Origin of the sequence: Brevibacillus brevis (assembly GCF_022026395.1) — a bacterium.
In the GTDB taxonomy this organism is placed as follows: domain Bacteria; phylum Bacillota; class Bacilli; order Brevibacillales; family Brevibacillaceae; genus Brevibacillus.
On the sequence record NZ_CP041767.1, the window covers coordinates 5,133,775 to 5,191,445 of the forward strand.

Consider the following 57,671-nt stretch of genomic DNA (forward strand, 5'->3'; position numbering starts at 1 on the left):
ATTCCAACGATTCCGTATTCGAGGAGCTCAGCCATGCGGAAGCAACGTTGATTATCGCGCGTGTACACATAAGCAGCCAAGCCGTAACGTGTATCGTTTGCCATCTGTACGACATCCGCTTCTTCTGTAAAACGTACGAGTGGAACGACAGGACCGAATGTTTCCTCAAAGGAGATTTTCATATCCGTTGTAACGCCAGCAATCAAAGTCGGTTCGCAATAGAAGCCCTTTTCATAATCACCTTCAACCAAACGATTTCCGCCGTATACCACTTGCCCGCCTTTGTCTTTGGCGTCTTCGATATGCTCGAGCACCTTGTTCAAGGCACGCTCATTTACAAGTGGACCGATCTCCGTCTCTTTCTGGCGGCCATCCCCTACCTTTGCACGCTTCAGACGCTCTACCAGCTTTTCTGTAAACGAATCTGCGACATCCTCATGGACATACAGGCGGTTCGTGCAAATGCACATTTGACCGGAGTTGCGGAACTTGCTCTCAAACAGACCTTTTACGGCTGCATCCAGATCGGCATCCGGGAATACGATGAAAGGTGCGTGACCACCAAGCTCCATGCTGACGCGCTTCACTTGCTTCGCCGCGCCCTCCATCAGCAGCTTGCCGACACGAGTGGAGCCTGTAAATCCGATTTTGGAGAGCTTCGGATTGTCGATGAACTCCTTCCCAATCGATTCCGGATTTCCAATGACGAGATTTACGACGCCTTTTGGAAAGCCAGCCTGCTCAATCAGCTCAAACATGCGAATCGCAGACAGCGGTGTGCTTTCTGCTGGCTTTAAAACCACCGTGCAGCCCGCAGCCAAAGCCGGAGCGATCTTCCGTGCAACCATGTTCACCGGGAAGTTCCATGGGGTAATCGCCCCTACTACCCCTACAGGCTGACGCAGCACCATGATACGCTTGTTCGGAACCGAGGATGGGATCGTTTCTCCGTTGACACGCTTGGCCTCTTCTGCGTACCAGACAAAGTTATCTGCGGCTCCCAGCACTTCGCCTTTTGCCTCGCCCAAAGGCTTGCCCATTTCAGCAGAAATGATGCCCGCCAGTTCATCCCGATTGTTTTTCACCAGCTCGGACAAGTTGTACAAATATTTGGCGCGCTCGCGAGCAGTCAGTCGAGACCAGCTGGCAAACGCCTGATGAGCGGCATCAATGGCCTTGTTGGCATCGCGACCATCGCCGAAGGTTACAGTTCCAACTGTTTCACCTGTAGCAGGATTCGTAATTTGAATGGACTCGCCACTTTCGGCCGTTACCCATTCTCCATTAATAAACATTTGCTTGTACTCTCCCATGACTTTCGCTCCTCTCAATCTCTCTCAATAGATTGGTTTTAGGGCCTCAAACGGATTTTTGCAGTGCCGGCAATACAAAATACTTCGACAAGCAGCAGGACCAAACAAATTTTCTATTTGTGTATAGGGGGAATCACAGTAGGGACAGGCTACTTCCCATGTGTCTCCCGGTTTAAAGTCAAGCGGTGGCGGCGCGATGCCAAAGCTTTTCAACTTATCGCGAGCATCCAAGGCGATACGATCAGATGTCCAGGCTGGATCATAGACAAACACGACCTGAACCTGATTGATTCCTTCTGCCTCCACCAGCTTTTCTGTGATGTTCTTCTTCATGATCTCGAGTGCCGGACAGCCGACAAAGGTAGGGAGCACCTCGACGTGAACGACGTCTGCCTCGACGCGCACTTTGTGAATCATCCCCATCTCCACCATGCTGATCACCGGAATTTCGGGATCCGTTACTTGCTGCAGCAGTTCCCAGCATGTCGCTTCAAGCCCTTCATGCAGTTGCAGTTCTTCTTGCGCCATGAGAGAATCACTCCTTTTTACCAGCCTGCAGCCGGATCAATGCGATACACTTCAGACAAGGTAGCCAAAGCCTGCACGAGATCAGCAGTGTGTTCACCGTGACGGCCTCGCTCTTGTGGCATTCCTGGCTCACCCGGCCAGTCGAGTCCTGCTTTTTCGAAAATGTCTTTGGTTAGCGTCAGCCATTTTTGTTTCAGTTGCTCTTCATCTGCAATAAGACCAAATTGAACGATATCATCCTGGTTTGGTCCAAGATGAGGCAGCTCCCCGGCATCCTTCCAAACTTTTGCAATGGCTGCCTCCAGCCTCTGACGGGCATCAGCCGTACTGTTCGCCAATTGCTTCAACCAAACTTGCCAGTGCATCAGATGATAGCGATGCTCTGTCATCATTTTGCGACTGACCAGCGCGAGTGGTGCGTATGACGACTGCATAAGTGCCTCCAAGCGAACCTGCTTGTATAAGCCATAAACATAGCTGCGAACAATCGCATAAGCCCAATCGTAATGCGGATGATCGTTGTATTCGCCGTCGCCGTTTTTACGCTCTACCAGGATCGCATTGGAAAATGCCTTCGCCTTGCGCAGCTGTGCGAGATCGTCAGCTTTGCCCACCCCTAGCTGCTCAAGCATTTCATAAAACATTACGGCATGGCCCATCATGTCCTGAGACATTGATGAAAAGGCCACATCTTCTTCAATATGCGGAGCCAGCCCAAGCCATTCCGATCCACGATAAGCCAATATAAAATCGTCATCAGCAAGCTGGAACAACAGGTCGGTCAAGGCTTTTGCGAATGCCGGGTTTTGTTTTGCTGCTTCCACTGTTTCTACATGTAAACGGTCGCCCATGATTGTATCCCTCCTGCTTAACTGCCGTTGCCTGCATGCTTCTGTTTTTCTTCGTACTGCTCGCGATGGTGGCGCCATCTCGACTGCAAGTCGCCATATCCTTTGGTCTCCCGATAGCTCTTGTTGTCGAGTCTTTCCAGGAAAGGACGCTCCTCTGGCGGCAGTCCAAAAATGTCGTCGCGCTTGACTACCCACAAATTAAAACAAGGCTCGCGACGCAGGAAGTTCTCCCTCGCCATGCTCAAGGCAACTTCTTTATTGGGTGCCAACAAACTGAACTGTTGGACGAACGGAGCATTTACGCTTTTTTGGCTGAATACTTCGTATATGAAAAAGTTTTCATTGCTCATCCACATTCACCTACCCTACTTGTCGGCCGTACGACATAATCGCATCGCGCACCCATTTGGTTTCCTCATAAGACATTACCCGAAGATTCAGACGGTGAGCGGAGCGAGGTCCGTTCCCCTTGACGATTTGCTTGAACTCTTCCCAGTCAGGCTGTTGGTAGACCCATTTGTCTTCTGCCTCGTCGAAGTAAATCGTATCGTCTGGCACTGTGAAGCCAAGGTGGAAAATACGCGGCAAATACTTTTTCAGGAACACTTGGCGCAATTCTTCATTGGTCTGTGTACGAATCTTGTAACGCATGTTGGCTTCCTGATTGCTCGTTATATTGCCGTTTTCCGGTGGTCCGAAAAACATCAAGAGCGCTGGCCACCAACGATGGATAGCATCTTGCAGCATTTGACGCTGTTCATCGGTGCCTTCCGCCAACTCCAAAACGATGCTCTCCCCGTGCTGGGCGTGGAACTTTTCCTCCGCACAGATCCGATGCAGAGCGCGGGCATAAGGTGCATAAGATGTATCGAGGGACATCGATTGCGTAATGATAGCCGCTCCGTCAACCAGCCAGCCAATCACACCAGCATCAGCCCAGGTAGGCGCTTCCATGTGGAATACATTGTGAAATTTCAGTCTTTTTGTAAACAAATCATTCATGATGTCCTCGCGCGACTTGCCCAATGGCTCAAGTAAGTCTTCTGCGACGCGAAGCAGCAATTGACCATGCCCCATCTCGTCCTGGACCTTCGCCATAATCGCCAGCTTTCTGCGCAGTGTCGGCGCCTTTGGTACCCATTCTTTTTCCGGCAAGGCACCCATGATCTCACTGATGCCATGCATCGAAATCAGCTTGATCAACTGGTTGCGATAATCGTCTGGCATCCAATCGTCTGCCTCTATTTTTTCCCCGCGATCGATTCTCGCTAAAAACGCTTCCAACTTTTCGTTTTCAGTCAGATCGGCATGTTCGAGCCTCATTTGCATGGAGAACGCCCTCCTTTTATCAGATATGCATTATGGTAAAATTATAATACGTTTTTATAACGCAATAATAACATAACGTCATACGTTTTTGCAATACGCTTACATAGCGACTCTCCTATTCCCCGCGCCCAGTTATTTCTGCTGTCTTTTTCAACTGCTCGGCCATATGTCGCAGCTCTTGCATGACTGCATCCAGCTCCTGTATTCGCGTCGACTGCTGTACGCTGTGATTCATCGTCTTCTCCATTTCGCCAGTAACCGTTCCGACGAGTGCATTCATTTCATCCAAAAGTTGGAAAATACCCTTCGCTGAAGTAGCCGTCGTCTGGGAAAGCTGACGGATTTCCTCTGCGACCACGGAAAAGCCGCGACCAGCAGCCCCTGCACGTGCCGCTTCGAGGACGGCATTCAAGCCGAGTACATTGGAGCGCGTCGAGATATTCCGGATCAATTCGTTGATCTGGGTCGTTTCTGCAATTTTCATCTCTAATTGACCGGCTGCATCACTCAAAGTGTGACTCGCTTGTGCCAAATGGTCTGCATCCTTTGCCAGACTTTCTGTGTGCGAAGCGATATTTTCCAGCGCGTCCGTCAAGTTTTGAGCCAAGCCATGCAAGCGATCCTCTTGATCAGTCGTCACGCCTGTCGCCAAGCAACCGACCACTTGCCCGTTTTCCACAAGCGGATAACCGACTGCGATATAAGGGATGCCGTACAGCTCTTTGGAAATCTTCTTCACAACCCGCTTGCCCTCTTTTACCGCCGTCGCATTGATACTCCCCGGGCGCAATTCGTCTCCTACGCGAATCCCCAGGTTCAAGCCCTGTGCCGGATAATAAGCGAGAAACTTCTCTTTGTCAGTGACTCCTACCATACATTCGGACAAAAATGCCTTTTGTAAAATCGGTGCGACCATTAAGACGCTATTCAGCAATTGAGACATGCATGATCCTCCTACCCTTGTGATGAAAACAACGATTCCCCCCGCATTCTTTTTCACAACGCGGAGGGAACGAACTTTTTTCACTTATTTAACGAGCTGGAATTTTCCATCCTTCACTTCAACCATGATCATGCTGTCTTCTGTCAGACCGTTATGATCATCAGCCGTGAACTTGAATTCTCCGGTTACCCCTACGTATTTCACCTTTTCCAATACCTCGCCCAGTTTGGATGTGTCGCCGCCTGCCTGCTTCAAGCCTTCCACGAGCAGATTCAAGCCGTCGTAACCATATCCCGCGAATCCGTCTGGCTGTGTATTGTAAGCAGCTTGATAGCCATCCACGAATTTTTTGATGATGGCAGATTGCGGATCGTCCGCCGCTACTTGTTCAGGAATGAGCAGTTTTCCCGCTACCATCAGGACACCCTCGCCCGCGTCTCCAATCAGTTCAAGGAATTTGCTGTTCGCAGAGCCATGGCTGCTGATGATCGGAATAGTGAGGTTCAGTTGCTTGGCTTCCTTCACAATCGTAGCAGGTCCAGGGTTCGTACCTGCCACAATCAGAGCCTGCGCATCAGTCCCTTTGATCTTGGTCAATTGGGAGCTCATGGACGGGTCTTTTGTACCGTACTTTTCTTCAGCTACAATCGTGATGCCGTATTCAGGCGCATATTTTTGCAATTGCGTCGTCCAGCCACTTCCGTATGGATTGCTGTCATTGAGCGTAGCAATTTTCGTAATGCCTTTTTCCTTCAAATATTTGAAGATGCGCTTCGTTCCGTGTACGTCCGTGTGCGGTGTTTTGTAGATGCCTGCACGAACCGGATTGGTGATTTGGTCTGCCGCTGCCATTGAGATCAGCGGGAGCTTTTCTGCTGCAGCATACTCAGCCATCCCGAGAGACGGACCACTGCCTGAGGAGCCGAGTACAGCTACGACCTTTTCTTTCGAAGCGAGTTTTTTGATCGCTTTTACCGCTTCTGTATTGTCAGACTTGTCATCTTCAAAAATAACTTCCAGCGGTCGACCATCTACTCCGCCTGCGCCGTTGATTTCTTTTACCAACAGCTCTACCGCTTGCTTCTCCGGTACGCCGAGCGGACTGTTCGGACCCGTTAGTGAGAAAATAGCGCCGACCTTGATCGGATCCTTGCTGGCACCACCAGTGCCCGACTCTGCTGCTGGCGTGGCGCCGCCTCCACAGGCACTTAAGAAAACAAGTGAAGCGACTGCTGCCGGTAATAACCAATTCTTGAATGCTCGTTTTTTCATGGGTGTACCCCCTCATGTATGTGGTTGATCTTGATCAAACTGCTATGTTGGCTACACTGCTTCGTGGGAGCTACCCAAATAAGCAGATTGAACACGCGGGTCATTGCTAATCTCGTCTGCCTTCCCTTCCAGCATGACGGTTCCCGTACTGAGTACATATGCCCTGTCGGAAATTGCGAGCGCTGCGCGAGCATTTTGCTCGACCAACAACACTGTGGTGCCCCACTCCGAGCGAATCTCCTGTACAATCGTCAGGATTTCTTTGGCAATCAATGGAGCCAATCCTAGCGAAGGCTCGTCCAACAAGAGGAGCTGCGGTCGAGACAAGAGCGCTCTGCCAATGGCAAGCATCTGCTGCTGCCCTCCGGAAAGCGTTCCTCCGAGCTGCCATTTCCGCTCTGCCAAAATGGGAAAACGTTCATACACCGTCTCCATTTCTTTGGCAATTTCCTTTTTGTTCGTCTTGGGCATCCGATGCGAGGCACCCAGCCACAAATTGTCCTCCACGGTCAGCGTGGAAAAAATTTGTCTGCGCTCCGGTACATGCGCCATGCCCCGAGGTACCACCAGCTCCGCAGGGACACGCGTAATGTCCGCGTCACGAAACCAAATCTTGCCTTCCTTGTCGCCGTGCAGACCGCAGATACAGTTCAAAAGCGTCGTTTTGCCCGCCCCATTTGCGCCTAACAGGGAGACGATTTCTCCCTCATTCACCTGCAGGTTAATGCCGTGCAGCACTTCTACCGGGCCGTAGCGAGCCGTGATGTTGTCTACTGTAAGGACTATCTTCCCCATCATGTTCCACCTCTTTCGCGCTTCATTCTGCACCCAGATACGCCGCAATCACTCGCGGGTTCTCCTGAATTTCACGTGGGGTTCCTTCTGCGATTTTTGATCCTTGATCCAATACAACGATGCGGTCTGCAATCGACATGATCATGTCCATGTCATGCTCCACTAGCAAAATAGCCGTTCCGTTGTCGCGAATCTCGCAAAACATACGGCTCATCTCCGCCGTCTCGGTATGATTCAGACCCGCAGCAGGCTCGTCCAACAAGAGCAGCCGTGGTTTGGCTACCATCGCGCGGGCAATCTCCATCAACCGCAGCTTCCCGTATGGCAAGCTCCCAGCCAAAGAGGTCGCTTCCTCTGCCAGACCTACATTCTCTATCCACGTCTGTGCCTGCTCCTGCATCATCTTCTCTTCCTTGCGGGACTTTGCCAGATTCATGCCGCAGGAAAAGAGACTCGCGCTTGTCTTGGTATGCATGCCGACCATCACGTTTTCCAAGACGGTCATATCGTCAAAGGTCTGGAGGTTTTGAAAGGTTCGCGTGATACCCAATCCGGCATATTCATAGCCTTGCACACGTGTAAGCGGATGGCTGCTAAAGCGAATCTCTCCTTCCGAAGGCGGGATCACACCTGACACCATGTTGAGCACCGTGCTTTTTCCAGCGCCATTCGGACCGATCAGCGCGAGAATCTCTCCTTCCCGCACCTGAAAATCTACTTGATTCACTGCCCGTACGCCGCCAAAATCACGAGAAAGCTTTTGCACATCCAAAAGTGTTGTCATGTTGCAGCCTTCCTTTCCACCTGCTGCTTTCGCTGTGCTTCGTCAGCCATGGCCTTCGCCTTTTTGGCCTGCCCTTTTTCGAAAGCAGTCCGGATGCGCGGAACCAATCCTTCTGGCATGAACATGATGAACAGCACGAGAATCGCACCGAATACAATCGTGTCCACATCCCCCTGCAAGCCTGGCACTACTTCACTCAAGAGAACCAGCGCTTCACTGATAAAACCAATCAGGATCGTCCCGATCAACGCGCCCCAGATGCTTGTCATCCCGCCGATGACGACCATCGTCAAAAACTTGATCGACTCGTGCAGTCCAAACGGCTGCGGATCGAGAATTCCCATGTAATGGGCGTACAGGCCGCCGGAAATACCAGCGAACATGCCGCTTACGACAAAGGCATTCAACTTGAACTTGCGGACATCAATTCCCATGGAGGTCGCGGCAATCTCACTTTTGTGAATCGCCCGAAACGCTCTGCCGACACGTGAATTCAAGAGATTAAGTGAGAAGAGCAGCACACAAGTGACGACTCCCCAAATCAAAAAGTACATGGATAGCTCGCTTCCACCAAAGAAAGTCATTTGCGGAATGCTGATCATCCCATTTGCTCCCCCTGTGACCGGCTCCCACTCCGTAATCCCGATCTGGACGATGTAGCCAAATGCGAGTGTCGCCATCGCAAGGTAGTAACCTTGCAGCCCCGCTATCGCCCGCCCAAGGATAAAGGCGAATAACCCTGGAACAATCGCAGCAGCTATCAGGCCGATAAATGGGGGTAGACCGTACTTCGTCGTCAATACTGCGGAGGTATAGGCGCCTATCCCCCAAAATGCTGCTTGTCCCAGCGAAATTTGTCCCGCGAGCCCCATCACGAGGCATAACCCGATGGTTACGATTGCTTGAAGACCGATAATAATTCCAACAGAACGATAGTATTCATCTGGCATCACGAATGGGAAAAGAATCATCAAAAACAGGTAGATTCCTATGCTTTTGCCCCACTTATCGATGATCTGCTTCATCATAGCCCTCCTTTTCCAACGCTGCGTTCTCCAAAGATGCCGGATGGCTTGATCAACAGCATGCCGATCAACACCAGAAAGGCGATCGCGTCCTTCATACCGGAGCTGATGTAACCAGCTCCCAGCGACTCGACAATCCCGAGTAAAAAGGCGGCTACGGCTGCCCCCAGTGGATTTCCCAGTCCGCCAAGAATGGCTGCGGAAAAGCCTTTGATTCCAAGCAACACACCAATATCATAGGACGTTACGGAAAGCGGCGCGATCACGATTCCCGCTATCGCTCCTGTCGCTCCACTGATGGCAAAGGCCAGCATACTCATCTTTGTCGGGCTAATCCCCATCAAGCGAGCTGCCATCGGGTTTACCGAACAGGCGTTGATTTTTTTGCCGAGAATCGTCTTGTCCATCAAGTACCACAGTAAAAAAAGAATGATAAGAACAGCGGCCAAAATCCAGATACTTTGTTGTGCAATCATCACGCCCCCGATTGAGATCGGTTCATTGCTCGTAATCGGTTCGAGTGCAAACGCATCTTTTCCCCAAATGAAGCTGGCAATGCCACGAATCAGTGTGGAGATTCCTATCGTCAAAATAATCAAACTAATCGGATTAGCCTTTTTGACGTAAGCGATTACATATTTCTGCATCAAAACACCGATCAAGGTGACCATGAGGATCGCGAGCAATGCCGCCAAGCCATACGGGAGATTCATGCCAATCAAGGCGACTGTAACCATCCCGCCCAGCATCAAAAATTCACCCTGCGCCAGATTGATCACCTTGCTTACGTTGTAAATCGTGATGAAACCAACCGCTACGATCGCGTAAATCCCGCCACTGACGAGGCCGTTTGCAACGTACTGCAGCAATTCCGTCATATTCGTGCTGTACCCCCTTTGTTTCGCGTCCACCAAACTACACCCAAGTAAAACGCTTACATTATAAATAATGGAAAAATATTTATGAAAAAAGACCCTAGACGTGCTAGGGCCTTTCCTTCGCAGCTTTCGCCTATGCGGATGGCGCAGCTTCATACACGGTCTCGAAGAATCGTACTGCCCCTGGATTTAATAGCTGGTAGTAATTTTGGAACAACTGATCCGCCTCTTTGCCCAACCACAGCTCTGGCAACAATTCCTGCGGCAAATCAGGATCGATGAACAAGAACTTGCGGTATTGGTGGACGAGCTTTGTCTTTTCCACGAAGCAATGGCTGTCTGGAACCTCTTCTCCATTGCCCAGTTTTGCTGAAAGCTGCTCATATTCTTCTCGGTAGTCATCGATGAAGGCCTTGTACTTCTCATTGATTTCATCGATATCCCAGCATTTCTGCACGAGCTGCTTCGGATTGCTCCAGCCCATATGCTCGGATGTAAAGATCTCCACATACTCTGTAATCTCGTGCGCTTCCGTCAGGTCCTTCACACGATCACTGAGATTATTCGGACTGATCCATGTGCTGGTTGTCAGCATCCCGAAGCCCATCCAGCCCAGCTCCTTGCGCAATTGATCACGCAGCGCTCGACGCTCCTCGGGGATATTGTAGCTGGCAATGCACCATTTCCCGTCCCACACATCTGTCTCGACCTTATAAATACGTGCCGCTGCCTCTTCCAGCCGCTTTTTGCCGCGCTCAGATACCGAGTAGAAGCTGCGGTTCCCTACTTTTCGCGATTCCAGCCAGCCTTGGCGAAGCATCCGGGAGATCGCTGCACGAACAGCCGGCTCCGACAGTCCGAATTCCCCCATCAGCTTGGTTAGACTACCAATCCAGATTTCGCTTCCATAATGGCGGACGTATTCACCGTAAATTGTAAAAAGCATGGATTGTGGCTTCACGTTTCTTCTACCCCCAAATCGATTCATACCTATATGCTGTGTGAAATTGTACCATATTCTGTAGGAAGTGCGTGAATCGATCGAGAGTATATGACGATAAAATCATATAACGTTATTTAAACGTAATTATAGTAAAACATTTTAAAAGAGTCAATTTATTCTGTCAAATTTATGATTTCCCATGTACTTCCTCGTTGATCTCAGCTTGCAAGGCCTCAAAACGCCGCTTGATCTCATCCTTTTTGAAGATAGCCTGGACGAACGTCCCGAGCCCTACACGATTGCGCGTAGTGTCCGCCGTAACCTCGCACACTACGCGTTTTTCGGTAACCTGCACACAGGTAGCCCGGAACGTGACCTCCTGACCAATCATAGCTGGTCCGACATGCTTGATGTCGACAGCAAATCCCGAGCCCTCTTCATCATCTCCCAGGCACGGCAAAATGACGCGCCTTCCCGCCCATTCCATGTAATAAATCATACTGACTGTCGACATCACAGGGTGCACCACTTGGCCTTCAAAAACAGGCAGCATGTCCTTTGTCACTGTGACAGTAAATTCTTCCGTCGTACCCGGCTGCAGTCTATCTATCAAGAGTATCTGCCTCCCTATCTGCGCCCAAGCTACACACGCTCGATAATCGTCGCAATCCCCTGCCCAACTCCAATGCACATCGCAGCCAACCCGTAACGGGCATCCCGACGCTCCATTTCATACAAAAGAGTAGTAAGGATGCGCGCTCCGCTACACCCGAGCGGATGCCCCAAAGCAATCGCTCCGCCGTTTACGTTGACCAGATCAGGGTTGACCCCCAGCTCGCGTACGCTTGCCACTGCCTGCGCCGCAAAAGCCTCGTTGAATTCGAACAGATCAATCTGCGTAAGTGACAAGCCTGCCTGCTTCAGTACTTTTCGCGTAGCAGGTACTGGCCCAATTCCCATCACGGATGGATCAACACCTGCTACTGCGGAGGCAACGATTCTTGCACGAGGCTTCAAGCCAGCCGCAAGAGCCGCTTCCTGTTCCATGATGAGCAGAGCGCAGGCTCCATCGTTTAGACCGCTGGAGTTGCCTGCTGTGACGCTACCATCTGCTTGGAATGCTGGTTTAAGTTTTTGCAACTGTTCGATAGTCGTCTCTGGACGTGCATGCTCATCCTGAGCAAACAGCGTGACCTCGCCTTTGCGCCCTTTCAGCTCTACCGGAACGATCTCGGCATCCCACTTTCCTTCTGCCAAGGCACGTGCGTAATTTTGCTGACTGCGCAAAGCAAACTCATCCTGCGCTTCGCGGCTTATGCCGTATTGCTCCGCTACCTTCTCCGCTGTTTCTCCTAGACTGATCGGCGGATACATCTCTTTCATTTTTTCGTTAACCAATCGCCAGCCCAACGTCGTATCGACTAACTGCTGATTACCGCGCTGAAAAGCCGTGCCAGGCTTCATCATCACCAGCGGAGAGCGTGTCATGCTCTCTGTCCCGCCCGCGATATAGACGTGACCTGCTCCGGCTTTGATTGCATTCGCGCTTTGGTTCACAGCCTCCAGCCCTGAGCCGCACAGACGGTTTACTGTCACTCCCGGCACCTCGACAGGCAATCCCGCCAATAGAAGTGACATACGCGCGACGTTGCGGTTGTCTTCCCCAGCCTGATTGGCACAGCCCATGATGACATCATCTATCGTCTTCGGATCGATGGCGTTTCGTTCCAGCAACTTTTGAATCACCAATGCGCCCAGGTCATCCGGGCGCACATCCTTCAACGCACCACCAATACGGCCGATTGGCGTGCGCACAGCATCTATAATGACAGGTGTACTCATTCTTCCACTCCTCTCATGCACGAGGGCTTTTTTCTATAGCGCTTCTACTAACGTGGCCAATCCTTGACCACCGCCTATGCACAACGACACGATTCCGTATTTCTTTTGGCGACGTCTCAGCTCGAAAAGAATCGTACCTGCCAAGCGGGCACCGCTCATTCCGAGCGGATGGCCCAAGGCGATTGCTCCACCGTTTACATTGGTTTTCAAAGGATCCAGCCCCAGCTCGCGTATGCAAGCAAGTGACTGGGAAGCAAAAGCTTCATTTAACTCAAACAGGTCGATTTGCTCTACGGTCATGTTCGTTTCGGCAAGCAGCTTGCGAATCGCAGCGACCGGACCAATGCCCATGATGCGCGGATCAACACCAGCACTGACGAAATGAACAATGCGCCCCAAAGGAGCGACGCCTGTCTTTTGCAGCATTTCTTCGTTCATCAAGAGCAAAGCCGCTGCGCCATCATTGATACCGGAGGAGTTGCCTGCTGTAACGCTACCCTCTTTTCGGAAGGCAGGTCGCAGCTTGGACAATGACTCCACACTGGAATCTCTTCTTGGGAATTCATCGGTATCAAACAGCGTCTCTTCCCCTTTTTTCCCTTTTAACGTGATGGGAATAATCTCATCGCGGAACAGACCTGCATCTATCGCGTTGATAGCCCGAGACTGGCTCTCTGCTGCAAAACGATCCTGATCCTCTCGACTGATGCCGAATTGCTCCGCCACGTTTTCTGCTGTATCTCCCATGGTCAGATCGCCATAGAGCGAGACAGGAGCAGAACGTGGTCCGCCAAAAGACTCGATCAGCGTCTGTCCGCCGCGTTGATACGGCTGCTCGAATTTTTCCATGATGTACGGTGAACGAGTCAAATTCTCTACACCGCCCGCCAGCATGACCTGACTATGTCCTGCCTGGATGGACTGTGCAGCCAAATTGACTGCCTCTAGCCCGGATGCACACACCCGATTCACAGTCAATCCAGGTATGGTGTCAGGAAGCCCTGCTTTCAACAAACCAACGCGTGCAATGTTAATAAACGGTCCGGCCGATATGACGTTACCCATGATGACCCCATCCACAATCTCACCGGATTGTCCTGCCTTCGCAAGCGCTCCATTCAAGACAATAGCTGTCAGGTCGTCGATAGGGGTGTTTTTCAGACTTCCACCCAGCTTGCCGATTGGTGTACGTACTGCTGCTGCTACGTACACCTCCTTGTTAATCAAGCTCATGCCTCTACACCCACTTTGTCCTCGTACGTGTAAAAGCCTTGCCCACTGCGTACGCCGACTCGCCCCGCCAGCACCAGCTTGCGTAATAGCGGCGCTGTGCGATAGCGCTCCTCGGCCAGGTCGCGCTGCAAGCCTCTCGATATCGCAAAAATCTCATCCAACCCGATGCGATCTGCCCATTCGAGAGGGCCGTATGGGTAGTTGGTGCCTTTTTTCATTGCGATATCGATATCAGTAGCGGTTGCTGCTTTTTCCATCAGAGTAAAGGCAGCCTCGTTGATAATGAGTGTTAAAATGCGTGGGAACACGAGACCTACCTCGTCGTTTACGTTTTCTGTCGCTTTCCCGAGCGATTGAAAGAAGCCTTCCGTTGCTTGAATCGTTTCCAGCTCCGTTTGCAAGGCAGGAGCAATCTCGATCAGCTCCCGTTCAACCAAGGGCACGAGCGTTCCAAATCCGCAGACGCGTTCAGGATGCTGTGTCCAGGACGCTACTTCTGTCGCTGTAATCGCGAGCGAAGTCGTGATGATCGGTACGTTTGGTGGCAATAGGTCATCCAGCTCGCGTATTTGCCTCTTCTTCGCCTGCATATCGATGCTATTTACCTCTACAGCCAATTCAACCAGCTCAGGTTCCGCCATCGCTTCTGCAAGCGTAAGCACCTGATAGCCTCTTTCCACCATCAAATCATTCAACTCTGCGTACAGCGGGCTTGTGCCCACGAGCAATACAGCCTTATTTGTTGTAGTCATAGAAGCCTTCCCCCGTCTTTCTGCCCAGGCTGCCGGATTGAACCATTTGTTGCTGAATCCGGCTAGGCTTAAATCGTCCTTCATGGAAGAAGTCGGTATAAACCGATTTGGTGGTGGCAAAATTGATGTCGATGCCAATCATGTCTTGCAGCTCAAACGGTCCCATTTTGAATCCGCCAGCCAGCTTCATAATCCGATCAATCTGCTCCACACCTGCCACATGATCGCCCAGGATGCGCAATGCTTCATTATAATAAGGACGTGCGATGCGATTGACGATAAAGCCAGGAGTGTCCGTCACCAGAACAGGCACCTTGCCCAACTCTTGCGCAAATCGATACGCCACCTCCACATTTTCCTCGCTCGATTTTTTCCCGCGAATTACCTCAACCAAAGGCATAACGGGTGCCGGATTGAAAAAATGAAATCCGAGAATGCGCTCGGGATGCGAAAGCCCTCCTGCAATCTCCGTTATTGAGATAGAGGAAGTATTCGTTAGTAAAAGGGAATCCTCTCTGCAAATCCCAGAAAGCTGGCTGAAAATGCTTTTTTTCAAATCAAGACGCTCTGGCACTGCTTCGATGACGATATCGCAATCTGCCAACTGCTCCATTTCCGATACGAGATGGACCAGATCTAGCGTCTCTGTCATTTCTTGTTCACTGATTTTGTTTTTCTCCACGTCTTTTGTCAGGATCGATTCCAAATAGACAAGCGCTTTGTCCAGCACCGCCTGATTTGCATCCAGCAGCATGACCTGATGTCCTTTGCGAGCACAGACGAGAGCGATTCCCGCTCCCATTGTTCCCGCCCCGATGACGCCTACTGTTTTCGTACTCACTTGGGCTTGCCTCCCTTCGCCTCTAACGGCCTGTAAAACGAGGCGCACGTTTTTCCATGAAAGCGGTGACCCCTTCTTTATGATCCGCTGTGCTGCCAGCCGCTTCTTGTGCAAAAGCTTCATATTCCAAGGTCTCTTCCAACCCCAGCTCAAGCCCTTTGTACATCGTGCGCTTGATCAAACCAATTCCCTTCGTCGGCAGGAACGCCAGCTTGCGCGCATACGCCAACGCATCTTCCATGAAGCTCTCCGCTGGGTACACCTGATTGACCAATCCAATTCGCAGTGCTTCCTCAGCGGAAACCTTTTCCCCCGTCATCGCCAGTTCCAACGCCTTGCCGATCCCGACGATGCGCGGCAAGAAGTAGCAGCCTCCTGAATCAGGAACGAGCCCGATGTTGACAAAAGCATTGACGAAGGATGCCTTTTCCGAAGCCAGACGAATATCGCACGCCAGCGCAACACTCATGCCGGCACCAGCCGCTACCCCGTTTACCGCTGCGATGATTGGCTTCTCTGTTTTTTGAAACTGGAGGATCATGGGATTATAGCGATCCCGCAAGAAACCACCGTAATCCACATCTCCTTCTCTAGAAACGTCACCAAGATCCTGACCCGCATTGAACGCCCGCCCAGCTCCGGTAAGAACGATGCAACGCACGTCCGCATCTTTCTGGGCTTGCTTTAATGCATCGGTGATTTCCTTGTTCATGACGGCTGTAAACGCATTAAATTTGTCCGGACGGTTCAACGTCACCACTGCTACGCCTTCTGACACTTCATAAAGAATCGTTTCGTACATGACCGCCTCCTAATGTCCCGTAAAACGGGGTTTGCGCTTCTCCAGAAACGCTTGCATGCCTTCTTTTCGATCTTCGCTTGCCAAAAGAAGATAAAAGCTGTTTCGCTCGTAATCCAATCCCTCTTGAAGGGGGAGATCACCAGCTTTGTACACGGCTTTTTTGATGACCTGTACCGCGAGCGGCGGCTGTTGGGCGATTTGCTTCGCCAGCTTGAGTGCTTCCTGATAGTACGCCTCCACTGGCACTACCCGATTGACCAGGCCGTATTTCAACGCTTCTTTGGCCGAAATCGGTTCACCTGTGAGCAGCATCTCCAGTGCTTTTCGCTCACCTACCACACGCGTCAGACGCTGTGTACCACCAGCCCCAGGCATGACTCCCAGCTTGATTTCCGGTTGACCAATGACGGCTGTCTCCGAAGCGATCACAATGTCGCAGTTCATCATTAATTCACAGCCACCACCGAGCACAAAGCCGCTGACGGCACCAATAATCGGCTTGGAGATGAGTGAGATGCGATCCCAAACCGCAAACTGATTGCGCTTCATGATGTCGATGGCTGATGCTTCCGCCATTTCATTAATGTCAGCACCCGCTGCGAACGCCCTCGCGTTGCCAGTCAGGATGATCACCCGAATATCCGGGTCGCGGTCCATTTGCTCCAGCTGGTCAACCAATTCATCGACGAGCTGCAAATTCAGTGCGTTTAGAATCTTCGGTCGATTCAACGTAATGATACCGACACCATCTTCACTGGCTACGCTAATATATTCATAGGCCATGAACTGTCACACCCTTTTTTTACAGGAGCTGGTTTACATAGCTGCCTGTGATTTGTTTCGGTTATCCACGACTCGTATCGCTTTGCCTTCGCTGCGCGTCAAGAAATTTGGCGGTTGCACCCGCAGTACCACGGACACACCCAACGTATTTTTGATGTGATGGCAAATTTCTTTTACTAATAACGAGAGAGCAGAGCTGTCATTTCCACTGAGCTCTTTTGCATATGCTGGTGTCAGCTCGCAGTGCACCTCAAATCGGTCGAGGGCACCGTCGCGTTCGATGACGACCTGGTAGTGTGGAGCCAATTGGTTGAACGTAAGCAAAACGGACTCGATCTCTGTCGGGAACACATTGACCCCGCGAATAATGAGCATGTCATCTACGCGCCCTTTGATGCGCGACATCCGCATGGTTGTCCGTCCGCACTTACAGGGCTCAGGATTGAGGGAAGCGATATCACCTGTGCGATAACGGACAACCGGGAATGCTTCTTTCGTCAGTGACGTAAATACGAGCTCGCCTTCTTGTCCGTATGGGAGCACTTCCCCGGTATTCGGATCGATAATTTCTGCGTAAAAATGGTCTTCTGCGATATGCAGACCATCCTGGACCTCATGACATTCAATGGAAACGCCTGGCCCCATCACTTCGCTCAGCCCGTAAATATCCACCGCTTTAATGTCGAGCTCATGTTCCAGTTGCACGCGCATTTCTTCCGACCACGGCTCCGCACCAAAAATCCCGTATTTGACACTCGTCTCACGTGGATCGATTCCTTGCTTTTTCATCTCTTCTACGATGTTAAGGACGTAGGATGGCGTTGCTGCAATGCCACGTGGCTTGAAGTCCTCGATCAACGTAATTTGACGGGAGGTATTGCCACCGGATACTGGCACTGCGACTGCGCCCATGTGCTCGATGCCATTGTGCAGACCCAAGCCGCCTGTAAAAAGTCCGTAGCCATACGCGTTATGGAAAATGTCTCCCGGCTCTCCACCCGCACAGCAAATGGCGCGCGCCACGATCTCGGCCCAATTCTCCAAGTCTCTTTTTGTGTAGCCAACAACTGTAGGTTTTCCTTTCGTCCCGGAAGAACCGTGAATACGTGCTACTTCTTTCATTTCGACTGCAAATAGATTGAACGGATAGTTTTCTCGCAAATCAGTCTTTTTCATGAATGGAAGCTTCTGTATGTCTTCCATCGATTGGATATCTTCCGGTTTCACACCAGCCTCATTGAATGCTTTTGTGTGGAAAGGGACGCGCTCGTATACGCGTTTGACCGTTTCTTTCAAGCGTTTCAATTGCAGTTCCGTCATTTTCTCTCTTGGTAGCGTTTCCATTTCTGTATTAAAGATCATGTCGCTTCCCTCATTCCCTTGCGTTATGACTCGGTAGGAGTGCTTATTTGAAAATGTTACTCGCCTTTAAAAACCGGTTTTCGCTTTTCACGAAAGGCTTCCAATGCTTCCAGACGATCTGTCGTGGGAATAATCACTTCATAACACATGGCTTCGATATCGAGACCTGTCTGCAAATCAACACTGCTTCCGCGATCAATGGCTGATTTTGCCTGATAAACCGCCAGCGGAGCATTTGCCAAAATCTCGTTGGCCAGCCCCATTGCCAGCTCACGCAGTTCCTCTGTATCTTTTGCAACAGCATTTACAAAACCGATTTGATACGCTTCCTGTGCTTGGATGCGTCTGGCAGTCAGAATCAGCTCCTTTGCCTTGGAAGGTCCAATCAAGCGAGACAACCGCTGCGTACCACCCGCGCCAGGAATGATGCCCAAGCTCACCTCTGTCAGCCCCATTTTGGCATCTGCGACGGCATAGCGGAAATCACAGGCCAACGCAAGCTCAAATCCACCGCCAAAAGCAAATCCGTTAATCATGGCAATGGTCGGCTGCGGAAGCCTCTCCAACGCAGTAAATACATCGCGGATTTTGCGGACATTGCGGCGCACCTGCTGTTCCGTCAATGTACGGCGCTCCTTCAAATCTGCCCCTGCACTAAATGCTCGCCCTTCTGCCTTTACGATGACCACGCGAATCTCTTTTGCATCTAAACGCACCTGCTCAATCAAGTTCCCCAGGCGCTCCAATGTTTCGTAGTTCAGCGCATTCAGCTCATCTGGACGATTTAACGTAATCAGTCCTATATGTCCTTCACGTTCAAAGCGAACGCTCTCTTCCATCATCAACGTCCTCCTTGTGCAGGCGGATTCACTCGCGCATACGTGCCGGTAGCAAAAGCCACTAGCTTGCCATCACAAGTCACGCGTGCTTCCATCACGATCAAGCTTTTTCCTTGTTTCAATACATGGGATTGTGCCTCGAGTACCTCACCCCGAGCAGGGTGCAGGTATTGAATCTTGCTCTCCACCGTCACACACTGCTGTACACCATCCACATGAGGTGCTGCCCCATGCCCCATCGCCACATCGGCTAATGTCGCCGTAACGCCTCCGTGTACGACACCTTCGATGCTATTGAACAGCTCGGGGCGAATTTTCAGTGCTACCTTACAGCCCTGTTCATCTCGGTGCACGACTTCTATGCCCAGGTAGTGGTTGAATCGATTACGGATCTCCACTGACATCTTTGCCCCCCTTCTCGTATCGTCTTGAAACAGTGAAAGGAGCCTAAGCACGGGCTTTTGGCATCCTTTCTCCGTTTTATTTTCGCTGTCAGTTATTCGTTTTCGTCGATTTCAACGAAGTAATCATTTTTCCTGTAAGCCAGTGCATCCAGTGTCGCTACCAAGCCATGCTCCGTTTCTACGCGGATGCGGTACCAGGCTGTGCGATTGTTTTTCTTCTCTTCGGTCGCTGTTGCCACCAAGTGATTCCCTTTCATGGCAGCAGCCAAAAAACCGATATTCATCGACAGTGCTACAGACGTTTTGCCATAGGAATTACAGGCCGCTGCAAAAACAAAGTCTGCCAGGGAGAAGATGATTGCGCCATGCGCGGTGCCGTGGGCATTCAGCATATGCTCGGCAACTGTGACTTCCGCAGTCGCCGTTCCTTCTCCCAGCTCAATCAGCTTAATACCCAAAAATTGGGCAAATGGATCTTGCTTTAGCTTCTCACAAATCTCTGCGTAATGCTTCTGATGGAGCGCTTGTTCGTCTATCAATCTTTTCGTGGTCATGATTAAACTACTTCTGCAAAATGCATGGACACAATGGGTCCAGCGAAGCCACGGAGGTCTTTTCCTGCTGCGCGACCTTCAGGCGATGACAACGCTTCCATCAAAGCTTCTTTTGATTCAAAGTACATTTCTGCCATCAGATGCAGGTCGGATTCTCCCATTGGTGTTCCGTAGATTTTGCTCACTTCCATTTTGATTAAGCCAGGCATTTTTTCTGCCAATGGGCCATGTACCTCGAAATAATGCTTGTCAAAAGCATCGATATCTTCGGGCTTGCGATAAATTGCTATCAATTTCACCATCATGATCCCTGCTTTCCTCAGATTATAGTTGCAATGTGTGACGACTAATTCATATAACGTTATTTTAACGCATGTTAATATTTTTATTATATAAAGCCTTTGTGACAGGTGCAAGTATTTTTCAAAAAGCGAGAAAACTCTGCCAGATCGTATCCTCCCTTCCCTTCATGTTTATGACTGGGAAAAGGCTGACAGAATATGCTTCGATGGGGTGATTTCGACTTCTGTTTTCGGGAAAAGCCCTCACTTGCAGGAGTATCCGCTTCATAAGAAAAACCCCGTTGAATCCAACGAGGCTCTCGAAGTAATATTATTGACCATTTAGTCCGGAATAGGCACAAAAAAATGGCTTAGTCTCGCTTCCAATGTTGGGAATGGGTTGATATGAAGTCCGCCATGGATCGTGGTTTTCTCCCTGTTACTCGTTCTACCGTATCGGTTACGCTGTTTTCGGCACCATTGCGAATATGTTTATCCAAATCTGCCATGAAACCTGCATATTCCATCGTCAAACCTGCTGTGACCAGCTTATCCTGCAATGCTTCCGTGCTAATATGTTCATGCTTGATAGTACGTCCAATTGCTGATTCAATCATGGCCGCTACTTCTGCATAGCTTAGCGCCTCTGGTCCCGTAATAAAATGATGGGTGTTATGTGGAATCTCGTCGATGAGTGCATGAACTCCAACTTCGGCGATATCATCAGCGTCTACAAATCCAATCCTTCCATTTCCCGTAGATGTAACAATCTTGCCCTCCTCTTTGATTGAGGTTCCATGTTGCCCATGAATAAAATTTTGCATGAAATAAGAAGGCTTCAATATTGCCCACTCTGGACTATGCTTGCTTACTGCTTCATGGAGCCTTCCAAACACGGGTCCATCCTCCGGAATAATCAAAGCACTAAGCATGACAATCCGTTGCACGCCGGCTTGTAAAGCCCTATCCAGAAATGGAAGTACGAGCGGAGATGGATCAAAAACACCCACTGGTGCTACCAGATATAGCTTTTTCACATCTTTCAATGAATGCTCGAAGGTTGCTACTTCATTCCAATCAAAATGTACATACTCGATGTCGGCGAGAGGTGGTTTAGTACGACTCGCTATACGGGGATGGTAGCCTAGTTCTGTTAGCTTTTTGGCAATACGGCTTCCTGTTGTACCTGTTCCACCTGTGATTAGTATCTTATCCTTACGTTCCATATGATCAGCTCCTTATCCAATCTTAGTTCCCAAACTGATGATCTCTGTTCAAAAACGATTCGATACTGCCACCGAAAGCCTCAATTGCCACCAATGGATTCCAATAATCCTTGTAATGGATAATTTTCTTGTCTTTGATTTGGATGACACTCACGTATTTTTGATTGTACGGCAGTCCTGTAGCAATTACTTGACCTTCACATTCAAATTCCACAATGACGTGGTTTGACGCTGCTGCATGATGAATGTGGGGAACACTGAATGTAAATAGGTCCATCTTTTGCGGAAAATCCTTGATATAGTTATAAATCGCTGACTTCCCTTCAATTTTTGAGGGATAATTTTGGGGAGCATACGGGAACTCAAAAACAGCGTTGTCATCCCAAAGTTCAATCCATTGATCCATATCCTGCTCCAGCATAAACAAGAGGAAGTTTTTCACAACTTCTTCTGCCTCCTGGCTGAGTTTTGTAGTAGCGTCAGTCATAGGTAGCACCTCACTAATCCTTTGTTATTATTTATCCACATTCCAGTTATTTTTAGATCGATCAGTCTATAATCGAAACAAAAAAACACTCACCTCCTTTCCAGATCGATCAGTCTAATATGTGTAAAAATAGAATGAAGCGTCTACAGTCGCTCCATTATCAATCAAGCGTGGACAGGGTAACGGTTAAAATATGGTCTAACACTTCTGGATTCGTACTTAACTTAGCTGCTTGGGTTAAAGCGTATCGTGCATGATTCAAATACTGTGCAAGTGCACGCAAATTTTTCTCACGATGACCCAGTTCGCCTTGTTCTTTCGCGCGGACCAGTGCAGTATAAAATGCTTCTTCTAATCGTGCCATATCGTCTTTAAAAAAATCTGCAATTTCCGTATCATGTGGTACTTGATCAATCGCACTAAGCAAAATGAAACATTCCTTGCAGCGACTCTCATCCTTGAGTACAGTTACGATTTCGCGGAAAATCTCCGCAATGCTTTCCTTCACTGAACCCGGCCGCTCCAGATGCGAAATAACGGCAGTCGTCTTCTCGCTCGCGTAATGCTTTACGGCTAATAGAAAGAGATCTCTTTTCGTGCCATACGTATCATACAGGCTTTGACGGGCGATCCCTAATCCATCCAACAAATTTTGCAGAGACGCACCTTCATAGCCATAGTGCCCAAATACTTCCATTGCCTTATGCAGGACAAGCGTCGTATCGAATTCCTTGCTTCTTGCCATGTTATGAATACTCCCTTCTGCGTTTAGATTATCTTTTCCGGACTGTTTAGTCAAGATTTTTTTCGGATCGTTTAGTCAAAAATATTTATTGTTGTATTCCTTCGCCAATAGCCTCGTGGGAAGAAGCGAATTTCCAGTCCAAGCGCCTCTGGAACCCGACCTAGCTTCGAAAAAATGGCGGGGAATTTCAGCTTCACCTATGAACTACTTCATTGAAACTTCTACGTTTGAAGCGCTCCCGCCATTTTTTCCGGAGCGGACAGTTGGCCCATGAGGGGCGTAGGCCGAGCCACTTAATAAAACAAATACACAAAAAAAGAGGACAGACCCAATGTCTGTCCTCTTCTATTCGCTCCACTTCCTAGATCCAAACCCAGAAAATAAAGACGAAAATTGCTAACAGGATTACGAATAACCCTGCGAAAATACTGATCCGTGCAAACTCATGACCTTTTTGATCCATGTGCATCCAGACATACAGCTGGAAGAACGCTTGAACAAAGGCCAGTGCTACGATGAATGGTACGGTAAAACCTGATGGAATTGCTTCATACGCCACAGCAATGAATGCCAGTGCGGTCAATACGAGAGATCCGATGAAAGCAACAAGGTGTCTTTTCGGACCCTCGTGCTTCACTTTCGGTTTGCGTACCTCTTCATTATGAGCTTGTGCTCCCATAGATTATCCCACCTTTCCACCGATCATACCCATGAGATATACCACGGTAAAGATGAATACCCATACAACGTCGATAAAGTGCCAGTACAGACATGCCAGGTAGAACTTCGGTGCAGTTACTACCGTCAGGCCCTTTTTCGTCGCAGATAGTTGTAAAAGGGTGATCCAGCAAATCCCGAACGCTACGTGAGCTCCGTGGAATCCAACCAATGTGTAGAAGGCAGATGCAAATGCACTCGTTGACATTTTCAATCCTTCATTCACATAGTGTACGAACTCGTAAATCTCCAAAGCAAGGAAGCCGAGACCGAGTATTACTGTGATAGTCAGCCATAGCTGAATCTTCTTGAGGTCTTTCTTGTGCAGGGCCAGTGTTGCCATAACACTTGTCATCGAGCTGGTAAGCAAGAGAAGTGTGGCCACTGCAACGAGATTCATGTCAAACAACGCTTGGGACGTTGGTCCACCATTTGCTTGATCACGAAGAGCGATAAATGTTGCAAACAAGGAACCGAAGAGAACTGTCTCTCCACCGAGGAAGAGCCAGAAGCCAAGAACCTTATTCTTACCTTCAAGGGTGGCTTTTTCCGGTTCGTCAGGCAATACTGCATGTGCGTGATGGTTAGCCATTAAGCCTTTACCCCTTTCTCTTCGAGTTCATCTTCATGAATGTGATAACCTGGATCGTCTTTCACTGAACGGGTAAACATGCAAGCGAATGTAGCGAGCACTCCAATTACTACGACCACATAGTTGTGGTAGATAAAGCCATAGCCTGCCACGAACAATCCGAGAGACATCAGGAATGGCAAGAACGAAGGCGATGGCATATGAATGTCGCCAATTGGCTCTGCAGGCGTCATGCCTTTGTTACCAGCCATTTTCTCGACCCACAACGCATCCAAACCGCGAACGAGAGGCGTTTGAACGAAGTTGTACTCCGGCGGCGGCGAAGGAATCGCCCATTCGAGAGAACGTCCATCCCATGGATCGGCAGGAGCGCGTTTTGAGCTTTTCGCTGCGACGACTACGTTGATCAAGAATAGGATGGTACCGATCGTCATACCAAATGCACCAATCGTACTGATAAAGTTCCCCATATCCAGGTTCTGATCTTTGAGGTAAGTAAAGACGCGGCGCGGCATCCCCATCAGACCCAGGAAGTGTTGCGGGAAGAAGGTAAGGTGGAAACCAATGAAAAACGTCCAGAAGTTCCATTTACCGATTGTTTCGTTCAGCATTTTACCGAACATTTTCGGCCACCAGTAGTAAAGACCAGAGAAGAGACCGAATACGAGACCCCCTACGATTACGTAGTGGAAGTGAGCAACTACGAAATAACTGTCATGGTATTGGTAGTCAGCCGGCGGAACCGCAAGCATAACCCCTGTCATACCACCGATTGTAAACGTTGGGATAAATCCTACTGCAAACAGGTTTGCGGTAGGGAAGCGGATTTGACCGCCCCACATGGTCAACAGCCAGTTAAAGATTTTGATACCTGTAGGCACAGCAATCAACATGGTTGCAAGTCCAAACAGCGTGTTGGCAATTGCACCCAAACCTGTTGTGAACATGTGGTGAGCCCACACCATGAAGCCCAAGAAACCGATCAGCGCAGTTGCAAATACCATGGAGCTGTAACCAAACAGACGCTTTCTTGAGAATGTAGAAACTACTTCAGAAATGATACCGAATGCCGGGAGAATCAAAATGTATACTTCGGGGTGACCGAAGATCCAGAACAAGTGCTCCCAGATAACAACGTTACCACCTGCGTCAGGGTTGAAAAAGTTTCCGCCGAACAAGCGGTCAAACATCAACAGAACCAAACCAACCGTAATCGCAGGGAATGCAAAGAGGATCAAACCGGATGTAATAAAGGACGCCCAGGTGAACATTGGCATACGCATGAATGTCATACCTGGAGCACGCATGTTGATGATGGTAACCAGGAAGTTAATACCACCAATCAGCGTTCCAAGACCGGCAATTTGCAAACCGAGCACGTAGAAGTCTACGCCTCTTCCACTGTATTGATTCAAAGCCAAAGTTGTATACGATGTCCAACCAGCATCAGGTGCGCCACCCAAGAACCAGCTTGTGTTCAGTAGCACTCCCCCGAAGAAAAATAGCCAGAATCCGAGTGCGTTAACAAACGGGAATGCTACGTCGCGTGCACCGATTTGAAGGGGAACAATCGCATTCATCAAAGCAAAAATGATCGGCATAACCGCCAAGAAAATCATCGTAGTGCCGTGCATCGTAATTAATTCGTTAAACGTCTTGGCACCAACGAATTCAATCTCTGGGTACATCAACTGCAAACGAATCAGCAGGGCTTCCAAACCACCGGCCAAGAAGAAAATCCCACCAGCAATCAGATACAGGATCGCAATCTTCTTATGGTCCACTGTCGTAAGATAATCCCACAGCCCCGAGCGATTTGGTGCATGAGAAGCATGTGCAGACACGGGTTTACCTCCTTTTTAAGCGTCACTGCCTATGACGATTGTCAATGCAATAAGTTTTATGAGGTTTTACTTTACTTTTTCTCGCTTACGCTCAATGTCTCCATGTACTCAACAAGCGCTTTCACTTGGGTGTCATCGAGGTTGAGGTTAGGCATTTTGTTGCCCGGCTTGATTTTTTGCGGATCTTTCAGCCACTCTGCAATGTTTTCCGGCGTATGTGCTTTGATACCTGCTACACGTTCGCGATCTGCAAAGTTAGTCAGGTTTGGCCCCATCTTACCGCCTTTACCTGCCACAGCGTGACATCCCAAACAGCTCTTATCGAAGATTTGTTGACCTTCTGCAGCCAGTGGAGAAGTTGCTGTTACAGGTTCTTTTGCCTGAACACCCTTCATGTTAGCTACCCAAGTGTCAAAATCTGCTTGTTCCATTACTTCTACCTTGAAGTCCATCAAGGCATGGGATGCTCCACAGAGCTCCGCACATTTACCGTAGTAAATGCCTGCTTTGTCTGCCTGCAACCACATTTTGTTTTCTTGCCCTGGGTTCGTATCGATTTTACCGCCCAATGCAGGAATCCAGAATGCGTGCTTAACATCAGACGCTGATAATACGAATTGAATCTTTTTGCCAACTGGCAATACCAAGTCTTGTGCAGTCGCTACTCCAAGATCAGGATACTCGAATTCCCACCAGAATTGGTGAGCAGTAACCTTTACTTGAACTGCTTCCTCTTTTGGGTACTCCTTGTGCAGTGCGAAACCGGTAGTAACAGTCGGAATCGCCATGATGATAAGGAGCAAGAAAGGAATTACCGTCCAAAGAATTTCAAGTGCATGATTTCCTTCGACCTGCTTAGGAATGCCTTGCTGTCCGGGACGCTTACGATAACGGATAAGGACGTACGTAAAGATCGTCATAACGACAATGAAGACGCCGATCATGATAGCGGAGGACAGCTTCATCAGGTCAAACTGCATAGCAGCTACCGGACCAGAGGGCTTGAGCGCTGAGAGCTCATCTTTGCCACACCCGGTTAACACTAGCGCCAGCAGAGCAAACAGGGAAAACTGACGCCAATACTGTTGCCAACCCTTCATACCAATGAACCCCTCTTTCTTCGTGTTGGTAACGTTCTAGCCACGCCTACAACTAGAAGTTTTCGTACTTTTCTATCTGCTTGAAGAAATCGCATACAATACCATTTACAACTATAATGCCCAAACTTGAAAGGTATTAGCAGCCATTCCAGAAACAAACAGGAAAGTAAGGGGCAGTATTGCACACTTCTACCCAAGCGTGGTAACCATTTAAGTATACATAAATTTTCCTTAATACAAAGGCTATTTGTTATGATTTTGTTAACAAATTTATGAACAATTTTGTGAACATTGCAGTTAAATTATGACAACACATACAATTAAAAGGAGAATTCCATGCAAAAAAGACCAATTGCACTAGTCACTGGTACCTCAAGTGGCTTTGGTAAGCACGCATCAGTCGCTTTAGTCAAGGCTGGTTTTCAGGTAATTGCTGCTATGCGTGATCTCACAAAAAGAGACCCTCTTGACAAATTGGCAAGCTTGCTAATAGAGCCTGATCATCTGGAAGTCATTTCCCTTGATGTTACGCATCCGGAACAAATTCAGGATGCAATCACCTCCATCATTGCACGGCATGGGCGCATTGATCTGTTGGTGAACAATGCTGGTTACGCGTTGGGCGGCTTTGCTGAGGAAGTCTCTTCCGAACAATGGCGCAAACAGTTTGATGTAAATGTATTCGGGCTGATCGAGGTCACTCGGGCAGTCTTGCCTTACATGCGGCAGCAACAAGCTGGGCGTATTATTAACGTAAGCAGCATCAGTGGCCGATTTGGTTTCCCCGGTCTCTCGCCCTATGCCGCATCCAAGCATGCAGTCGAAGGCTTCAGTGAATCGCTTCGCCTTGAAATGCTGCCCTTTCAAGTCCAAGTTGTCCTTGTTGAGCCCGGCTCATTTCGTACAGCAATCTGGGAGAAAGGAATGCAAGACCAACAGCTTGATGAAGACTCTCCTTACGCCTCCCAAATGAAACAACTGATGCGTCACGTAGAATCAATCATAGAAAAGGCACCTGCTCCCGACGCAGTCATTTCAACGATCGTCCATGCAGCCACCACTCCCAACCCGCGATTTCGCTACCCGGTTGGCCGGGGCGTGGCACTTACGATCGCCGCAAAAAATTGGCTTCCGTGGTCATGGATTGAGCGAATCGTGACAAAGCGATCATAATGATTTTTTCATAAACAAAACACACCCCCAAGGAGTGTGTTTGCACGTTAAACAACTATACACTTTCCGTTCGTCCTGTGCGTATCAGCCAAACATGCTGGATATATTCTGCTACGCCATAAAATATCGCAACAAACCCGGCCCCGATTGCAGCGATTTGAGCCGTCGGGAAAAACACAATACTTCCATAAACGATCAAAAAGCCGATAATCAAGTCAAACATCGTCGTAAGCCAAAGACTCCCTGCCGTAAGGATCGCCCTATCCAAAAAATATCCGGCGACTGCCAAGACAAATCCGACTCCAACAGACTGATATAGATTAGCGAAATTCACTTCTGGAAAGAGAGCATCTGCCAAAACGACCAACAACGGACTAACGAGGAGCTTCATCAAAAGACCGTCCACGTCTATTTACTCTCCTTTACTGGGGGTGTACTCAGTATGCCCCTTGTTTACTTTAGCCATGTCATGACACCGTCGTATACAGGCTTGTAAACCATTTCCACCCAATATACAGGATTGGGGACAACCCCTTTCTCGGCTCCTGCGTACAAGCCAACACTGATGACAAGCAACCCGAGAAAGACAGCAATCTCTTTGCGCTGCCGCTTCCGAATCAATCGGGGCAGCTCATATGCACAAACCATTATAGATACAACGATGACAGCAAATGTCGACATACAAACTCCCTCTGCCCCTGTCACACAATCACTTTTCTTCAAAGGCATTATTGATGGTTCCTAAACGTCTGATTTTCACATCAGCAACCACATGTACAGGCAGCTTGGCAAATTCCTTTTCCCAATTCGCCCCTATCTTCTTCCATACTTTCGGGTACGTTCGATGAATCGCTTCTCCGAATCCATATATGTCTACTCCATGCTTCTTGGCATTGGCAATTGCTTTTGTCGCCAATGCTTCCATTGATTTTTCCGCCTCTTTTTCCAGCTCCTTGATCGTATTCTCCTCTGTCAGATCGAGCTTGCATTGCACTTCACCAATATCATTTTCCAAACCGATATGAACGATGACTTCAGGCGCGCCATTTTTCATGGTAGCCTCGATTTTTGCGTCAGCGTGCATGACTTCCATTGTCAAGAGCCCTCCCCCCTTGCAAGGCATACTTCCGACGGTGCTTTTTACTTTGCCTGTAATGTAACTATAGGCTTTGCTGTCCGCTTCACTCAGCCAGTTGATCATCTTGTCCCCCCGGAAAGTAGCCAATGTCGTATATTGAAGAAGCACGGGGGTATCTATTTGCTCGACATTCTTCCGTTGGTCACCCTCCCTTGCAGATCCGGTTAGTCGCACGCCTGTTAACACCGCTTGTTTCCCTTTGATGGTAAAGTCAGTAATTAATTGATCCATCGTAACCGCTGCGGTTGGTGCCCATACTTTGGAGGATGTCTCCAAAGAAGCAAACATTTCTGTAGAAGGGATTTGCTCAAGCGGTGTGATCACTCTCAGGATGTTGCGTGCCGTCGTTCCTCTGGCGATGGCAATATAAAAGTCAGTCCGAAATTCATGGTCTCGCGAGACAAAATCGACGACAGGAGCGATCCCTTCTCTCGCGACCTCCTCGCCAAATATGAGCATCCGCGTGTGAGCCATATAAATTTTCCGGGGAGAGATCGTAGTCATTTTCCGCACAGCCTCAAAAATCGTTGGAGCATTCATGGTAAAGAGTGTAACAGGCGCACGTCCAGGCTTTCCCTTGTTGGCCGCGACCTCTGCAGGGTCTACTACTTGAACCGAAACTTGATAGCCTCCTTGCACTTTATCAATGCCGATCCCAACCGCAATCGCCAAATCGTTCAGTTCTTTTCGATCCCAACAACCAGCTAGGATAATAACGAGCACGATGCAGAGAAGAACTTTTATCCCTTTCACTGGTGCCCACTCCTTTCCATGCTGTGGAAAACCTCTTACTTCTGCGGTGGTAATGGCTTTATCCCTTTAGATTGGCGGCGCAAATTGTTTTTGGTAATCGATTCAGGCCGTTTGTCCAAGGCCCAGCGAGGCAAGCGAAAAATCGTGTCTCTTTGCTCTTTCAGGGAAAACGGAGCAAACGATTCCATATACGGTACGCCAAACGAGCGCAGACTGCATAAATGCAGCACCAAGGCCAGCATCCCTACAATGATTCCGTATATGCCAAAAGAAGCAGCCAGCACCATCAGGGGAAAACGAAGAATCCTCACGGTAATCGACATATTGCTCGCCGGGAAAATAAAGCTGGATATCGCGGTAATCGAGACCACAATGACCATCGCTGCCGATACAATCCCCGCTTCCACCGCTGCTTGTCCAATGACGAGCGTTCCCACGATAGAAATGGCTTGCCCTACTGCACGTGGCATGCGGATTCCAGCCTCTCGCAATATCTCAAAAGCGACTTCCATCATGATCGCCTCAATGAAGGCTGGAAAGGGTACTCCTTCTCGCTGTGCCGCCAAGCTGATCAGAAGCTGTGTCGGGAGCATCTCTTGGTGAAAGGTCGTAATGGCGATATAGAGGGAGGGAGCCAGCAAGGCTATTAAAAAACAAGCAAATCGCAGCATGCGAATCAACGTACTAAAATCAAAGCGCTGATAGTAGTCTTCCGCTGAATGGAAAAATTCCACGAAGAGAGAGGGCACGGTCAAAACAAATGGAGTCCCATCTACAAGAATCGCTACGCGCCCCTCTAATAGATTTGCGGCCACTACATCAGGGCGCTCCGAGTTAGAGATAGTGGGGAAAGGTGTGTAAGCTTCGTCCTGGATCAGCTCCTCAATCATGCCGCTTTCCATGATGCCATCGATGCTGATTCGATCCAGTCTATTACGGACCTCTTCTACAACACCTTCTTCCACAATCCCTTTCATATACACAATCGCGACTTCTGTCTTGGTTTCTTCGCCGATTCTGTTAATTTCAATCCATAGCTTTTCACTGGAAATCCGTCTCCGCAGTAGCGTAATATTGGTGCGAAGTGTCTCCGTGAAGCTTTCTCGTGGACCACGAATGACGGTTTGCGATGACGGCTCGGTGACCCCTCTATCCTTCCACTCCTGCAAACCAATATGAATTCCTTGCGAGCAGCCATCCACGAGAATGATGACACAGCCAGACAACAAAGCTGTAAACAAGGTGGGAAAATCGTATAAATCCCCCATATCCCCTACAGTCAGGATGGATTCTTTTAAAAAGGGTACAAACGCGTCTTCGCGTATTCCTTCCCATTCCTTCAGGCGCATTTTGTATAAGAGGCTGTCGATTAATACGGCTTGTACCAGATACGAATCAACCATACCGTCCGCATACATGACAGCTGCCCGAACAGGTTCCAGGCTATCTAGGACTACCTCTCGAATCACGATGTCATTGCTGTATCCGAGCGATTCTTTTATATAGTGAACGTTGTCGTCTAGGCTGCAACCAATCTGAGCCATTCGGATTGCTCCTCACATCGGCAATTATGAACACAGTTTCTCCGATTGCTCTCATTACTAAACAAAACGTTCATGACCGTTTTCACAGAAAAAGACCTCGCACTCATGTAAGAGGACAAGGTCTTTTGGTATATGTTCTACACTATGGAGCAGGTGTTTGTGCTTCCCCTGGCACTGCAGCATCGTCAAAGGACGGGTCGTGCCAATCTACTTTGTGTTTTTCCTGAAGCGTATTTAACCAGGTGCCGTAGTTCTGACTGCGATTTTGGTCAGTCAGCATCATCTTGATATGATCTTTAACTTTATCAAACTCAGGTGTCGGTGACCCCAGCTGTGCTTTATTTGTATTGTAGTAGGTTTTGATTTGCTCCTCGGTAACCGGGAATGCTTTATCCAACAACTTATCCCGTGTCATGAGCACGTTCAACTTATCCCGCAGCTGGGCCTCGGTCATTCCCATACTCTTCAAGTAGTTCTGGAATGCCTCAGGTGAACCTACCTGTTGTTTCATCGAATCAATCTCTTTATTCATATCTTCTTGCGTCACCGCGACGTTTTGCGCCTTGGCTTCCTGCTTGATTAACGCTTCCGCAACAAGTTCATGTATCGTTTGTTTTCCGTACGTTTTCTTCATTTCACCGTAAAGCTGATTTTGTGTAATCGAGGTATCGCCAGCCGTTACCAATACAGGGTCATTGCCTTTTGCCCATGATTGATAAAAACCTAATACAGCTAACCCCGTTAATAATATGGCAACCGAAAGCATGGAAATATCAAACTTCTTCACTTGGATATCCTCTCTTTCTATAATCTGCCCTCCAAGTATAGAAAGAAGTTATGGTAGAAAAATGGAAAGCGTATTACACAACTTTTCCACATTCTAAACATATTATGCGCTACATAAAAAATCGGGTAAAAAAAGAGGAGAGAACGGAGGCGATGACAGGACCTAAAACTGCCCAAACCTGTAAAAAGCGTTCTTGTTTTCTGTCTTTTTCTACTTCCATAAACTGAGCAAGTGCTTCCTTGTCCCGATTTTCGTTTGACAGTAGTTGCAAGATAATGTCTTTGTCTTTTTCCGTCTTCTCTGCTTTCGTTTCTAACTCAGTCTGCAGCTTGTTCAAAACTTGCAGTACATCATAACGCACATCCTCCATGCGTCCCAACCGATGTTCAATTCGTTCCAACCACTTCGTGACGACTATCATTTGTCCCTCAAGCTGATCGATTCGTTCTTCGAATTTGTCTAATTTCAAATAGATACGTTGGATATGCTGATCTATATCTTTCTGATTTTCATATGGTCCCGCTGTCATAGATTCCACCTCCCCCGTCCGTCCTTTATACTACTTGTTTATGTAGCGGAGAGGAGCATTGCTTGTACGGTTATCCCGCTTTGTTCAGTCTCGTGTAAAAAAAGGCGGCAAACAAATGTATTTCCAAATCCTGAATTCAGCTAAAATAGATGAAAGACTATCTAGCATTTCTCTCAAATAAACGGGGACAAAACCGTTTATTCATTAAGGAGGATACCATGACAACCTTGTTGGAGGTAAAAGGGGTAACGGGTGGGTACTCTTACAACCACGCTGTAATCAAAGACGTCTCCTTTCACATACGCGAAAAAGAAATCGTGGCCCTAATCGGGCTGAATGGCGCAGGCAAAAGCACGACAATCAAGCATATTTTAGGACTCTTGGAGCCCACCGCAGGTGAAATCAGCATTGCAGGGAAGACCTTTCAATCCGACCCCGAAAACTATCGTTTGTCTTACGGGTATATTCCCGAGTCTCCCATTTATTACGAAGAGCTTACGCTATGGGAGCATATCGAGTTAATGGCCATGAGTCACGGACTGGATCAGGAAGTTTTTTATGAACGGGCACGTCCTCTCTTAAAAGAATTCCGCATGGAGGAAATGAAAGACCGATTTCCTCAGCAGTTTTCCAAAGGGATGCGCCAAAAGCTCATGATTATGATGGCGTTGCTCGTACAACCGCCTCTGTACATCGTGGATGAACCGATCCTGGGTCTGGACCCTCTGGGGATTCGTTCTCTTCTCACGTGGTTGAACCGTTGCAAGGAGCAGGGGGCTGGCATTCTGATGTCTACCCATATTTTGGCGACCGCCGAGAAGCATTGTGACCGATTCATTATTTTGCACAAAGGCGAGATTAGAGCCCAAGGAACGCTTGAGGAGCTTCGGCGTATAACAGGGCTCCCGGATAGCTCCTTGGACGACATATACTTGCATATTGTAGAGGATGACGGCCAGTGAAAATAGACGTAGATCAATTATTTCGCAAACGGTTCCATGCCTTTTCCGTAGAATTCATTCGGTATGCCCAGTACATGGCGAATGGCGGTTTGGCGTTCGTCGGAATCTTTTTGATGGGGTTGCTCGCCTTCTACTACCGCAGCATCATCGCGATGATTCCAGCCTGGTTCCCTTTACCGTATGCCATGGCGCTCGTGATTGCAATCGTCGTGGTGAGAAGCCCCCTGCGCACGTTTTTGTTGGAAGCGGATTTGCTTTTTTTGACTCCGCATGAAGTAAGACTGGATCGCTATTTCCGCAAGGCGCTTGTTTACAATTTTGCGATCCAGAGCATGGTAGTGTTTATCGTCCTGCTCCTGCTCCTGCCTATGTATACAGGGGTAGTAGGCGCTCAAGGCGTGCAGCTGTGGGTTTATTGGGGCATTCCCTTGCTCTTGAAGGGCTGGAATATTTACAGCAATTGGACGTTCTTACGTGTGCCAGATCAGAAGAAGATCGGATTCTACACACTGGCTCGATTTGTCTTTTCGTACATCCTCCTCGCTTGGGTATTAAGTGAAGGACATTTCTTGCGCGTAGGTCCTATCCCATTTGGCGTTCTGATCTGCGCTGCGCTTTTGATCTGGCTCCATTCACGAATGTTGACCTACAAGAAAAAACATTCTCTACAATGGTATCGCCTGCTGGCCATCGAAAGCGGCTTGCGTCACCGCTTTTATCAGTTTGTGAACAACTTCAGGGATGTCCCTGCCGTGCAGCACCAAGTGAAGTCACGCTCGTGGCTTATTACCCTGACGAAGCTGCTGCCTTATCGTCAATCAACAGCAGGACATCATTTGTTTACCAAAAAGTTTATTCGCTCTGGTGACTTTGCGGGCATTTATTTCAGACTCCTCCTGCTGTCAAGCTTCGTCGTTCTCATATTGCCCGGCCCGTATGCGAAAATCATTGCCGGTCTGCTCTTTCTCTTCATGACTGCCAGCCAGATTGGTAGCCTTTGGCGGCATCAGCAAAAGCGCAACGGGTATTCAATCTTTCCGATTCGGGATGGTCAGTTGAAACAGGCTTTTAGCTGGTTGCGTATGGTTCTTTTAGGGGTACACGGTTTAGTGCTTTTCCTCATTGGAATTTTGTAGTGTAAGCTTGCCGTTACATGAAAAGCCGCGTGGAAGAAGCGCATTTCCAGTCCAAGCGCCTCTGGAGCCCGACAAAGCGGAGGGCTGAATGGAGGGAGTGATTTTAGCTTCAACTCTGCGAATTCCTCATCGAAACTTCTACTTTTGAAGCGGCTCCCGCCATTCAGACCGGAGCGGACAGTCTTCACCCCTTGTGGGGCGGAGGCCGAAGCGTAGACTGGAAATGCGCTTCTTCCCCCACTACAGCCACAAAAAAACAGCTCTTCCCGGCATCATCCTGCCAGTAGAAGAGCTGTTTTTTATTTATTGATAAAGTAATTCATCTACAGTCGGAACGTATCCACCTTGCTGCGCAACTCCTGAATGCTGTTTGTCACCTGCTCCGTTTCAGACACGAACTGATCAACGTTTCCACTGACCTCATGCATCGTAGCAGATACTTCTTCGGTGGCTGCTGCTGTTTGTTCCGAGATGGCAGTAACCGTCAACACGGATTCATTCACCTTGTTCTGACCGTGCTTCATCGTCTCTACACTTGCCATCACATTCGCTAGCGACGTCTTCAAGGTATGCGTCATGTCAGACAGCGCCGTAATGCCTTGTGTGACGGAATCCAAACGCTCTGTACCCGCATTGTAGCGATCCAGTGTCGCATTTGTCTTTTCCGTCGCTTGTCTTACCTGATCTTGAATGTCTTTGATGCTCTCCTGAATGACATGAGTTGCCGCACCTGTCTGTTCAGCCAGCTTGCGAACTTCCCCCGCTACCACAGCGAAACCTCTGCCCGCTTCGCCAGCACGCGCGCTCTCGATGGCTGCATTCAGCGCCAGCAGATTGGTTTGTCCGGCGATTTGCTGAATCGTTTCAATCACGTCGTTAATTCGGCTCGATTTTTCTTCGAGAATCGCCATCGTATTTTGCACTTCATGAAATTGTTTGTTCGTTTCGGTTCCATCTGCCAAAAACTCTTGCAATACTTTATAGCTGCTCTCTCCGATATCAGACACACGATTGGATACTGCATCCATCTCGTCAATCGCCGTATTCAATTCAGACAGCTCGCTCAAGAATTCTTGAACCGTTTGCACTGTCATCTCCATCGCGGTTGCTGTCTGCTCATTCCCTTGGGCAATCTCTTGGCTGGTGACCACGATGTTTTTGTTTTGCTCGCGGACAGAGTGGGCACCTTCCCGAATGGAATTCGCCATGCTGTCGATATGCTCCGTTGTCTCTTTTACTCCACCAATGATTTGACGCAGTTGTGCCGTCATCTCACCAAAAGCAACGACAATTCGGCCAATCTCGTCTTTTTTGTTGGAAACAGAAATCTCTGTAGACGTGAGATCACCGGAAGCAATCCGCATAGACGCCTCTTGTACAACTTGCAGTGGACGAAGCATCTTTTTGATCAGGAAGAATACAGCAACCAAAGAAATGATCGTTACGACAATCATAGCGATAATGATGCGTGGCATGGTTTCATCCAAAACCTGATCATTAATCAACTCTACTTTGTCTGCCGCAGTATCTACACCTAGCACAGCAATTACTTGACCAGATGGATCTTCAATCGGTACGAATGCACTTAGGTAGTCCCCGTACACAGGGTCTTTGACGATTGGCGTGCTGTTCGAACCGCCTGCCAGAGCAGGAGCAATATCAGCCATGCCGGTAGAGGTCGTCTCTTGACCGATTGTAGCTGCTCCCTCAGCTCCTTTCGCCGTTCCATCCACCATAATCTTTACTTTTTCACCGTCTGTATGAAGAATATAAACATAAAGGGCACCTGTTTTTTCGGTGTACTCAAGCAACAAATTTCGGATTGACCAGTAGTCGTCAGATTCTTGTGGCTGAGATATAAATTTCGCTATCTTCTCTGAATCAAGCCCTTGGGAGATATGCAATGCTGTGTTGATGCTTGAGCGCGAGAGTGTCTTTTCAACAGTGGTTACGCTGTTTTCGTAAATCATGATAATATTAATTGCCATCATGACGGCAATGATCACCGCTACAAGAGCAACGACCCGTGTTGCCAAGCTCTTACTCATCCTGCCTCACTTCTCCTTCGCCGGTTACGATATGTGTATAAAAAAAGCACCCAAAAAGGGTGCTTTTCCTAAACACTCCCTACCAGTCTTATCGACAATCGGTAGTGATTTAATTAGGACTTTTGTTGGACAATCATGAGAAATCGATGGGTAGGAATATCGATGTACCCGACCGCTTCGATTTTCTGGTGCAGATCGAGCAAGGCTTGAGCGTACTTTTCTACAGTAAAGTCGCGAATCTGCCATTCGATAGCCTTCAAGTAGTAAACAATGGCACCAATGTCGTAGAAACGGGAAAAGCTCATTTCCTCTTTTTGCTCCACAATTGTAAGACCAGCTTCCTCCAGTTCGTTGACTGCATAGGCAAGATTCCAGTGCAAGTAATCTGGCGGAATTGGAGCGCCCAGCAATCGATTCAGCTCGAGATTGTCTTGACCGCCTACTTGCTGGGTAACAAATGTGCCCCCTGGCTTCAACAGGCGCTTCATTTCAGACGGCAAATAAGCTTCATGCCGATTGATAATCAAGTCGAGTGACTGATCCTCAAAAGGCAATATTTCTTCTCCGTCTACCGGAAACACACGAACACCCAAGGGCTCCAGATTGGCTTTTGCCACCGCTACATTCGGCTCATAGCCTTCTGTCGCATACGTCTCCTGAGGGAATGGCGCAAGCTTAGAAAACAGTTCTCCACCACCTGTCCCCATTTCCAGCATAGAGCGAATCCCTTTCATGTTCTTTTTCACGATGTTTACATAGTTCCAGCCAAGTGGTGCATCCCGCATCCTACCTGTCGCAGTCAATCTGGCAAAATCCCACCCAGCGAATGGTGCCTCCACTTCCTCTTGAAAGCTTTTGATCCAATCCTTATTTTCCATGTCTGCTTCTCCTCTCGTTTATACCAGTCTGTTCGCGTCCAAACCAGACGAGGCAGGAGGAGCCCGAGCGCGTTGTTACGTTTGTACAAAATCAAAGGACATGAGATAAAGTTCCCTTCCCAATATTTGGCAAATCAAAAAAAGAATACCAAAATTGTAATGGATATCCTGTATGTAGATCAAGTGTACTTCTCCGACTTAAGACGGAGTGAAAATACTGCCCCGGTACGTTTGGTCATCAGCCGTTTCTCTATATCATTAGTATCGAACAGGTAAACAGGAGGAACTGATCATGGCTGATTTTGAAGTGCTTGCCGGGATTCATCAAGGATTGTTTCTGGTCCTTCTCATCGTCATGCTGGTCCCGACAATCATGGCAAACCAACTCGTTTTCCGTCCGACGAAACGGGCTTTCATAAACAGTGCTCGCATCACCTTATGTTTTTCATGGTCGGCCCTTTTTGTATTTGCAGGTCATTTGGTGATGACGTGGGTTTTGTTTGAAGCCTTTGGCTGGCTTTACATAAAGGATACGCTGCTTGGCTTTTTACCTTTTATTTTTATTCCATTGTTATGCAGCCTGCTCTCTACTTTTCCACGACTGTGGGAGTTGGCCGGGAAAGGGGGCAAAGAGTCGAGGCAGTCAGAAGTAGATACGGATGATACCCGAATTTTGTTACAAGAGAAAAAGGTTAGGCCTATAAAAACAAACTCCCCTGACCTAGACGACACGTTGGATGCAGAGTGGCGAGGAGACGCATCTTGCCCCGAATTGCTCGTTCCGTTGCAAGCTAGCGTCTTGGGCTGTCTGATTGCACTCTTCCTACAAGTCTTTTTTCCTGCTGTTACGTTGGAGCCGTCCATTTTGTTTCTCGCTTGGGGTGTATTATTAGCCGGTGTCTCCCTTCTTTGGATTCAGCAATCGTGGCAGCATCAATACCACTCCACTGCGGAAAACTGGGTAAAACCGCGCCGTCTGTTCCGCTTTATCCGTTTTGCCGCGTTTCTTCTGATGACTGCTTTACTTGCGACGGTCTGGGGAAATCAAGCGATGATAGCGAGCCGCCTTCCCAATCATTCATCTTTGGAAGGCGAGAATCAGGACGATCACACTCTCCCCGATTTCGTTTTCCCTGTAAAGGCAAGTGCACATTCGATGCCTGCTACAGGGAAATCGAAAAGTGGCGATGTATCAACGAAATCAAAACAAGAAAACCCTGATCGAACGTTTTCGCTGACTGCACAGAAAACAACCATCCGACAAGCATCAGGCCAAACCGTAGAAGCATGGACCCTGAATGGAAAATATCCTGGACCTGAGCTGCGTATGAAGCAAGGTGAACTCGTCGAAATCACCCTGCTGAACAAGGATATCTCCGAAGGGGTAAACATCCACTGGCATGGCATGCAGACTCCCGCTAGCGATAATCGCATTGCAAAAGGAGAAAAATCTGTTTTTCGTTTTCGCGCAGAACAAACAGGAACGTATTGGTATCATTCTCATCAGCAAATTCCCGGGCAAGTAGTGAATGGGTTATTCGGTGCCCTTGTGATCGAATCAGCCGATGCCGCCACTACAGGCGTACCCATCCGGGACATCGCCCTGATTCATCACAAGGACGAAAAGGCAGGCGCGACGTTAAACGGCTCAGATACGCGAAAAATCGAAACAGTTACTCCTGGCACAACGGTTCGCCTTCGCTTTATAAACGCCGAAAATGCTCCTGTCACCTACTTGCTGCAAGGAACTCCTTTTCAGGTAGTAGCGATTGACGGAACCGAGGTCAACGAACCGAATCTGATTGCCAATCAAGCATTGCAGCCTGGGTCAGGCGGTCGATACGACATTCAGTTTACGATGCCGAATCGTCCCGTGCTATTTGCTCCAGCTGTAAACCAGCATGACAAAGGGCTGCTCTTAAGTCCAGACGGGTCCAAAGATGCTGTACCCTTGTTACACGCAGAGCTTTCCGTCTTTGACCCTGCACGTTACGGCAGTCCGACTGCCCTTCCTTTTGATCTCTCTTCCCATTTTAATCGGGAGTATCAACTGCTCATTGATGATCAATACGGGTTTTATGACGGTAAATTCGAGCGATTGTCGACTGTAAATGGCGACTTGCTTCCTGAAACACGGATGATGCTTGAAGAGGGTGATCTCATAAAGCTGACCTTCGTCAACCGCAGCTTTCAGGATCAATCACTGTATCTGCACGGTCATCACATGCTCATCTTGAGCCGGGACGGCAAAAAAGTTACAGGAAGTCCATGGTGGACGGACACTCTCCAGATAGCGCCAGGTGAAACCTATGAAGTTGCTTTCCGCGCGAATAATCCTGGCATATCGATGGAAGGGAGCCTTCCTAAAGATGAATCTGCTTTTGGTATCGCAATCCCGCTCGTATATGAAGAGCATCTCTAAAAAGAAACCAGCAGTCCGTAGCGATAATTCGCCAGGCTGCTGGTTTCTTTTTATCTATTACTGAGACTTTTTTCGGTTCTTGGCCGCTAATAGTCTGTTTAGCGTTTCGTCAGGCTGTGTTTGCTTCTCCTGTTTCTCTTTGGCCTGCTCGTGTTTGACTGCTGCTGGCTTCACCCGATTTTCGGCCGTCCCTACCGGATGAATGATAGGAGCAGATACGACTTTCTGGTCATCTGTCCGCTCTTCGCGTGTCCGTCTTGTCACGGAGCGCTTCTCACCGAGGCGAGACAATACTGCCTGTTGTTCAGAATCGGCAGAAGTGGACGTGCGCAATCTCCATAGACCAGACAGCCTTGCCCACCATTGATCCGGCAACTGCAGACGACGAACAGCGATATCGATCGGCAGTAGCAACGCCGCCAACATGAGTAACCACTCACTGATTGACTGTGTGTCCCATTTAGCGGGAAGCGTGCCACCAAAAGCTTCTTCCGGTTTGGTGATCTGATTCCCTCCACCGGCACTTAGCCACTCTTGAAGTCGCTTGTCACCATCGGCATGTATTCCGTATTCGGGTGAATAGGAAACAGTCAAGCCTGTCGTTTGGCTCGCCGTGACTCGGCCTTGATTTTTTTGAGAGATCTGAATCATGTACGTGCCCGGATCAGCCGTCTCGAATTCACCCTCCATGACGCCTGGCGCAACCGGCTTAAGCTTGATGATCTCTCGCTTCATCTCTTGATCGAGAACGACTGCCTCCATCTCTTGAGGCAGGCTTCCACCAGCTGGCATCGTTACCCTCACATTGCCTTTTGCGCCGTTCACGCTCGTGGTCGTCTTCCAAGCACCTTCTGTAATTTGTGGGAAAGTCCATGCCACGATTTCGTTCCACAGACCGCTGTTTCCTCCCCAAGCCACCCAGTCCGGTGACCACTTCCCTTCCAGATCACTCGTCCAGGCGACAGAACGCCCCAGACCGTACTGCCAACGGGTGAGAATCGGATCATCGTCAGCACTCATCAAGGATGATTCGGCTGTTTGCTTCGGTGTTGTTGCAATATACGCACGCACCGGAGGCAAAGCTTGCTTCAGCGCAGGCCAAGCTCCCACCCCTGTATAGCCTGGTACTTGGGGCTTCTCCACAATAAACGTGCGACTGGCTAGCGCTGTTTCTTTACTGAATATTTTCGGGATGGATTCGGCATCGTTGGCAAAGTAATATCTGCCTTTTCCTAACTCGGCAATCATCTCAAGCAACGACCTATCCGAATCATCACCCAGCGCCACTGTTGAAACGGTAATATTTTCAGCTGTCATTTGCTGTAGCAGTCCCTGGTAATCATCGTTGAGCCCAGACTGCCCATCTGTGAGCAAGATCACGTGCTTACGCTGCGTGTTCATTGCTTTTACACGTTCGTAGCCCAGCTGTAAGGCAGGGAAAATATCGGTCCCGCCATCCGCTTGAATTCTGCTGATCTGCTGTTGGATTTCATCCAGCTTCGTGACAGATTGTGGAGCCACGACATCCCATGGCGTGTCGTCAAATGCGATCACCCCGATGGTGTCTTGGGCATTCATCATGGTTGTCGCTCGTATGGCGGCTTCCCTAGCCAGTGCCATCTTATCCGCACCTCTGGCATCGGAGCTCATACTGCCCGACTTGTCGATGACCAGCTGAAGTCCGAGCGAAGGGAGCTGTTCCTTCCCTTTTAAATCCATGTGAACAGGTAAGGCCTCTTCGATTGGTGTCTGGAACCAGCCACCCATACCGAAGCTATCTTTGCCGCCTGTCATGATCAAACCAATGCCCAAATCACGTACAGCAGTCCGCATGCGTTCCATATCCGCATCAGTCATGCTGGTAGCGGGCACATCTGCCAGTACAATGGAGGCAAACTGCTTGTAACCCTCAAGCTCCTTTGGCAGCAATGCGAGATCGCGTAGCTCTACCTTGGTATTGCCCGCTTCCAGCGCTTGAATGAGGTTGGTAGCGGCACCCGGATGCCCTTCGGCTACGAGTACGACTGGTGCCCCGGCTACCTGCGTATAGGCTGTAGCTTGATTATTCGCTGCTACGGTATCTTGTCGCGGTTCAATTTCCACGCGATAACGATGGAACCCCTGCTGCATCGCTTTTTGCGAAAAAACGAAGCGGTTGTTGCCCTTGCCGATCTGTACCGTTTGCTGGCCCGCCTCGCGATTGCCTTCATACAGGCGAAGGGTTGCCTCGGTCGCTATCGTACTCTCCACATCAACGGTGATGCCGTATTCCTCTCCCGCGTACAGCCTTTGCGGCACCTGTACAGATGTAAGAACGACCTCATCCCCGTTTGGCTGCTGCAAGGAAACAGCCTCCACTGCGATTCCTCGCTCCCTCGCCAGTCTCGTCTGCCGTGCCGCATCTCCGTTTGTTTCCAGACCATCTGTCAGCAAGACGACTTTTCCTCTGGCATTGGTAGGGATCATGGCAGACGCCAATCGGATTCCTTCTGCCAAATTGGTTGCATTCCTGTTGACATCCACGCCCAAGGGCTGTACTTCTTGGCGTATCGTCAACGGTTGATCGACCGCCGCCTCCGCCCCTACTGCAATGACAGCATACTTATCCGCTGCCTGCTTTTGACCAATCGCCTCCCGCAAAAAGGAGAGAACTCGCGGATCGTCCTTCATGGAAGCAGATCGGTCTACAACAAACACAATCGTTTTCGCCTGAACAGGTGTCAGCAGCTGTGTCCCTGCCAACGCCAAAACCAGAAGGAGGAACAAGAGCGAGCGAATAGTAGCAATTGTCGCCTTTCTGCCGATTGGCATTTGCTTTTGATGTCGCCACCAACTGATGACCACGTAGGCAACAGGAAGCAATAGCAACAGGAATAGCGGCTGTATAAAGTTAATACCCACGCTGATACACCCTCCATTCCACCAATAACACCAAGAGAGCAAACGCCGCCAACCAATAGGTCAACTCCTTCGTTCCCAGTCCTCCTGTTGTGCCAGTCGCTGTCGCTTCCTCACTCTCCTTTTGCTCTTCGGCATTCTTCCGGGCAACGCTCAAAGACTTTGGCGTAATGTTCGATTCTCCCTCATTCATTTGGACAGGAAAATACGTACTTTTGGTGCCTGTATCTACCCCTTCGTCAAGACGATACAATCCGGTCAGCTCCGGTAGCTGCATCGTTTTGGACGTGGCGTCCTCTGTAAGAGACTGCTGGTGTCCATTCGGATACGTCAAGGTACGTGTTGTCGCTCCCGGTGAGAGTGGGATGGTCAAGACCTCTCCCGGATGGGCCATTGGGATTGGGGCTGTCTGACCAGGAGACAGCCAGTTGACGACATTTTGCATGAAGATCGGAAAAGCAGGACGCAACGGGAAGTCCGATGCATGCAAATCAAATCCGATGATGACCACTCGCCGACCGTCTATGATCCCCGCTCTGACCAAATCGACATCGCCCGCGCGTACCAATGGCTTCATACCAGGCATCTCGTCCAATGCGTATCCTTTGGCAACGTGCACGTCTCGCCAATCTACGTGCTTGAGCAGCGGGTCATCGGGGGAAACTGGCCTTGGCTGTTGATCCAGTTCTTTTTCTCCAGCGAGCGGCAACCACTTTGTTTTCTTGTTCGGGGCAATCAATAAAATGTTTCCTTTTGGCAGCTCGTCTGGTACGACTCCGTCAAAAACCCACAGGTCACGCGCAGCCGCCGCTGCATCCGGTGCCTGCTGAATCGTTTCCACCTCAAGACTTCCGACTGTCTGCAATACTTGATGGAGGAAGCGATTGCCCTCTGGCGAATACAACGCTGCTTTTCCTTTCCCTGTAGCGAATGGAACACTCCACTTGACATTATCCTGGGAAAGTCCATCCTGCTCCGGTTCGATGACTGCACGATAGACGCGAGACACCGCCAGCCTCTGAAACGAAAATGTCTGGGAGCTACCTGCCCCCACCGCAAAAGAATCGGTATCCAGCAGCTTATCTTGCTCATCGAAAACCGTTACTTTTCCTTTCGCCGTCATACTGCCATGATTGTCCACCCGCAGCAGTCCCTCTACCCCTTTTTCCGTAGGCTGGGTCACAAAAACACCGATTGCGGTATTCTCGCGGGTGCTCCCCATCTGCATGAACTGAAAGCTCCCGGAAAAAGCAGGGACTGCGCCTCCATCCAGCTTGCGTTCCCCGCTTCCGTCCCCCATCCAAACCACTCCACTGCCTGGTTCATTCTCTGCAATGGCTCCTGCCAAAGACAAGGCTGCGATTTGATCGGATGTCCCGGAAAAAGGCGCAAGCTTTTCGATGGCTTGCAAGAGCGGCTCTTTTTCTGCACTTTTGGAAACCAAAACATTCGGCTCACGCCCTGCCTCAATGAGGGTCATCGTCTGGCTGCTTCCCAGCTTCTCTATAAGTGCTTTTGCCTGTGAAACGGCTCGTTCCAGCCGCGTCTCGTTTCCTTCCTTGGCCATCATGCTCCCTGATGTATCCACGACCAAAATGGTATGGTCGGATGTGATTCCCTCAGTGGGCACAGCCGGTCGTACCAAAGCCAGCACGAGCAAGCACGCAGCGAGCAGTTGCAGCAGCAAAAGCAGGTTGCGCCGCAGCCTTTCCCACGGTTTCACCGCTTCCCAGTTTTGCAACGTGCGCTGCCACAGGAGTGTACTTGGTATGACACGATCCTCTACTTTTCGCTTGAGCAGGTAGAGGACGATGATGGCCGGGATCATCAGCGCAAACCACAAGTTGCCCAAACCCATCCACTGCATGTTGTCTCTCTCCTCTCTAGCGAATCAAGCCGGCCTGACGAAAGACATGGAAGACAATCGATTCCAGCGATTGTTCCGCCTCTACAGACACGAAGGCGATCCCTCTTCCATAAGCAAACGCGGACAGTTGTTGTTGATAATCTCGCAAGCTCTTGTGGTACTCTTCCATCAAAAGGCTGGTCAGGGATACTTCTTTTGCCTGCCCCGTCTCTGAATCGATCAACCGCAGCTCTCCGGCATACTCGGGCGCAAGCTCTTCTTTGGAGAGCACCTGGACAAGCGTGACCTCTTGTCTGGCCGCCTGCAAATACGCGATGCCTTCCGTATAGCCTGACTCGAACAAAAAGTCCGACAGCACGATGGATGTACCAGCTTTGCCGCTCACAGCCCCTGGCTGGCGCATTGCCGTTTGTATATCACCTGCTCCCCCTTCTTGCAGGGAAGACAGGAAGCTGAGCAGGCGATGCGCCTGGCTCTTTCCTTGCAGACCGGTAAGTGCTGCCGTAATGCTGCTGTCAAAAGCATAGACCGACACATGATCGAGATGGCACAGGGACAAATAGCCAAGAGCCGCGGCAATCTCGATAGCACGGGCCATTTTATTCGGGTGCCCGTAGCTCATCGAACGACTGCAATCGATGTACAAGTTCACATGCAGCTCTGTTTCATCCAAGTACTTTTTCAAAAACAGCTTGCCTGAACGGGCATACGCATTCCAATCGAGCTGCCGCAAATCATCACCGGGGACATACGCCCGAAAATCTGCGAACTCCATGGAACTGCCCAGCTGTCTCGCCCTTCGCTTTCCTGCCTGGCTGCCGCTGACCGCTTTGCGACTAGCCATCTGCATTCGCTCCAGTCTGGCGAGCCATGATGGATCAAGCAGGTGTTGATTCATGCCTTCTGCGTCCCCAGTTCATCCAAAATATCCATGATGACGCGGTCCGGTCGGATGCCGTTTGCCTCTCCTTCAAAATTGAGGAAAATGCGGTGGCGCAACGCTGGCAGAGCAACTGCTGTCACGTCCTCGTACGCCAGATTGTATCGCCCGGCCAATAACGCACGTACCTTTGCCAAGGAGACAATCGCCTGCACACCACGTGGACCCGCACCGTTGCGCACATATTTGTTCACCGAAGCAGTCGCCTGCTGACCCGGATGCGTCGCTAAAAGCAGCTTCACGGCGTAATCAAGTACCGCATCGGCAACCAGCACTTCTCGTGCGGCCTGTTGTATGTCAGCAATTTGTTCGGCTGAAGCCACTTTTTCCACGGTGATCACTTGGCTCGTAGTCGTTTGCCGAACGATCATTTTCAGTTCTTCTTCTGTCGGGTACGGCACGTCTATCTTCAATAAAAAGCGGTCCATTTGTGCTTCTGGCAACGGGTATGTCCCTTCCTGCTCCAGCGGGTTCTGTGTCGCGAGAACGAAGAACGGCTCTGGTAGCGGACGAGTCACTCCGCCGGCTGAAACGGTTCGCTCCTGCATGGCCTCCAACAGGGCACTTTGCGTCTTTGGCGTCGCCCGGTTGATTTCGTCAGCCAGCACGACGTGAGCAAAGATCGGCCCATGTTGGAATTGGAAGGACTGTTGTCCCTTCTCGTCGACCAACAGGATGTTCGTTCCAGTAATGTCAGTCGGCATCAGGTCCGGTGTGAACTGAATCCGCTGAAACGACAGCTCAAAGGCTTGGGACAGTGTCCGAACAAGGAGCGTTTTGCCCAATCCGGGTACGCCTTCCAAAAGCGCATGTCCTCCTGCAAACACGGCCCACAGAAGCTGCTCGACCACCTCTTTTTGTCCTACCAATACCTTTCCAATTTCCTGCCTGACAAGCTCTACTCGCTGCAAGCAGTCCTCTAGCGTTTGCTGCGCCATCGCCGTGTCTCCTTCCTGTTGTTGAATGATCTAAGGCTCTATTTTGCTGAAATAATCCTTCACGATCTGTTGATAATCGCCGGGAATACTGCCTTTTTCCATACTTTCGCGGGCAAATTGCTCATACTGGCCGTACACTTCCTCGTACGGCAGCGTCCCACCGGAGGAGACTTGTGTGTTTCCGCTTTGCTGCGACTGAGATGGGCCTGAACCGAGTGAGCCTCCGACTGTATCAACAGGTCCGTTTTCTCCACCTATGCGATCTGCCGGAACGGTAACGAGCTCGTGTCTGCCTTTTCCTAAACCGGCCCCGCCGCCTTGACCGCTTCCTTGACCGCCAGAGCCATTACCATTGCCGCTTCCATTGCCATTGCCATTTCCGTTGCCGTTGCCATTCCCTTGCCCCGAGCCATTGTTTCCATTCCCAGGCTGGTTTGCCGGGTTCGCCCCTTGATTTGGATTGGCACCTGTTCCCGGAGTTGCGGCACCTGGCTGATTCCCGGATGACCCAGATGCTGGAGTCGCCTGTCCTGTTGCTGCCGTTCCTGTCCCAGCCCCACTCGCTCCAGCATTTCCTGCTTGTGCGCCTGCACTGGCAAGCGTCATTTGCGACTGATTGAGCGAGGACGCGGCATGTATAGCAGCGAGCATGGCTTGCTGAGATTGCTGGATACCCGTCATGGCTTGCATCAGGCTGTTCTCGAGCGCAGTCATCGCTTGAGGCACTTGTCCTTGGGCTGTTTGCTGGGCTGCCTCCGCCAATTGTTTGGCGATATCCTCCAGCTCCTTCGAGTCGGCAGACTCTGCCTCTTTTTTCAATTGCTCTGCTGCGCTAGCGAGTTCACGGGCGATCCCTTCCCGCTCTTTTTGCGGCATGCTTTCCATGGCTTTTGCCATTTGTGCCAGAGCCTCGGCCATCGCTTGTCTGTCTTTCGCTTCCATCGCCCCAGCCAAGGCTTGTGTCCCTTCTTGATTACCCAAGCTGCGCTGGAGTGCTTGCAATGCTTTTTCTTTGCGCTGCTCGGCATCTCTGACCTTCTCCAATTGTTTTTCCGCAGCGCGCAATGCATTTTGACGTTCTGCCGGGTCGTCTGCTTTTGCCAGAGCCTTTTTTGCCTGCTCCAGCATTTCGTCCAGCTGCTTTTTCTGCGCGTCGGTTAAGCCTGTATTCTTTTTCACGTCCTGCTTGATTGCCTCTACTTCTTCCTCGACCTGCGCGATTGCTTTCTTTTCCTCTGCCATCTGGGCCAGTCGCAAGTCTTGGGGATTCGGCCAAAGAAACAGCACCAGGCACACCAATAACAAACTGCTGGTAACATACACCTTTCGTTGGACCAACGACCAAATGCGGACGCTCTCTACGATTTGCGGCAAATTTTTACGCAGATGCTGCAGGGCGTCTTCCCTCTGCATACCGGCTACCATCGACTGATTCTCCTGATTCTCCCATGCTGTGACGACTCGCTGGGCCAAACCATTACCGTCTGCCACTTGTGCACATTGGAGCCAGGTAGGGCGCATCCAAAGCGCACGCACCAGACCTGTGATGACAACAAGCACTGGCAGCATGATCACAATCCATTGGTAAAACGGAATCGGCCAGATGCGGGCAAGGAGAAGAAGCACCAGACTCGCCCCCATCCCCCACAAACCATAGACCGTTAGCTGCTGTATCCATACACGCAAGCCCAGTTGCTTTCGAATGGGTGCAAGCAGTGACTTCAGCTCGTCGTTCGCTCTCGAGGTGAACATGGCTTATTGCTCCTCTTTTACTTTGCGAAATCTCGGTTTCACTGGCTGAATGAGATAGATGGAGAGTAACAGGCAGAACAGTGTAATAATCCCGAAAAACAGGCAGTAAACCGCGTACGGGTCCACATTCCCAATCCTGATCTGCGGCCCTTCCTCAAAAATGTTCAACATCGCAAACAACGGGTTAAAATTATGCAGGAGATGTGGCCAGTCTGGCATAGGCACGGATGACATGCTACCGGACCGACGCTGGTACCGAATGAACTCTTTGATAATTTCCGCCAGTATGCTCGACCCTATCGCACATCCGAATACCACAGCATAAGTGACAACCGTAGCGATCCCAGTCCGTTTGATCAGCGTGGACATGAGCACACCAATACTGCCGATACCAAACATCGTAATGACGTAAAAGCCAAACACCTTGATCACTTGTGCAGGTGAAATTCCTCCATACAAAAAGACGATGGCATAGAGCGGGATGGTCGCAATGACCAGGAAGGTCATGAAGCTGAGTGACGCCAGCCATTTGCCTAAAATCAATCGTGTGGCGCTGACATTCGTGGTCAACAGCACACTTAACGTCTGGCGTTCGCGTTCACCGGAAATCACACCTGCCGTCAGTCCCGGCACGACGAAGCAGATCATCCCGAGCTGAAACACAGACAGCATCATGAACAGCTCGCGTGTATCATTCGGGTTGTAGTAGCTGCCACCATTTGTCATAAAGAAAATTATTGTGAGCGTCATTGCGCCCAAAACGAGCAAATAGAGCAGGATGATCCACGGTGACCGATTGGTCCGCATCCGCATTTTCCATTCATTGAACAAGACAGGGTTGTGAAATCGCCTCAAGTCGCTCATGAGCCCACCCCTTTCGTAATTTCCAGGAAGATTTCTTCCAAATCACCTACTGCCTCATTAAACGCGGCAACAGGATAGCCTGACACCGCAAGCTCCCGCAGCAGCTCCACCTGTTCTTCGTCATTGCCTGAAAAGCCTGCAACGACCCAGTTCCCTTCACGTGTCACCCTGGTAATGACGGGCATTTCACGCAGGCGCGTCATTGCTTCCTCAACCCGATCCAACAGGCGGATGCGCAATATCCGCTGTTCTTGCATTTTCGAGTAAATCTCATCGACTCGTCCAAAGGCAACCAGATTGCCTTCCTCCACAATCCCGATGACGTCGCACATCTCTGCTAGCTCAGGTAATATGTGCGAGCTAATGATAATCGTTTTGCCCATGTCCCGCAGTTCCTTCAAAATCTCCCGCAGCTCAATGCGTGCACGAGGGTCCAAGCCAGAAGCAGGTTCGTCCAAAATGAGCACTTCCGGGTTGTGAACCAGCGAGCGGGCCAATCCAAGGCGCTGCTTCATCCCCCGCGACAACGAGTCGACGAAGGCATCTCGCTTGTGCGTGAGATTCACCAGCTCTAGTAACTGTGGAATGATTTGTTTTCGCTCTGCTGCCGGAATATCGTAATTCGCACCGTAAAAATCGAGGTACTCTTCTGCTGTCAAATTGTCGTAGACACCAAAAAAGTCAGGCATGTAGCCGATCAGCTTGCGTACTTCCTTTGGATGCTTGGTCACTTCGTAGCCACCTACGTATGCTTTCCCACTGGTTGGCTCCAATAAAGTCGCCAAAATGGACATCGTCGTGGATTTTCCTGCTCCGTTCGGACCGACAAAACCAAAAACGGTACCCTTGTCAATTTCGAGTGAAAGTCCTTTTAATGCTTCCATTTTGCCGTAGCGCTTGCGCAAATTTTGGATCTGGATCACTTCTTGCTCACCTTCCCTTCCACACTGACACTTGGAACCCCAATGTGGCGATCATCCTCAAACTGGTGGGCAAATTTGATGCGGACAATGCCGTCGCCCGAAACATAAGTAGTGGTCTTATCGCTTGTCATGACGTTGTTCATGAATGCTTTTTCAAATGGTTCAAAAGCTTTGGTCTTCCAGTTGTAAACCTCTTTTCCAAATGTCGTATTGTCCTCTGACCAGGTGTACAGATACAAATTGCTGATGGCAAGCTCCTGTCCTTCCTGATTCAAATTGATGTCAAAGGTAATATCCCCAGCAGGGAGCCTAAAGCCATCTCCGAAGTCATCTACTGGCACTGAGCTGCCTGACATCGTCACATCAAATGATCCCGTCGGATAATAAATGTGTCCGTCCTTGGATGGATTCACTTGCAGCGTCGAAGTGACCATCGCAATGCTGCTGTTCTCCGTATTTTCGTTTGGTACGACAGCCTCAGCAACTTGCGCATCGGTCCAGCCCACGAGTTTTACTACTTCAGACGGACCACTACGTCTGTCCATCATGTCCAGCATTTCCACGATGAGTTGCTCACGCGTTTCTCTTTCATAGCCATTCGATTGCATATACTGCGGCAGCGCATGTCCCATATTCATCCGATGTTGATTCCGCCTTGCTTGTTGTTGAGGGGCAAACGGCAAGTTCACTTCGATACTGCTGCCAGCCGCCAACTGTGGAAACTCTTGTACCTGCATTCCTGTCGAGATCGTCACGTCTCTTAGCGAGTACTTCGTATGGTTCGTCACGGTTCCTTTCAGTGCGCCGTTTTCATACGATAGGTTCGATTCTATTTTTCCTACGTCCGATAAGGATTGCTCCGTCGCAACCTTGCGCATCGACCAAAATTCTACATCGCGGAAATCAATATGGGTCTGATCTGGCTGTATGGAAATCCACGTTCTCGGAATTTGATCGATATAGTCTCCTTCAGTGACGGGTTGGGTTATGCCCTCTCCCTTTATAGTCAATCGATAGTCGTCATTACTCGGTACGAATAATGCGGTTACGCTCACTGCATTCGCCTGTCCGTTGTTTTGCAGTTCAACATAACCTACCTGATGCAGCTTTACACCCACCCCCCGCTGGATGGCACCAATCGAGAAGATTCCGATTCCCGCCAGCACCGAAAGGGCAGGGACAATCACCCACATGTAGCTTTGCTTGCGGCCTCTCCGCAAAATATAGAAAAGAACTGGCCCGACAACCAGGGCATAAATTCCGAAAAATACTGCGAACCAGCCAACCTCCGGAATTTTCAAGGATGGGACGCGATCAGCAGCATCGTGAAGCGGCCATACGTTGTCGATCATGCTCCTATTTGAAGTGTTGATGAAAGAACCAAAAGCCTTTACTAATGTATCTACCCAAAAGCGACTGTTTCCAGCCCAACTGGCTACTGGTTCGGCCGCCAAATCATAGGCGACATACAACACTTTTCCGGCTCCCACGTTATGTACGACCATCAGCGGAATATTTCCTTCGCTGTACAGAACTTTCCCTGCCTTCACTGTCCCATTGCTTACAGTAAAGGGGGATGTCAGTGCAATCAGGTTGGTCTTATCCGCTTTTAGACTGGAAAGTGTCTGTACGCTCGACACTCCAGTCACTTCTACTGGCGACAAGTCACTCAAAACGCCTCCGGCTTTCTTGTACTGCGCTCCTCCGGCTAAAATCATCATCCCGCCAGAATTCGTCCAATCCCGAATCGCTTTAATCTGCTGTTCATTCAATGAATCCAAAGCAAAATTGTTGATCACGAGCATATTAAGCATCTGTAGCTGTGTACCTGTCACTGGCATATTGTCTGCCTTCATCGTCAAGAGCTGGACTGGGTTATGAATGGAGCCTTTCGGCAGTACACCAAGGAAATTAGCTGTGTCGGGATTTTCTGCCAGCACGCCAATCATCAATGTATCTTCGCTGTATGAAACGCCTGTTACCGGAGTTTGCGCAATGATCTTATTATTTTGCATCAAAGCTACAAAAGAACGGCTATCCAGCTCTGATCCAGGAACGAGAATGGTTACCTGCTTGGTCACTCCGCTTGCAATCGAAACCGGCTGATAATTGGCAACTTCGAAGCGACTGTCTCCCCGTTCCCCCGTGGCGACATAAAGATCTCCTTCGATATCCGCCCCTCCATTTCTCACCGTGACCACAACGGGAACCATCCCCATCTCCCTGTACTTTCCTTCAATTCCGACTGTTACTCCCAGCTGAATGCTTCCCTCTGCCAAGGCTGTCCCCGTTAATCCTAAAGGAACACCTGCTACCAACAGGAGGAACGCACAGAAGGCCAGGAGCCACCGCTTGCACTGCGCCGTTTTCATTCGTTCAAAACCTCCACGGACCATTCTTTTTTATTCCTATCTTTTCTTCTCATACAGTTATTGACGTTATTTCCAGACAAATAGCTACAATTTTTTAAAAATGAAATCGATGAATCGACAAGGGCGAAAGGATTTTTCACAGACTGTGGTAAATCCTATCTAAAACATAAAAGGCATGAACAAGGAAGAGTGGTGAAATGTAAATGTCTACGTTTTCTTGGAATTTGCGAGATGATTTGCATGAATTTGATCTCGGGGACTCACAGGCAAGCCAAGGTACATGGGGAGACCGGGAAGCGCTGTACTTGGAGGGGATGGGATCTCCTGTTTTCCTGCGTCAGGCCGTTCCCTGTCCCTGCTTTCGACTGCAAGCGGAAGTCGCCATCCCCAAGCAGGTAGGCTTTGTCGGACTCGTTTTTGGTGCACGAGATTCGCATAATTATGAGCTAATCTACCTCGCCCCGGAAGAAATTCAGTATGATCCGATCATGAATGGGTCTATGACGTGGCAAATTTATAATGGCCCTCGGTATCAAAAGCCGTTGTCTTACACAATTGGGGAATGGAAGACGCTTGCTGTGGAGGTTCAAGCAAACCAAGCTGTCGTATATTTGGGAGAAGACCCTGCGCCTCAGTTGTTCATTTCCCATCTACAGCATGGAACTTCACTTGAGAAAATCGGCTTCTGGAACTACTTGCCTGCCTACATTCGGAATCTATCGGTAACAGAAATCGTCCCGGCCGATGACTTGCCTACCAAGACGGATCGCCAACAGCTCGCAGCGGAGGGTTATCTAACGGAATGGCTCATTTCAAAGCCGTACATCGCTAGTGATCAGTCTGTTGTCTTGACAGATTGGACAAGTGCAGTCGTCGAAGAAAATGGGACACTCAATTTCAATCGACTCTTCCCAGCAAAGCCTGGGATGACTGTACAAGCCAAAAGCACGATTACGGTTCCCCATGAGACTGTGACTCAACTCCATTTTGGCTTCAGCGATCATCTGCGACTTTGGGTGAATGAAGAGGAAGTGCATCAGGGCGTGTGGAGATGGAATCCACCAGCGAGAGACGGACGAATTCGAAGCAAGTACGACCAAGTATCTGTTCGCCTCCACGCAGGGGTAAACACGGTTCGGGCAGAAATCATGAATCAAGAGCAGTTTGGCTGGGGAATTTGTGTGAAGGCAAGACAGAATGAAAAATAGAAAAAACGTCAGGATCATGCTCTGACGTTTTTTCGTAATCCTTCTATGACATGCCATACCCTACATCCTGAAGTCTCGACGTATCAAACATATCGGCTATCGCCTGATGCACATGAGGCGGATGCTCTGCCAGTCGATGACACAAGTATAAGTACCACTCTGTCCCATATGTGAGGTACAAGCGCACTGTAACCCCTTTTTCTCGCAAAACATGAGCCAGATCAGGGCGAACCCCGTATAACAGCTCGACCTCTACATTCGGTCGATGCAAATAGTCCCGACCATCTAGGGCGTCTACAATCGCTTGGTCGTGCGTAGCGAGTGAGCATTCACGCCCAGCTCGTACACACATATCAGCCAGCTCCAGGTATCGTTCGTTCAACTCCACTGAACGCCCCAATGCGATTTCCTGAGGTTCCTTGAATGCGCCTTTAACCAAACGAATTTTCCCCGGGAGTCCGAGCACCCGTTTCACATCATCCAGCGAGCGGTGCAAATGTGCTTGAATCGTAATGCCCACATTTTCATGTCGCTGTGCCAAGCGCTCATACATGCTAATGATCGCCTCTGTTTTCGTCGACTCCTCCATGCTGATCATCAAATAGTGACCGCTATGTCTCGCCCGCTCTGCCAACTCTTCTACGTGGGCAAACGCCAGTTCTTTATCCAGTAACAAGCCGAGATGGGACAGATCAAAGGAGATTCCGACTGGTGTATGTAGTTGGGAGCAATCCGTAGTTAGCGCAAGAAACTCCCGCTGCGCTTCATGTACAATCTGCGAATCCAGCGTATTTTCACCAATGTGTTCCATTGATAGACGGTAGCCCAATTTTTCCAGGCGTTGGGCTATTTTTATTGCATCCGCACGCGTTTCGCCTGTCACATAACGTTTCGCAGCAGTCAAAAGCAACGGATATAGCAAGGGCGATGTTCTGACCGCTTCCTTGATTCGTTCATCACGGGCGATTGTACGCAAAATGTCTGCGGTTCTTCTCTCTTCTGGTGTCATCCTTCTCTCTCCTTTGGCAGTGGCATATCTCTTCTCTTCTATCACCCTACCATGGTACGCTTGTATGGATTAGGTCCAGTTTCCCACAATTTCGAGAGGACCAGTTGCGTAAGGAGGCTCACACAGCTTGCTCTGGATAACCATTGACCGAGAGAAACCGATTCCGTTAATCAGACAAATTTATTCTGAATTGCGCACAAAGATTTTGAGCGGAGAACTTGCAGCCGGCTTCAAGCTTCCATCTACCCGAAAAGTAGCAAGCGAACTGCACCTCTCTCGCAATGTGGTACTAGAGGCGTACGAGCAGCTACTAGCCGAGGGCTACATCGAGAGCAGACGTGGCTCCGGGTATTTCATTGCCTCGGGCATTTATTTGGAACAGCACGCCCGGATGACAGGGGCTGGGGCTGGGTTGCCGAAAGTGAACCAGCATTTCAACGAAGACGAGAGCAAGCTAATCGATTTTCGTTCTGGTGTTCCTGCTCTGGAGCGTTTTCCTCGCAATCTCTGGGGCAAAACTGTCCAGCGTGTCTGTCAGGAAGCACCGCTGTCAGTCTTTGGCTATAATCGTCCCGAGGGACGTACGGAGCTGCGCACGATTTTATGTCGCTATTTGTATCGAACGCGCGGCGTGCAATGCGACCCCGAGCAAATCATTATGACATCCGGGGCTACTCAGGCGCTCACCCTGATTGCCAATGTGCTTCTGCGTCCTGATAGTCACGTAGTCATCGAGGACCCGATCACGCACGATATCCAAAGTATTTTCACCAGGACAGGCGCTCGTTTACTGCCTGTTCCGACAGATACCTACGGGATGGATATGGAACAGCTACCGTCATTGTCTGCCCATCGCCCCCGCTTCGTATTTGTCACGCCTTCCCATCAGTTCCCGCTAGGCGGCACCATGCCCATCCAGCGAAGACTTCAACTCATTCGTTATGCACGGGAAGCTGACTGCTACATTGTCGAGGATGATTACGACAGCGAGTTTCGTTACGAAACTGCTCCTATCAGCTCCATTCAGGGACTTGCCTCGGAGCGTGTTATCTACATCGGTTCCTTTAGCAAAATCCTTTCTCCCGGACTGCGCCAGGGATACCTCGTCCTGCCAAAAGCATTGGTAGCCTCCTATCAGCAGGCAAAATGGCTATCCGATTTGCACGCCCCTTCGATTGATCAGCTTGCCCTCGGGGTTTTTATCGAGGAGGGGCATCTAGAGAAATACGTGAATCAGGTAAAAAAGCTGTACAAAAAACGCCGTCAATGCTTGATTGATGCTCTTCAACTGGCTTTTGGTGATGGCATTCGCATTTGGGGGGAGGCCGCTGGACTGCACATCGTAGCTGCTTTTCCCACGGTTCACTTCACACCTGTCGTCCTGGCTGCGCTGGAGCAAGCCGGAGTGCGTGTCTACCCGGTCGAGGAGCACGCCATTGTCAAAGGCAATCATACAGATAAAATCATTCTCGGATACGGCAATACCAATGAAGCACAGATCGAAGAAGGGGTCGAGAGGATTAGGGCTGTTTTAACGAGAATGCTTGCAGATTCTCCATAATTTCCACCCTCTTTCCTTCTCAATTCCCCAAAAGAAGAGCCAAATCTCTCGAATCCATCTCAAGATTTGGCTCTAATTCTACTACTTATCTGTTAGCGAAAGCGTCTGCAGCAGCCAGGAGGGCACCAACGACAGTGATCCGGGCATCTCCGTCTGTGGTCAAACTCCCAACTCCGGTAAGGTCTCTGCCATCCTCCTCCACGATCCCATCCTGGTGGCCGTTCCCGATCTCTTTGCCAAGGGTAATAAGAAGAATGTCCTTCCCGCGAAGAATACGAGGATTGCCATTGAGAGCTTTGATAATTCACGCAACCGCCTTCTTTCCTCTTATTTTTGCTGACTATATGTGTATATGCACGGTGACGTTCATCCGCATAGACTACTGACCGTTATCCAAATAAAAGGGTATCTACCTATCTCCCCTATCATCGTCATCTACCTATTTTCTTGACGGACAAACACCAAAAAACCGGTATTCCTACAAACAGGAATGACCGGCTTTTGACTGCCCTGATGTGCCCTTATGATTTCGTCCACAGCTCTCTGCGGGAAGTGGTTACAGAAGTTGCACCCGCTTGAATGGCGCGATCAACATCATCCATCGTGCGAATAAATCCTCCAGCGATAACTGGAATTTTGGTTCGTTCAGTAATTTCTTCGATCAGGTGGGGAATGATTCCTGGCAAAACCTCGACGTAATCCGGCTTGGTTCTCTCCAACTGGGTAAGGCTGCTATCTAATGCCATCGTATCAATGAGAAAAAGTCGTTGGATGGAAATGAGTCCTTTTTTCTTGGCAGCAAGAATAGCACTGTTCCGTGTGGTGATGATTCCTTCGGGCTGTGCTTCTTGCGCAAGAAACTCCATCGCGTATTCATCAGACTTCAAGCCGTCAATGAGATCAG

55 protein-coding genes (2 of these 55 only partly in view) are annotated in these 57,671 nt (G+C 49.5%); 6 read left to right on the forward strand and 49 right to left on the reverse strand.

Annotation, left to right across the window (positions count from 1 at the left end):
- The 31 genes from FO446_RS24380 to coxB form a co-directional block, all read right to left on the reverse strand.
- Nucleotides 1-1,313, reverse strand: the 5' portion of a protein-coding gene (locus FO446_RS24380; RefSeq protein ID WP_237899334.1) for an NAD-dependent succinate-semialdehyde dehydrogenase. 130 nt of this gene lie to the left of the window's left edge; 1,313 of the gene's 1,443 nt are visible here — the first part of the coding sequence; it begins with the start codon at nucleotides 1,311-1,313; its stop codon lies beyond the left edge, outside the window.
- Between the two features lie 24 nt (nucleotides 1,314-1,337).
- The gene (paaD, locus tag FO446_RS24385) at nucleotides 1,338-1,841 is read right to left on the reverse strand and encodes a 1,2-phenylacetyl-CoA epoxidase subunit PaaD (protein ID WP_173609907.1); all 504 of its coding nucleotides are present in this window, start codon (nucleotides 1,839-1,841) and stop codon (nucleotides 1,338-1,340) included.
- A gap of 17 nt (nucleotides 1,842-1,858) precedes the next feature.
- Complete coding sequence (gene paaC, locus FO446_RS24390; RefSeq protein ID WP_237899336.1) at nucleotides 1,859-2,692, reverse strand: 1,2-phenylacetyl-CoA epoxidase subunit PaaC; 834 nt, start codon at nucleotides 2,690-2,692, stop codon at nucleotides 1,859-1,861.
- Nucleotides 2,693-2,709: 17 nt separating this feature from the next.
- On the reverse strand, nucleotides 2,710-3,042 hold the full coding sequence (gene paaB / locus FO446_RS24395) for a 1,2-phenylacetyl-CoA epoxidase subunit PaaB (protein ID WP_015893218.1): 333 nt from the start codon (nucleotides 3,040-3,042) through the stop codon (nucleotides 2,710-2,712).
- Between the two features lie 10 nt (nucleotides 3,043-3,052).
- The gene (paaA, locus tag FO446_RS24400; RefSeq protein ID WP_221867816.1) at nucleotides 3,053-4,021 is read right to left on the reverse strand and encodes a 1,2-phenylacetyl-CoA epoxidase subunit PaaA; all 969 of its coding nucleotides are present in this window, start codon (nucleotides 4,019-4,021) and stop codon (nucleotides 3,053-3,055) included.
- 115 nt (nucleotides 4,022-4,136) lie between these two features.
- Entirely contained in the window at nucleotides 4,137-4,964 is an 828-nt protein-coding gene (locus tag FO446_RS24405) for a methyl-accepting chemotaxis protein (protein WP_173609904.1), read from the reverse strand.
- Nucleotides 4,965-5,048: 84 nt separating this feature from the next.
- Complete coding sequence (locus tag FO446_RS24410; RefSeq protein WP_232774054.1) at nucleotides 5,049-6,236, reverse strand: ABC transporter substrate-binding protein; 1,188 nt, start codon at nucleotides 6,234-6,236, stop codon at nucleotides 5,049-5,051.
- A gap of 51 nt (nucleotides 6,237-6,287) precedes the next feature.
- On the reverse strand, nucleotides 6,288-7,031 hold the full coding sequence (locus tag FO446_RS24415; protein WP_232774085.1) for an ABC transporter ATP-binding protein: 744 nt from the start codon (nucleotides 7,029-7,031) through the stop codon (nucleotides 6,288-6,290).
- Between the two features lie 22 nt (nucleotides 7,032-7,053).
- A complete protein-coding gene (locus FO446_RS24420) occupies nucleotides 7,054-7,815 on the reverse strand; it encodes an ABC transporter ATP-binding protein (RefSeq protein ID WP_237899337.1) in 762 nt (253 codons plus the stop codon).
- Nucleotides 7,812-8,843 (reverse strand): branched-chain amino acid ABC transporter permease, encoded by a 1,032-nt coding sequence (locus FO446_RS24425; protein ID WP_233220696.1) that lies wholly within the window; start codon nucleotides 8,841-8,843, stop codon nucleotides 7,812-7,814. Before FO446_RS24425 ends, FO446_RS24420 begins: the two co-directional genes overlap by 4 nt.
- On the reverse strand, nucleotides 8,840-9,718 hold the full coding sequence (locus FO446_RS24430; protein ID WP_106656170.1) for a branched-chain amino acid ABC transporter permease: 879 nt from the start codon (nucleotides 9,716-9,718) through the stop codon (nucleotides 8,840-8,842). The genes FO446_RS24425 and FO446_RS24430 overlap by 4 nt, the downstream gene beginning before the upstream one ends.
- 133 nt (nucleotides 9,719-9,851) lie before the next feature.
- Nucleotides 9,852-10,679, reverse strand: a complete 828-nt coding sequence (gene paaX / locus FO446_RS24435; RefSeq protein ID WP_173609901.1) for a phenylacetic acid degradation operon negative regulatory protein PaaX — start codon at nucleotides 10,677-10,679, stop codon at nucleotides 9,852-9,854.
- Nucleotides 10,680-10,848: 169 nt separating this feature from the next.
- Complete coding sequence (locus tag FO446_RS24440; RefSeq protein ID WP_237899338.1) at nucleotides 10,849-11,274, reverse strand: thioesterase family protein; 426 nt, start codon at nucleotides 11,272-11,274, stop codon at nucleotides 10,849-10,851.
- 29 nt (nucleotides 11,275-11,303) lie between these two features.
- Nucleotides 11,304-12,503, reverse strand: coding sequence for a thiolase family protein (locus FO446_RS24445; RefSeq protein WP_173609899.1), 1,200 nt, complete (start codon nucleotides 12,501-12,503; stop codon nucleotides 11,304-11,306).
- Between the two features lie 33 nt (nucleotides 12,504-12,536).
- A complete protein-coding gene (locus FO446_RS24450; RefSeq protein WP_237899339.1) occupies nucleotides 12,537-13,736 on the reverse strand; it encodes a thiolase family protein in 1,200 nt (399 codons plus the stop codon).
- Entirely contained in the window at nucleotides 13,733-14,488 is a 756-nt protein-coding gene (locus FO446_RS24455; RefSeq protein WP_221867810.1) for a 3-hydroxyacyl-CoA dehydrogenase family protein, read from the reverse strand. The genes FO446_RS24450 and FO446_RS24455 overlap by 4 nt, the downstream gene beginning before the upstream one ends.
- The gene (locus tag FO446_RS24460) at nucleotides 14,472-15,329 is read right to left on the reverse strand and encodes a 3-hydroxyacyl-CoA dehydrogenase family protein (RefSeq protein WP_237899340.1); all 858 of its coding nucleotides are present in this window, start codon (nucleotides 15,327-15,329) and stop codon (nucleotides 14,472-14,474) included. The genes FO446_RS24455 and FO446_RS24460 overlap by 17 nt, the downstream gene beginning before the upstream one ends.
- A gap of 22 nt (nucleotides 15,330-15,351) precedes the next feature.
- Nucleotides 15,352-16,131: an enoyl-CoA hydratase-related protein gene (locus FO446_RS24465; RefSeq protein ID WP_237899341.1), complete on the reverse strand. Its 780-nt coding sequence runs from the start codon at nucleotides 16,129-16,131 to the stop codon at nucleotides 15,352-15,354.
- Nucleotides 16,132-16,140: 9 nt separating this feature from the next.
- Nucleotides 16,141-16,914 (reverse strand): enoyl-CoA hydratase-related protein, encoded by a 774-nt coding sequence (locus FO446_RS24470; protein ID WP_173609894.1) that lies wholly within the window; start codon nucleotides 16,912-16,914, stop codon nucleotides 16,141-16,143.
- A 33-nt stretch (nucleotides 16,915-16,947) separates the two neighbouring features.
- Complete coding sequence (paaK, locus tag FO446_RS24475) at nucleotides 16,948-18,276, reverse strand: phenylacetate--CoA ligase PaaK (RefSeq protein ID WP_232774048.1); 1,329 nt, start codon at nucleotides 18,274-18,276, stop codon at nucleotides 16,948-16,950.
- A gap of 56 nt (nucleotides 18,277-18,332) precedes the next feature.
- Nucleotides 18,333-19,118 (reverse strand): enoyl-CoA hydratase-related protein, encoded by a 786-nt coding sequence (locus FO446_RS24480; protein WP_173609892.1) that lies wholly within the window; start codon nucleotides 19,116-19,118, stop codon nucleotides 18,333-18,335.
- Nucleotides 19,118-19,519 carry a PaaI family thioesterase gene (locus FO446_RS24485; protein WP_016741459.1) on the reverse strand — a complete coding sequence of 134 codons (402 nt, stop codon included), beginning with the start codon at nucleotides 19,517-19,519 and terminating at the stop codon, nucleotides 19,118-19,120. Before FO446_RS24485 ends, FO446_RS24480 begins: the two co-directional genes overlap by 1 nt.
- Before the next feature lie 92 nt (nucleotides 19,520-19,611).
- Nucleotides 19,612-20,073: a PaaI family thioesterase gene (locus FO446_RS24490; RefSeq protein WP_237899343.1), complete on the reverse strand. Its 462-nt coding sequence runs from the start codon at nucleotides 20,071-20,073 to the stop codon at nucleotides 19,612-19,614.
- A gap of 2 nt (nucleotides 20,074-20,075) precedes the next feature.
- Nucleotides 20,076-20,375: an EthD family reductase gene (locus FO446_RS24495; protein ID WP_106785970.1), complete on the reverse strand. Its 300-nt coding sequence runs from the start codon at nucleotides 20,373-20,375 to the stop codon at nucleotides 20,076-20,078.
- Nucleotides 20,376-20,725: 350 nt separating this feature from the next.
- Nucleotides 20,726-21,580, reverse strand: coding sequence for an NmrA family NAD(P)-binding protein (locus FO446_RS24500; protein ID WP_237899345.1), 855 nt, complete (start codon nucleotides 21,578-21,580; stop codon nucleotides 20,726-20,728).
- A gap of 22 nt (nucleotides 21,581-21,602) precedes the next feature.
- Entirely contained in the window at nucleotides 21,603-22,067 is a 465-nt protein-coding gene (locus FO446_RS24505; RefSeq protein ID WP_173609889.1) for a nuclear transport factor 2 family protein, read from the reverse strand.
- A 160-nt stretch (nucleotides 22,068-22,227) separates the two neighbouring features.
- Nucleotides 22,228-22,812 carry a TetR/AcrR family transcriptional regulator gene (locus FO446_RS24510; RefSeq protein ID WP_173609888.1) on the reverse strand — a complete coding sequence of 195 codons (585 nt, stop codon included), beginning with the start codon at nucleotides 22,810-22,812 and terminating at the stop codon, nucleotides 22,228-22,230.
- Between the two features lie 361 nt (nucleotides 22,813-23,173).
- Entirely contained in the window at nucleotides 23,174-23,491 is a 318-nt protein-coding gene (locus FO446_RS24515) for a cytochrome C oxidase subunit IV family protein (RefSeq protein ID WP_007723383.1), read from the reverse strand.
- A gap of 3 nt (nucleotides 23,492-23,494) precedes the next feature.
- Nucleotides 23,495-24,121 (reverse strand): cytochrome c oxidase subunit 3, encoded by a 627-nt coding sequence (locus FO446_RS24520; RefSeq protein WP_173609887.1) that lies wholly within the window; start codon nucleotides 24,119-24,121, stop codon nucleotides 23,495-23,497.
- Nucleotides 24,121-25,965, reverse strand: coding sequence for a cytochrome c oxidase subunit I (gene ctaD, locus FO446_RS24525; RefSeq protein ID WP_173609886.1), 1,845 nt, complete (start codon nucleotides 25,963-25,965; stop codon nucleotides 24,121-24,123). Before ctaD ends, FO446_RS24520 begins: the two co-directional genes overlap by 1 nt.
- 71 nt (nucleotides 25,966-26,036) lie before the next feature.
- The gene (coxB, locus tag FO446_RS24530) at nucleotides 26,037-27,065 is read right to left on the reverse strand and encodes a cytochrome c oxidase subunit II (RefSeq protein WP_173609885.1); all 1,029 of its coding nucleotides are present in this window, start codon (nucleotides 27,063-27,065) and stop codon (nucleotides 26,037-26,039) included.
- A 336-nt stretch (nucleotides 27,066-27,401) separates the two neighbouring features.
- Between coxB and FO446_RS24535 the strand changes: the two genes are divergently transcribed.
- Nucleotides 27,402-28,238 carry an oxidoreductase gene (locus tag FO446_RS24535; RefSeq protein ID WP_173609884.1) on the forward strand — a complete coding sequence of 279 codons (837 nt, stop codon included), beginning with the start codon at nucleotides 27,402-27,404 and terminating at the stop codon, nucleotides 28,236-28,238.
- Nucleotides 28,239-28,293: 55 nt separating this feature from the next.
- Here the strand turns inward: FO446_RS24535 and FO446_RS24540 are convergent, their stop codons facing one another.
- The 6 genes from FO446_RS24540 to FO446_RS24565 all read right to left on the reverse strand — a co-directional run bounded on the left by FO446_RS24540 (nucleotide 28,294) and on the right by FO446_RS24565 (nucleotide 32,989).
- On the reverse strand, nucleotides 28,294-28,644 hold the full coding sequence (locus tag FO446_RS24540) for a hypothetical protein (protein ID WP_173609883.1): 351 nt from the start codon (nucleotides 28,642-28,644) through the stop codon (nucleotides 28,294-28,296).
- Nucleotides 28,645-28,691: 47 nt separating this feature from the next.
- A complete protein-coding gene (locus FO446_RS24545; RefSeq protein ID WP_173609882.1) occupies nucleotides 28,692-28,919 on the reverse strand; it encodes a hypothetical protein in 228 nt (75 codons plus the stop codon).
- Nucleotides 28,920-28,947: 28 nt separating this feature from the next.
- The gene (locus tag FO446_RS24550) at nucleotides 28,948-30,129 is read right to left on the reverse strand and encodes a Ger(x)C family spore germination protein (RefSeq protein WP_237899347.1); all 1,182 of its coding nucleotides are present in this window, start codon (nucleotides 30,127-30,129) and stop codon (nucleotides 28,948-28,950) included.
- 35 nt (nucleotides 30,130-30,164) lie between these two features.
- Nucleotides 30,165-31,673 (reverse strand): spore germination protein, encoded by a 1,509-nt coding sequence (locus FO446_RS24555; protein ID WP_173609880.1) that lies wholly within the window; start codon nucleotides 31,671-31,673, stop codon nucleotides 30,165-30,167.
- Nucleotides 31,674-31,815: 142 nt separating this feature from the next.
- Nucleotides 31,816-32,460: a SurA N-terminal domain-containing protein gene (locus FO446_RS24560; RefSeq protein ID WP_173609879.1), complete on the reverse strand. Its 645-nt coding sequence runs from the start codon at nucleotides 32,458-32,460 to the stop codon at nucleotides 31,816-31,818.
- Between the two features lie 109 nt (nucleotides 32,461-32,569).
- The gene (locus tag FO446_RS24565) at nucleotides 32,570-32,989 is read right to left on the reverse strand and encodes a hypothetical protein (protein WP_173609878.1); all 420 of its coding nucleotides are present in this window, start codon (nucleotides 32,987-32,989) and stop codon (nucleotides 32,570-32,572) included.
- A 218-nt stretch (nucleotides 32,990-33,207) separates the two neighbouring features.
- Here FO446_RS24565 and FO446_RS24570 point away from each other — a divergent pair, with 218 nt between their 5' ends.
- Both FO446_RS24570 and FO446_RS24575 read left to right on the forward strand, forming a co-directional pair.
- Complete coding sequence (locus FO446_RS24570) at nucleotides 33,208-33,951, forward strand: ABC transporter ATP-binding protein (protein WP_173609877.1); 744 nt, start codon at nucleotides 33,208-33,210, stop codon at nucleotides 33,949-33,951.
- A complete protein-coding gene (locus FO446_RS24575) occupies nucleotides 33,948-35,087 on the forward strand; it encodes an ABC transporter permease (protein WP_237899350.1) in 1,140 nt (379 codons plus the stop codon). The genes FO446_RS24570 and FO446_RS24575 overlap by 4 nt, the downstream gene beginning before the upstream one ends.
- Before the next feature lie 323 nt (nucleotides 35,088-35,410).
- On the opposite strand, the gene FO446_RS24580 is transcribed toward FO446_RS24575, so the two are convergent.
- The gene (locus FO446_RS24580) at nucleotides 35,411-37,135 is read right to left on the reverse strand and encodes a methyl-accepting chemotaxis protein (protein ID WP_221867795.1); all 1,725 of its coding nucleotides are present in this window, start codon (nucleotides 37,133-37,135) and stop codon (nucleotides 35,411-35,413) included.
- A 113-nt stretch (nucleotides 37,136-37,248) separates the two neighbouring features.
- Entirely contained in the window at nucleotides 37,249-38,013 is a 765-nt protein-coding gene (locus FO446_RS24585) for a class I SAM-dependent methyltransferase (protein ID WP_173609874.1), read from the reverse strand.
- A gap of 292 nt (nucleotides 38,014-38,305) precedes the next feature.
- On the opposite strand from FO446_RS24585, the gene FO446_RS24590 reads away from it, so the two are divergent.
- The gene (locus tag FO446_RS24590; protein WP_237899351.1) at nucleotides 38,306-40,435 is read left to right on the forward strand and encodes a multicopper oxidase family protein; all 2,130 of its coding nucleotides are present in this window, start codon (nucleotides 38,306-38,308) and stop codon (nucleotides 40,433-40,435) included.
- A gap of 57 nt (nucleotides 40,436-40,492) precedes the next feature.
- Here FO446_RS24590 and FO446_RS24595 read toward each other — a convergent pair whose 3' ends face one another.
- The 8 genes from FO446_RS24595 to FO446_RS24630 are packed head-to-tail and all read right to left on the reverse strand — an operon-like array spanning nucleotide 40,493 to nucleotide 52,989.
- Entirely contained in the window at nucleotides 40,493-43,336 is a 2,844-nt protein-coding gene (locus tag FO446_RS24595; RefSeq protein WP_237899352.1) for a VWA domain-containing protein, read from the reverse strand.
- Entirely contained in the window at nucleotides 43,326-45,200 is a 1,875-nt protein-coding gene (locus FO446_RS24600; protein ID WP_237899353.1) for a vWA domain-containing protein, read from the reverse strand. The genes FO446_RS24595 and FO446_RS24600 overlap by 11 nt, the downstream gene beginning before the upstream one ends.
- Before the next feature lie 16 nt (nucleotides 45,201-45,216).
- Nucleotides 45,217-46,098 (reverse strand): DUF58 domain-containing protein, encoded by an 882-nt coding sequence (locus FO446_RS24605; RefSeq protein ID WP_173609870.1) that lies wholly within the window; start codon nucleotides 46,096-46,098, stop codon nucleotides 45,217-45,219.
- Entirely contained in the window at nucleotides 46,095-47,078 is a 984-nt protein-coding gene (locus FO446_RS24610; protein ID WP_237899354.1) for an AAA family ATPase, read from the reverse strand. Before FO446_RS24610 ends, FO446_RS24605 begins: the two co-directional genes overlap by 4 nt.
- Before the next feature lie 30 nt (nucleotides 47,079-47,108).
- Nucleotides 47,109-48,830: a coiled-coil domain-containing protein gene (locus FO446_RS24615; protein WP_237899355.1), complete on the reverse strand. Its 1,722-nt coding sequence runs from the start codon at nucleotides 48,828-48,830 to the stop codon at nucleotides 47,109-47,111.
- Nucleotides 48,831-48,833: 3 nt separating this feature from the next.
- Nucleotides 48,834-49,694, reverse strand: a complete 861-nt coding sequence (locus FO446_RS24620) for an ABC transporter permease (RefSeq protein ID WP_173609867.1) — start codon at nucleotides 49,692-49,694, stop codon at nucleotides 48,834-48,836.
- Nucleotides 49,691-50,617 (reverse strand): ABC transporter ATP-binding protein, encoded by a 927-nt coding sequence (locus FO446_RS24625; RefSeq protein ID WP_221867788.1) that lies wholly within the window; start codon nucleotides 50,615-50,617, stop codon nucleotides 49,691-49,693. The genes FO446_RS24620 and FO446_RS24625 overlap by 4 nt, the downstream gene beginning before the upstream one ends.
- Entirely contained in the window at nucleotides 50,614-52,989 is a 2,376-nt protein-coding gene (locus tag FO446_RS24630) for a DUF7408 domain-containing protein (protein ID WP_237899357.1), read from the reverse strand. Before FO446_RS24630 ends, FO446_RS24625 begins: the two co-directional genes overlap by 4 nt.
- A gap of 203 nt (nucleotides 52,990-53,192) precedes the next feature.
- Here FO446_RS24630 and FO446_RS24635 point away from each other — a divergent pair, with 203 nt between their 5' ends.
- On the forward strand, nucleotides 53,193-54,197 hold the full coding sequence (locus FO446_RS24635; protein ID WP_237899358.1) for a hypothetical protein: 1,005 nt from the start codon (nucleotides 53,193-53,195) through the stop codon (nucleotides 54,195-54,197).
- 43 nt (nucleotides 54,198-54,240) lie between these two features.
- Here FO446_RS24635 and FO446_RS24640 read toward each other — a convergent pair whose 3' ends face one another.
- Nucleotides 54,241-55,206, reverse strand: a complete 966-nt coding sequence (locus tag FO446_RS24640; RefSeq protein WP_173609863.1) for a proline dehydrogenase family protein — start codon at nucleotides 55,204-55,206, stop codon at nucleotides 54,241-54,243.
- Between the two features lie 127 nt (nucleotides 55,207-55,333).
- Between FO446_RS24640 and FO446_RS24645 the strand changes: the two genes are divergently transcribed.
- A complete protein-coding gene (locus FO446_RS24645; protein WP_173609862.1) occupies nucleotides 55,334-56,767 on the forward strand; it encodes a MocR-like pyridoxine biosynthesis transcription factor PdxR in 1,434 nt (477 codons plus the stop codon).
- A 521-nt stretch (nucleotides 56,768-57,288) separates the two neighbouring features.
- Here FO446_RS24645 and FO446_RS24650 read toward each other — a convergent pair.
- Nucleotides 57,289-57,671 carry the 3' portion of a glycerol-3-phosphate responsive antiterminator gene (locus tag FO446_RS24650; protein WP_173609861.1) on the reverse strand. It continues 172 nt past the right edge of the window, so only the last 383 of its 555 coding nucleotides appear in the window; its start codon lies beyond the right edge, outside the window — the gene reads right to left on this strand; its stop codon occupies nucleotides 57,289-57,291.

What these genes read in the sequence shown, in the direction of transcription:
- paaD (WP_173609907.1), bottom strand. Translation starts at nt 1,841, where the DNA reads ATGGCGCAAGAAGAACTGCAACTGCATGAAGGGCTTGAAGCGACATGC.
- paaC (WP_237899336.1), bottom strand. Translation starts at nt 2,692, where the DNA reads ATGGGCGACCGTTTACATGTAGAAACAGTGGAAGCAGCAAAACAAAAC.
- paaB (WP_015893218.1), bottom strand. Translation starts at nt 3,042, where the DNA reads ATGAGCAATGAAAACTTTTTCATATACGAAGTATTCAGCCAAAAAAGC.
- paaA (WP_221867816.1), bottom strand. Translation starts at nt 4,021, where the DNA reads ATGCAAATGAGGCTCGAACATGCCGATCTGACTGAAAACGAAAAGTTG.
- FO446_RS24405 (WP_173609904.1), bottom strand. Translation starts at nt 4,964, where the DNA reads ATGTCTCAATTGCTGAATAGCGTCTTAATGGTCGCACCGATTTTACAA.
- FO446_RS24410 (WP_232774054.1), bottom strand. Translation starts at nt 6,236, where the DNA reads ATGAAAAAACGAGCATTCAAGAATTGGTTATTACCGGCAGCAGTCGCT.
- FO446_RS24415 (WP_232774085.1), bottom strand. Translation starts at nt 7,031, where the DNA reads ATGGGGAAGATAGTCCTTACAGTAGACAACATCACGGCTCGCTACGGC.
- FO446_RS24420 (WP_237899337.1), bottom strand. Translation starts at nt 7,815, where the DNA reads ATGACAACACTTTTGGATGTGCAAAAGCTTTCTCGTGATTTTGGCGGC.
- FO446_RS24425 (WP_233220696.1), bottom strand. Translation starts at nt 8,843, where the DNA reads ATGATGAAGCAGATCATCGATAAGTGGGGCAAAAGCATAGGAATCTAC.
- FO446_RS24430 (WP_106656170.1), bottom strand. Translation starts at nt 9,718, where the DNA reads ATGACGGAATTGCTGCAGTACGTTGCAAACGGCCTCGTCAGTGGCGGG.
- FO446_RS24445 (WP_173609899.1), bottom strand. Translation starts at nt 12,503, where the DNA reads ATGAGTACACCTGTCATTATAGATGCTGTGCGCACGCCAATCGGCCGT.
- FO446_RS24450 (WP_237899339.1), bottom strand. Translation starts at nt 13,736, where the DNA reads ATGAGCTTGATTAACAAGGAGGTGTACGTAGCAGCAGCAGTACGTACA.
- FO446_RS24455 (WP_221867810.1), bottom strand. Translation starts at nt 14,488, where the DNA reads ATGACTACAACAAATAAGGCTGTATTGCTCGTGGGCACAAGCCCGCTG.
- FO446_RS24465 (WP_237899341.1), bottom strand. Translation starts at nt 16,131, where the DNA reads ATGTACGAAACGATTCTTTATGAAGTGTCAGAAGGCGTAGCAGTGGTG.
- FO446_RS24470 (WP_173609894.1), bottom strand. Translation starts at nt 16,914, where the DNA reads ATGGCCTATGAATATATTAGCGTAGCCAGTGAAGATGGTGTCGGTATC.
- paaK (WP_232774048.1), bottom strand. Translation starts at nt 18,276, where the DNA reads ATGATCTTTAATACAGAAATGGAAACGCTACCAAGAGAGAAAATGACG.
- FO446_RS24480 (WP_173609892.1), bottom strand. Translation starts at nt 19,118, where the DNA reads ATGATGGAAGAGAGCGTTCGCTTTGAACGTGAAGGACATATAGGACTG.
- FO446_RS24485 (WP_016741459.1), bottom strand. Translation starts at nt 19,519, where the DNA reads ATGTCAGTGGAGATCCGTAATCGATTCAACCACTACCTGGGCATAGAA.
- FO446_RS24490 (WP_237899343.1), bottom strand. Translation starts at nt 20,073, where the DNA reads ATGACCACGAAAAGATTGATAGACGAACAAGCGCTCCATCAGAAGCAT.
- FO446_RS24495 (WP_106785970.1), bottom strand. Translation starts at nt 20,375, where the DNA reads ATGGTGAAATTGATAGCAATTTATCGCAAGCCCGAAGATATCGATGCT.
- FO446_RS24500 (WP_237899345.1), bottom strand. Translation starts at nt 21,580, where the DNA reads ATGGAACGTAAGGATAAGATACTAATCACAGGTGGAACAGGTACAACA.
- FO446_RS24505 (WP_173609889.1), bottom strand. Translation starts at nt 22,067, where the DNA reads ATGACTGACGCTACTACAAAACTCAGCCAGGAGGCAGAAGAAGTTGTG.
- FO446_RS24510 (WP_173609888.1), bottom strand. Translation starts at nt 22,812, where the DNA reads ATGGCAAGAAGCAAGGAATTCGATACGACGCTTGTCCTGCATAAGGCA.
- FO446_RS24515 (WP_007723383.1), bottom strand. Translation starts at nt 23,491, where the DNA reads ATGGGAGCACAAGCTCATAATGAAGAGGTACGCAAACCGAAAGTGAAG.
- FO446_RS24520 (WP_173609887.1), bottom strand. Translation starts at nt 24,121, where the DNA reads ATGGCTAACCATCACGCACATGCAGTATTGCCTGACGAACCGGAAAAA.
- coxB (WP_173609885.1), bottom strand. Translation starts at nt 27,065, where the DNA reads ATGAAGGGTTGGCAACAGTATTGGCGTCAGTTTTCCCTGTTTGCTCTG.
- FO446_RS24535 (WP_173609884.1), top strand. Translation starts at nt 27,402, where the DNA reads ATGCAAAAAAGACCAATTGCACTAGTCACTGGTACCTCAAGTGGCTTT.
- FO446_RS24545 (WP_173609882.1), bottom strand. Translation starts at nt 28,919, where the DNA reads ATGTCGACATTTGCTGTCATCGTTGTATCTATAATGGTTTGTGCATAT.
- FO446_RS24555 (WP_173609880.1), bottom strand. Translation starts at nt 31,673, where the DNA reads ATGGCTCAGATTGGTTGCAGCCTAGACGACAACGTTCACTATATAAAA.
- FO446_RS24565 (WP_173609878.1), bottom strand. Translation starts at nt 32,989, where the DNA reads ATGACAGCGGGACCATATGAAAATCAGAAAGATATAGATCAGCATATC.
- FO446_RS24570 (WP_173609877.1), top strand. Translation starts at nt 33,208, where the DNA reads ATGACAACCTTGTTGGAGGTAAAAGGGGTAACGGGTGGGTACTCTTAC.
- FO446_RS24580 (WP_221867795.1), bottom strand. Translation starts at nt 37,135, where the DNA reads ATGAGTAAGAGCTTGGCAACACGGGTCGTTGCTCTTGTAGCGGTGATC.
- FO446_RS24585 (WP_173609874.1), bottom strand. Translation starts at nt 38,013, where the DNA reads ATGGAAAATAAGGATTGGATCAAAAGCTTTCAAGAGGAAGTGGAGGCA.
- FO446_RS24590 (WP_237899351.1), top strand. Translation starts at nt 38,306, where the DNA reads ATGGCTGATTTTGAAGTGCTTGCCGGGATTCATCAAGGATTGTTTCTG.
- FO446_RS24600 (WP_237899353.1), bottom strand. Translation starts at nt 45,200, where the DNA reads ATGCAGTGGATGGGTTTGGGCAACTTGTGGTTTGCGCTGATGATCCCG.
- FO446_RS24605 (WP_173609870.1), bottom strand. Translation starts at nt 46,098, where the DNA reads ATGAATCAACACCTGCTTGATCCATCATGGCTCGCCAGACTGGAGCGA.
- FO446_RS24610 (WP_237899354.1), bottom strand. Translation starts at nt 47,078, where the DNA reads ATGGCGCAGCAAACGCTAGAGGACTGCTTGCAGCGAGTAGAGCTTGTC.
- FO446_RS24615 (WP_237899355.1), bottom strand. Translation starts at nt 48,830, where the DNA reads ATGTTCACCTCGAGAGCGAACGACGAGCTGAAGTCACTGCTTGCACCC.
- FO446_RS24620 (WP_173609867.1), bottom strand. Translation starts at nt 49,694, where the DNA reads ATGAGCGACTTGAGGCGATTTCACAACCCTGTCTTGTTCAATGAATGG.
- FO446_RS24630 (WP_237899357.1), bottom strand. Translation starts at nt 52,989, where the DNA reads ATGAAAACGGCGCAGTGCAAGCGGTGGCTCCTGGCCTTCTGTGCGTTC.
- FO446_RS24635 (WP_237899358.1), top strand. Translation starts at nt 53,193, where the DNA reads ATGTCTACGTTTTCTTGGAATTTGCGAGATGATTTGCATGAATTTGAT.
- FO446_RS24640 (WP_173609863.1), bottom strand. Translation starts at nt 55,206, where the DNA reads ATGACACCAGAAGAGAGAAGAACCGCAGACATTTTGCGTACAATCGCC.